The organism is Pseudomonas sp. B3(2017), from assembly GCF_002113595.1.
GTDB classification, from domain to species: Bacteria; Pseudomonadota; Gammaproteobacteria; order Pseudomonadales; family Pseudomonadaceae; genus Aquipseudomonas; species Aquipseudomonas ekonensis.
Map to the genome: position 1 here is coordinate 55,671 of NZ_NEIU01000014.1, position 55,141 is coordinate 110,811.

General features: G+C 65.1%; 61 protein-coding genes (2 of these 61 only partly in view). 18 read left to right on the plus strand and 43 right to left on the minus strand.

Annotated features, from left to right (window positions below; all coding sequences use genetic code 11):
• Positions 1-498 carry the end of a glycosyl hydrolase family 17 protein gene (locus tag CAG33_RS19840; RefSeq protein ID WP_085640241.1) on the plus strand. It extends 1,098 nt beyond the left edge of the window, so the window shows 498 of its 1,596 coding nt (coding positions 1,099-1,596); its start codon lies beyond the left edge, outside the window; its stop codon occupies positions 496-498.
• Between the two features lie 130 nt (positions 499-628).
• On the opposite strand, the gene CAG33_RS19845 is transcribed toward CAG33_RS19840, so the two are convergent.
• Complete coding sequence (locus tag CAG33_RS19845) at positions 629-997, minus strand: hypothetical protein (protein WP_085640244.1); 369 nt, start codon at positions 995-997, stop codon at positions 629-631.
• Between the two features lie 226 nt (positions 998-1,223).
• Between CAG33_RS19845 and CAG33_RS19850 the strand changes: the two genes are divergently transcribed.
• Positions 1,224-2,522 carry a serine/threonine protein kinase gene (locus CAG33_RS19850; protein WP_085577753.1) on the plus strand — a complete coding sequence of 433 codons (1,299 nt, stop codon included), beginning with the start codon at positions 1,224-1,226 and terminating at the stop codon, positions 2,520-2,522.
• The gene (locus tag CAG33_RS19855) at positions 2,515-3,303 is read left to right on the plus strand and encodes a VacJ family lipoprotein (protein ID WP_085577754.1); all 789 of its coding nucleotides are present in this window, start codon (positions 2,515-2,517) and stop codon (positions 3,301-3,303) included. The genes CAG33_RS19850 and CAG33_RS19855 overlap by 8 nt, the downstream gene beginning before the upstream one ends.
• Positions 3,304-3,470: 167 nt before the next feature.
• Here the strand turns inward: CAG33_RS19855 and CAG33_RS19860 are convergent, their stop codons facing one another.
• Positions 3,471-4,385, minus strand: a complete 915-nt coding sequence (locus tag CAG33_RS19860; protein WP_085640247.1) for a DUF808 domain-containing protein — start codon at positions 4,383-4,385, stop codon at positions 3,471-3,473.
• A gap of 133 nt (positions 4,386-4,518) precedes the next feature.
• On the opposite strand from CAG33_RS19860, the gene CAG33_RS19865 reads away from it, so the two are divergent.
• A complete protein-coding gene (locus CAG33_RS19865) occupies positions 4,519-5,124 on the plus strand; it encodes a TetR/AcrR family transcriptional regulator (RefSeq protein ID WP_085577756.1) in 606 nt (201 codons plus the stop codon).
• A 127-nt stretch (positions 5,125-5,251) separates the two neighbouring features.
• On the opposite strand, the gene CAG33_RS19870 is transcribed toward CAG33_RS19865, so the two are convergent.
• Both CAG33_RS19870 and CAG33_RS19875 read right to left on the minus strand, forming a co-directional pair.
• Positions 5,252-5,710, minus strand: a complete 459-nt coding sequence (locus CAG33_RS19870) for a transposase (RefSeq protein ID WP_085577757.1) — start codon at positions 5,708-5,710, stop codon at positions 5,252-5,254.
• A 209-nt stretch (positions 5,711-5,919) separates the two neighbouring features.
• Positions 5,920-6,360, minus strand: a complete 441-nt coding sequence (locus CAG33_RS19875; protein ID WP_085577758.1) for a heme-binding protein — start codon at positions 6,358-6,360, stop codon at positions 5,920-5,922.
• A gap of 268 nt (positions 6,361-6,628) precedes the next feature.
• On the opposite strand from CAG33_RS19875, the gene gcl reads away from it, so the two are divergent.
• The 8 genes from gcl (at position 6,629) to CAG33_RS19915 (ending at position 16,230) form a co-directional block, all read left to right on the plus strand.
• Complete coding sequence (gene gcl / locus CAG33_RS19880; RefSeq protein ID WP_085577759.1) at positions 6,629-8,404, plus strand: glyoxylate carboligase; 1,776 nt, start codon at positions 6,629-6,631, stop codon at positions 8,402-8,404.
• 138 nt (positions 8,405-8,542) lie between these two features.
• The gene (gene hyi / locus CAG33_RS19885) at positions 8,543-9,325 is read left to right on the plus strand and encodes a hydroxypyruvate isomerase (protein WP_085577760.1); all 783 of its coding nucleotides are present in this window, start codon (positions 8,543-8,545) and stop codon (positions 9,323-9,325) included.
• A gap of 168 nt (positions 9,326-9,493) precedes the next feature.
• On the plus strand, positions 9,494-10,387 hold the full coding sequence (locus CAG33_RS19890; RefSeq protein WP_085640250.1) for a 2-hydroxy-3-oxopropionate reductase: 894 nt from the start codon (positions 9,494-9,496) through the stop codon (positions 10,385-10,387).
• Between the two features lie 148 nt (positions 10,388-10,535).
• A complete protein-coding gene (locus CAG33_RS19895) occupies positions 10,536-11,816 on the plus strand; it encodes a glycerate kinase (protein WP_085577762.1) in 1,281 nt (426 codons plus the stop codon).
• A complete protein-coding gene (gene pyk / locus CAG33_RS19900; RefSeq protein ID WP_085577763.1) occupies positions 11,806-13,221 on the plus strand; it encodes a pyruvate kinase in 1,416 nt (471 codons plus the stop codon). The genes CAG33_RS19895 and pyk overlap by 11 nt, the downstream gene beginning before the upstream one ends.
• A 145-nt stretch (positions 13,222-13,366) precedes the next feature.
• Positions 13,367-14,281 (plus strand): urea transporter, encoded by a 915-nt coding sequence (locus CAG33_RS19905; RefSeq protein WP_085577764.1) that lies wholly within the window; start codon positions 13,367-13,369, stop codon positions 14,279-14,281.
• 21 nt (positions 14,282-14,302) lie between these two features.
• Positions 14,303-15,151 carry an ion transporter gene (locus CAG33_RS19910; RefSeq protein WP_085640254.1) on the plus strand — a complete coding sequence of 283 codons (849 nt, stop codon included), beginning with the start codon at positions 14,303-14,305 and terminating at the stop codon, positions 15,149-15,151.
• A gap of 80 nt (positions 15,152-15,231) precedes the next feature.
• Complete coding sequence (locus CAG33_RS19915) at positions 15,232-16,230, plus strand: sulfate ABC transporter substrate-binding protein (RefSeq protein WP_085577766.1); 999 nt, start codon at positions 15,232-15,234, stop codon at positions 16,228-16,230.
• 53 nt (positions 16,231-16,283) lie between these two features.
• Here the strand turns inward: CAG33_RS19915 and CAG33_RS19920 are convergent, their stop codons facing one another.
• Positions 16,284-16,904, minus strand: a complete 621-nt coding sequence (locus CAG33_RS19920; RefSeq protein ID WP_085577767.1) for a DUF5666 domain-containing protein — start codon at positions 16,902-16,904, stop codon at positions 16,284-16,286.
• Positions 16,905-17,145: 241 nt separating this feature from the next.
• Between CAG33_RS19920 and CAG33_RS19925 the strand changes: the two genes are divergently transcribed.
• On the plus strand, positions 17,146-18,333 hold the full coding sequence (locus tag CAG33_RS19925; RefSeq protein ID WP_085577768.1) for an MFS transporter: 1,188 nt from the start codon (positions 17,146-17,148) through the stop codon (positions 18,331-18,333).
• A gap of 120 nt (positions 18,334-18,453) precedes the next feature.
• On the opposite strand, the gene CAG33_RS19930 is transcribed toward CAG33_RS19925, so the two are convergent.
• The gene (locus CAG33_RS19930) at positions 18,454-18,858 is read right to left on the minus strand and encodes a type II toxin-antitoxin system HicB family antitoxin (RefSeq protein WP_085577769.1); all 405 of its coding nucleotides are present in this window, start codon (positions 18,856-18,858) and stop codon (positions 18,454-18,456) included.
• Positions 18,858-19,070: a type II toxin-antitoxin system HicA family toxin gene (locus CAG33_RS19935; protein ID WP_085577770.1), complete on the minus strand. Its 213-nt coding sequence runs from the start codon at positions 19,068-19,070 to the stop codon at positions 18,858-18,860. Before CAG33_RS19935 ends, CAG33_RS19930 begins: the two co-directional genes overlap by 1 nt.
• Before the next feature lie 175 nt (positions 19,071-19,245).
• On the opposite strand from CAG33_RS19935, the gene CAG33_RS19940 reads away from it, so the two are divergent.
• From CAG33_RS19940 to CAG33_RS19950, 3 genes are all read left to right on the plus strand, one after another.
• A complete protein-coding gene (locus CAG33_RS19940; protein WP_085640257.1) occupies positions 19,246-20,133 on the plus strand; it encodes a LysR family transcriptional regulator in 888 nt (295 codons plus the stop codon).
• Between the two features lie 84 nt (positions 20,134-20,217).
• Positions 20,218-20,685: a helix-turn-helix domain-containing protein gene (locus CAG33_RS19945; RefSeq protein WP_085631162.1), complete on the plus strand. Its 468-nt coding sequence runs from the start codon at positions 20,218-20,220 to the stop codon at positions 20,683-20,685.
• Positions 20,682-21,257 carry a PIN domain-containing protein gene (locus CAG33_RS19950; RefSeq protein WP_085640260.1) on the plus strand — a complete coding sequence of 192 codons (576 nt, stop codon included), beginning with the start codon at positions 20,682-20,684 and terminating at the stop codon, positions 21,255-21,257. Before CAG33_RS19945 ends, CAG33_RS19950 begins: the two co-directional genes overlap by 4 nt.
• Before the next feature lie 58 nt (positions 21,258-21,315).
• Here CAG33_RS19950 and CAG33_RS19955 read toward each other — a convergent pair whose 3' ends face one another.
• From CAG33_RS19955 to ccmA, 10 genes are all read right to left on the minus strand, one after another.
• Positions 21,316-21,720 carry a hypothetical protein gene (locus tag CAG33_RS19955; RefSeq protein ID WP_085631160.1) on the minus strand — a complete coding sequence of 135 codons (405 nt, stop codon included), beginning with the start codon at positions 21,718-21,720 and terminating at the stop codon, positions 21,316-21,318.
• 27 nt (positions 21,721-21,747) lie between these two features.
• Positions 21,748-22,950, minus strand: a complete 1,203-nt coding sequence (gene ccmI, locus CAG33_RS19960; protein WP_085640263.1) for a c-type cytochrome biogenesis protein CcmI — start codon at positions 22,948-22,950, stop codon at positions 21,748-21,750.
• Positions 22,947-23,417 (minus strand): cytochrome c-type biogenesis protein, encoded by a 471-nt coding sequence (locus tag CAG33_RS19965; RefSeq protein WP_085577776.1) that lies wholly within the window; start codon positions 23,415-23,417, stop codon positions 22,947-22,949. Before CAG33_RS19965 ends, ccmI begins: the two co-directional genes overlap by 4 nt.
• On the minus strand, positions 23,414-23,950 hold the full coding sequence (locus tag CAG33_RS19970; protein ID WP_085577777.1) for a DsbE family thiol:disulfide interchange protein: 537 nt from the start codon (positions 23,948-23,950) through the stop codon (positions 23,414-23,416). The genes CAG33_RS19965 and CAG33_RS19970 overlap by 4 nt, the downstream gene beginning before the upstream one ends.
• Positions 23,947-25,935 carry a heme lyase CcmF/NrfE family subunit gene (locus CAG33_RS19975; protein WP_085640266.1) on the minus strand — a complete coding sequence of 663 codons (1,989 nt, stop codon included), beginning with the start codon at positions 25,933-25,935 and terminating at the stop codon, positions 23,947-23,949. Before CAG33_RS19975 ends, CAG33_RS19970 begins: the two co-directional genes overlap by 4 nt.
• A 3-nt stretch (positions 25,936-25,938) precedes the next feature.
• Positions 25,939-26,394, minus strand: coding sequence for a cytochrome c maturation protein CcmE (gene ccmE, locus CAG33_RS19980; RefSeq protein WP_085577779.1), 456 nt, complete (start codon positions 26,392-26,394; stop codon positions 25,939-25,941).
• The gene (ccmD, locus tag CAG33_RS19985; protein ID WP_008055370.1) at positions 26,391-26,567 is read right to left on the minus strand and encodes a heme exporter protein CcmD; all 177 of its coding nucleotides are present in this window, start codon (positions 26,565-26,567) and stop codon (positions 26,391-26,393) included. Before ccmD ends, ccmE begins: the two co-directional genes overlap by 4 nt.
• A complete protein-coding gene (locus CAG33_RS19990; protein ID WP_085577780.1) occupies positions 26,564-27,319 on the minus strand; it encodes a heme ABC transporter permease in 756 nt (251 codons plus the stop codon). The genes ccmD and CAG33_RS19990 overlap by 4 nt, the downstream gene beginning before the upstream one ends.
• A gap of 76 nt (positions 27,320-27,395) precedes the next feature.
• Positions 27,396-28,064 carry a heme exporter protein CcmB gene (gene ccmB / locus CAG33_RS19995; protein ID WP_085577887.1) on the minus strand — a complete coding sequence of 223 codons (669 nt, stop codon included), beginning with the start codon at positions 28,062-28,064 and terminating at the stop codon, positions 27,396-27,398.
• Positions 28,061-28,696 (minus strand): cytochrome c biogenesis heme-transporting ATPase CcmA, encoded by a 636-nt coding sequence (gene ccmA, locus CAG33_RS20000; RefSeq protein ID WP_085640269.1) that lies wholly within the window; start codon positions 28,694-28,696, stop codon positions 28,061-28,063. Before ccmA ends, ccmB begins: the two co-directional genes overlap by 4 nt.
• A gap of 197 nt (positions 28,697-28,893) precedes the next feature.
• Here ccmA and CAG33_RS20005 point away from each other — a divergent pair, with 197 nt between their 5' ends.
• Positions 28,894-30,474, plus strand: coding sequence for a flagellar hook-length control protein FliK (locus CAG33_RS20005; RefSeq protein ID WP_085640272.1), 1,581 nt, complete (start codon positions 28,894-28,896; stop codon positions 30,472-30,474).
• On the plus strand, positions 30,471-30,800 hold the full coding sequence (locus tag CAG33_RS20010) for an EscU/YscU/HrcU family type III secretion system export apparatus switch protein (RefSeq protein ID WP_085577783.1): 330 nt from the start codon (positions 30,471-30,473) through the stop codon (positions 30,798-30,800). The genes CAG33_RS20005 and CAG33_RS20010 overlap by 4 nt, the downstream gene beginning before the upstream one ends.
• A gap of 94 nt (positions 30,801-30,894) precedes the next feature.
• Here the strand turns inward: CAG33_RS20010 and CAG33_RS20015 are convergent, their stop codons facing one another.
• The 26 genes from CAG33_RS20015 to CAG33_RS20140 form a co-directional block, all read right to left on the minus strand.
• Positions 30,895-31,287, minus strand: a complete 393-nt coding sequence (locus CAG33_RS20015; RefSeq protein ID WP_085577784.1) for a DUF2802 domain-containing protein — start codon at positions 31,285-31,287, stop codon at positions 30,895-30,897.
• The gene (locus tag CAG33_RS20020) at positions 31,288-31,773 is read right to left on the minus strand and encodes a chemotaxis protein CheW (RefSeq protein ID WP_085577785.1); all 486 of its coding nucleotides are present in this window, start codon (positions 31,771-31,773) and stop codon (positions 31,288-31,290) included.
• 88 nt (positions 31,774-31,861) lie between these two features.
• A complete protein-coding gene (locus tag CAG33_RS20025) occupies positions 31,862-32,824 on the minus strand; it encodes a CheW domain-containing protein (RefSeq protein WP_085577786.1) in 963 nt (320 codons plus the stop codon).
• A gap of 105 nt (positions 32,825-32,929) precedes the next feature.
• Positions 32,930-33,718 carry a ParA family protein gene (locus CAG33_RS20030; RefSeq protein WP_085577787.1) on the minus strand — a complete coding sequence of 263 codons (789 nt, stop codon included), beginning with the start codon at positions 33,716-33,718 and terminating at the stop codon, positions 32,930-32,932.
• A 43-nt stretch (positions 33,719-33,761) separates the two neighbouring features.
• Positions 33,762-34,652, minus strand: a complete 891-nt coding sequence (gene motD, locus CAG33_RS20035) for a flagellar motor protein MotD (protein WP_085577788.1) — start codon at positions 34,650-34,652, stop codon at positions 33,762-33,764.
• A gap of 15 nt (positions 34,653-34,667) precedes the next feature.
• A complete protein-coding gene (locus CAG33_RS20040) occupies positions 34,668-35,408 on the minus strand; it encodes a flagellar motor protein (RefSeq protein ID WP_085577789.1) in 741 nt (246 codons plus the stop codon).
• Positions 35,408-36,544 (minus strand): chemotaxis response regulator protein-glutamate methylesterase, encoded by a 1,137-nt coding sequence (locus CAG33_RS20045; RefSeq protein WP_085577790.1) that lies wholly within the window; start codon positions 36,542-36,544, stop codon positions 35,408-35,410. The genes CAG33_RS20040 and CAG33_RS20045 overlap by 1 nt, the downstream gene beginning before the upstream one ends.
• 49 nt (positions 36,545-36,593) lie before the next feature.
• On the minus strand, positions 36,594-38,876 hold the full coding sequence (locus CAG33_RS20050) for a chemotaxis protein CheA (RefSeq protein ID WP_085640275.1): 2,283 nt from the start codon (positions 38,874-38,876) through the stop codon (positions 36,594-36,596).
• Positions 38,877-38,912: 36 nt separating this feature from the next.
• The gene (locus CAG33_RS20055) at positions 38,913-39,701 is read right to left on the minus strand and encodes a protein phosphatase CheZ (protein WP_085577792.1); all 789 of its coding nucleotides are present in this window, start codon (positions 39,699-39,701) and stop codon (positions 38,913-38,915) included.
• An 18-nt stretch (positions 39,702-39,719) separates the two neighbouring features.
• Complete coding sequence (locus tag CAG33_RS20060) at positions 39,720-40,091, minus strand: chemotaxis response regulator CheY (protein WP_085577793.1); 372 nt, start codon at positions 40,089-40,091, stop codon at positions 39,720-39,722.
• 169 nt (positions 40,092-40,260) lie between these two features.
• Positions 40,261-41,001 carry an RNA polymerase sigma factor FliA gene (gene fliA, locus CAG33_RS20065; protein WP_085577794.1) on the minus strand — a complete coding sequence of 247 codons (741 nt, stop codon included), beginning with the start codon at positions 40,999-41,001 and terminating at the stop codon, positions 40,261-40,263.
• A complete protein-coding gene (gene fleN, locus CAG33_RS20070; protein WP_003222917.1) occupies positions 40,998-41,828 on the minus strand; it encodes a flagellar synthesis regulator FleN in 831 nt (276 codons plus the stop codon). The genes fliA and fleN overlap by 4 nt, the downstream gene beginning before the upstream one ends.
• 113 nt (positions 41,829-41,941) lie before the next feature.
• Positions 41,942-43,282: a flagellar biosynthesis protein FlhF gene (gene flhF / locus CAG33_RS20075; protein ID WP_085577795.1), complete on the minus strand. Its 1,341-nt coding sequence runs from the start codon at positions 43,280-43,282 to the stop codon at positions 41,942-41,944.
• An 11-nt stretch (positions 43,283-43,293) separates the two neighbouring features.
• Positions 43,294-45,423 (minus strand): flagellar biosynthesis protein FlhA, encoded by a 2,130-nt coding sequence (gene flhA, locus CAG33_RS20080; RefSeq protein WP_085640278.1) that lies wholly within the window; start codon positions 45,421-45,423, stop codon positions 43,294-43,296.
• A 281-nt stretch (positions 45,424-45,704) separates the two neighbouring features.
• Positions 45,705-46,844, minus strand: coding sequence for a flagellar biosynthesis protein FlhB (gene flhB, locus CAG33_RS20085; protein ID WP_085577797.1), 1,140 nt, complete (start codon positions 46,842-46,844; stop codon positions 45,705-45,707).
• 3 nt (positions 46,845-46,847) lie between these two features.
• Positions 46,848-47,633: a flagellar biosynthetic protein FliR gene (gene fliR / locus CAG33_RS20090; protein ID WP_085640281.1), complete on the minus strand. Its 786-nt coding sequence runs from the start codon at positions 47,631-47,633 to the stop codon at positions 46,848-46,850.
• 3 nt (positions 47,634-47,636) lie between these two features.
• Positions 47,637-47,906: a flagellar biosynthesis protein FliQ gene (gene fliQ / locus CAG33_RS20095; protein ID WP_085577799.1), complete on the minus strand. Its 270-nt coding sequence runs from the start codon at positions 47,904-47,906 to the stop codon at positions 47,637-47,639.
• A complete protein-coding gene (gene fliP / locus CAG33_RS20100; protein WP_085631148.1) occupies positions 47,903-48,661 on the minus strand; it encodes a flagellar type III secretion system pore protein FliP in 759 nt (252 codons plus the stop codon). Before fliP ends, fliQ begins: the two co-directional genes overlap by 4 nt.
• Positions 48,661-49,113, minus strand: coding sequence for a flagellar biosynthetic protein FliO (gene fliO / locus CAG33_RS20105; RefSeq protein ID WP_085577801.1), 453 nt, complete (start codon positions 49,111-49,113; stop codon positions 48,661-48,663). The genes fliP and fliO overlap by 1 nt, the downstream gene beginning before the upstream one ends.
• Positions 49,114-49,572, minus strand: a complete 459-nt coding sequence (gene fliN, locus CAG33_RS20110) for a flagellar motor switch protein FliN (RefSeq protein ID WP_085577802.1) — start codon at positions 49,570-49,572, stop codon at positions 49,114-49,116. It abuts the gene before it with no gap.
• A 58-nt stretch (positions 49,573-49,630) separates the two neighbouring features.
• On the minus strand, positions 49,631-50,599 hold the full coding sequence (fliM, locus tag CAG33_RS20115) for a flagellar motor switch protein FliM (RefSeq protein WP_085577803.1): 969 nt from the start codon (positions 50,597-50,599) through the stop codon (positions 49,631-49,633).
• A 9-nt stretch (positions 50,600-50,608) separates the two neighbouring features.
• Entirely contained in the window at positions 50,609-51,112 is a 504-nt protein-coding gene (gene fliL, locus CAG33_RS20120; protein ID WP_085577804.1) for a flagellar basal body-associated protein FliL, read from the minus strand.
• Between the two features lie 223 nt (positions 51,113-51,335).
• Complete coding sequence (locus CAG33_RS20125; protein WP_085640284.1) at positions 51,336-52,697, minus strand: flagellar hook-length control protein FliK; 1,362 nt, start codon at positions 52,695-52,697, stop codon at positions 51,336-51,338.
• A gap of 105 nt (positions 52,698-52,802) precedes the next feature.
• Positions 52,803-53,150, minus strand: a complete 348-nt coding sequence (locus CAG33_RS20130; RefSeq protein WP_085577806.1) for an Hpt domain-containing protein — start codon at positions 53,148-53,150, stop codon at positions 52,803-52,805.
• A 30-nt stretch (positions 53,151-53,180) separates the two neighbouring features.
• Positions 53,181-54,884, minus strand: a complete 1,704-nt coding sequence (locus tag CAG33_RS20135; RefSeq protein WP_085577807.1) for a fused response regulator/phosphatase — start codon at positions 54,882-54,884, stop codon at positions 53,181-53,183.
• 5 nt (positions 54,885-54,889) lie between these two features.
• A protein-coding gene (locus CAG33_RS20140) for an STAS domain-containing protein (protein WP_085577808.1) crosses the window boundary here: on the minus strand, positions 54,890-55,141 show its 3' portion. The gene runs 54 nt beyond the window's last position; only the last 252 of its 306 coding nucleotides appear in the window; its start codon lies off the right edge, out of view — the gene reads right to left on this strand; its stop codon occupies positions 54,890-54,892.

The window sequence follows — 55,141 nt, forward strand, 5'->3', positions numbered from 1 at the left end:
TTGCTGGGGGCGCTGGCGGCCTGCGCCATCGGCGCTTGGGGCGACCTGGCGCAGGTGACGGCACGGTTTGCCGGCGAATGGCTGTGGGCCGGCTTGCTGGCCGGGCTGAACCTGCTGGTCCTCGCCCACGCCGCGCTGAGCCTGAGCGCCCGTGATGGCTGGCGCGGGCGTTGGTTCGACGCATTGGAGCGCCGCGCCGGATGGCTGGTGGCGGCCGCCGGTTTCGCGGCGGCGGTGATGATGCTGGAGCTGGTGTTCGACCCGCGCTACCGCAGCTTCCCCAGCGCCGCGTTCGTGGTACCGGCGCTGGTGTACCTGTGCCGCCCGGTGCGTGTGCCGCGTCGCGAAACCGCCCTGCTCACCTTCATCGTCGGTGCCGGTATCGCGCCGCAGCTGTTCCATGAAGGGCTGCAGAACCAGCAGGCCTGGGGCTGGGCGCTGGTCAGCGGGTTGATGGTCGTTGCCTTGTGGCGGTGCCTGCGGGTTCGCCAGGGCTGAGCTTCGCCGCCTTCAACGACCTCATCGCGAGCAGGCTCGCTCCTACACTGGATCGAGATTCCCACGACAATCCTTGTGGGAGCCAGCCTGCTGGCGATGGCGCCAGCAGGGCGCCGCCTGGCCGGGCACGTCAGGCGCTGCGGGGCTCCCGGACCAGCCGCAGCCCGGCGATCACCACCGCGAACACCGCCAGCGTCGTGTTGTACAGCGCCAGCGCCGGCAGCCCGAACGCCAGCGCCAGCACCGCCAGCCACCACCCTGCCCGTCCCGGCAGGAGGAACCCGGCCACCGCCGTCGCGACAGCCGCCCAGCCCAGCGCCTTGAAGTGAATCAGCAGGCCCAGGTTCGAGCGCACCTGGCACTCCCAACGGCTCGCCTCATCGGCACAGATGCCGACCCACTGCCCGTCCTCCATGAAGCCGTAACGCGCGGCGTAACTGGCGGCGAACCACAACGGCAGCAGAACGAGCAGCGACAGCACCGGCAGGCGGCGGGACATGGAACACTCCAATCAACAAAAAACCGGCGGCCAGCTTAATCCGCCGGCCATCTTATGCAAGGACTAACAACACTTAACTGGCCTTCCCGTCCGCCCCGCGTGTATCGTCCGGCTACCATTACCCCGAATTCCGTCCGCTGGGTCGCGCAGCGTGGCACTTTGACGCAAATCCAGTGGTCATAGCCTGCGAACCTCTTTCGGCACCTTCCTTTTAAGGGATCCAGTCATGCTCCGTTCCTTGCGCTTCGCCGCCCTGTTAGGCGGCCTTATCCTGAGTGCGTCCGCGCCGGCGGCGGAAATCGACGCCGCCAGCTATGGCTACCCCTTGACCAACCCGTTCGAAGCGACCATCGCCACCACCCCGCCGGACCTGCGCCCGGACCTGCCGTCGGACGACGACATCCGCCAGTCCGACCGCAGCGTCACCCTGCGCCCCGAACGCGAATTCATCCTGCCGGACAACTTCTGGCCGGTGAAGAAACTCACCTACCGCATCGCCACCCAGGACAAGGCCGCCCCGCTGATCTTCCTGATCGCCGGCACCGGCGCGCGCTACGACAGCACCCTCAACGAGTACCTCAAGAAGCTCTACTACAAGGCCGGCTACCACGTGGTGCAGCTGTCGTCGCCGACCAGCTTCGACTTCATGAGCGCCGCCTCGCGCTTCGCCACGCCCGGCGTGACCAAGGAAGACGCCGAGGACATGTACCGGGTGATGCAGGCCGTGCGGGCGCAGAACCCGAAAGTGCCGGTCACCGACTACTTCCTGAGCGGCTACAGCCTCGGTGCGCTGGACGCGGCCTTCGTCGCCCACCTGGACGAGACCCGGCGCAGCTTCAATTTCAAGAAGGTCCTGCTGCTCAACCCGCCGGTCAACCTCTACACCTCGGTGACCAACCTCGACAAACTGGTGCAGACCGAGGTCAAGGGCATCAACAACAGCACCACCTTCTATGAGCTGGTGCTGGGCAAGCTGACCCGCTACTTCCAGCAGAAGGGCTACATCGACCTCAACGATGCCCTGCTCTACGACTTCCAGCAGTCCAAGCAGCACCTGAGCAACGAGCAGATGGCGATGCTGATCGGCACCTCGTTCCGCTTCTCGGCGGCGGACATCGCGTTCACCTCCGACCTGATCAACCGTCGCGGCCTGATCACCCCGCCGAAGTTCCCCATCACCGAGGGCACCAGCCTGACGCCGTTCCTCAAGCGTGCGCTGCAATGCGACTTCGACTGCTACATCACCGAACAGGTGATCCCGATGTGGCGCGCCCGCACCGACGGCGGCAGCGTGCTGCAGCTGATCGACCAGGTCAGCCTCTACGCGCTCAAGGACTACCTGCACGACAGCCCGAAAATCGCCGTGATGCACAACGCCGACGACGTGATCCTCGGCCCCGGCGACCTCGGGTTCCTGCGCAGGACCTTCGGCGACCGCCTGACCGTTTACCCGCTGGGCGGCCATTGCGGCAACCTTAACTACCGCGTCAACAGCGACGCCATGCTGGAGTTCTTCCGTGGCTAAATATCTTCTGCTGACCGCAGCGCTCCTCTGCGCAGGCATGGCCCAGGCCGACAACAGCAAGGCCAACGCACCGGTGGTGGTCGACAGCGACGGCTTCAAGGAGCCGCTGTCGAAACTCAAGTTCAACCCGGGCCTGGATCAGCGCGAGTTCGAGCGCTCGACGCTCAGCGCGCTGAACGTCTACGACCCGCTGGAGGAATGGAACCGCCGGGTCTACCACTTCAACTACCGTTTCGACCAATGGGTGTTCCTGCCGGTGGTCGACGGTTACCGCTACATCACGCCGGGTTTCGTGCGCACCGGCGTCAGCAACTTCTTCAACAACCTGGGCGATGTGCCGAACCTGATGAACAGCCTGCTGCAGTTCAAGGGCAAGCGCTCGATGGAGATCACCGCCCGCCTGCTGCTCAACACCACCATCGGCATCGCCGGCCTGTGGGATCCGGCCACCGCCATGGGCCTGCAGCGCCAGAGCGAAGACTTCGGCCAGACCCTGGGCTTCTACGGCGTACCGGGCGGCGCCTATTTCGTGCTGCCGATCCTCGGCCCGTCGAACCTGCGCGACACCGCCGGCCTGGCGGTGGACTTCAGCGCGGAGTCGGCGATCAACTTCCTCAACGTCTCCCAGGTCAGCGAAAACCACCCGGAAATCTGGGCGTTGCGCGCCGTCGACAAGCGCTACCAGACCCGCTTCCGCTACGGCCAGATGAACTCGCCGTTCGAGTACGAGAAGGTGCGCTACGTGTACACCGAATCGCGCAAGCTGCAGATCGCCGAGTAACCTCGGCGGCAACGAAAAAGGGCCATCCGACGCGCATCGGATGGCCCTTTTTCATGTCACTCAACCCTGTAGGAGCCAGCCTGCTGGCGATGAGGCCATGTCATTCACCCAGGCCCGGACTGACACACCGCCATCGCCGGCAGACCGGCCCCACAGAGGTCATGCGATCACCCTTTGATCGCCCGCCAGAGCTTGCCCACCACCGAAACCACCGCCAGCACCACCGCGCCCGCGACGATCCCCGCTGCGCCGTTCAACAGCAGCGGCACCGCGAACCCGGCGCCGCCAGCCGCCGCGCCCACGCTTTCGATCCAGTGATGCACCGCCGGCACGCCGTGGGTCAGGATGCCGCCGCCGACCAGGAACATCGCCGCCGTACCGACCACCGACAAGCCCTTCATCATGTACGGCGCCGCGCGCAGGATGCCGTTGCCGACGGTCTTGGCCATCTGCGCAGGCTTCTGGGTCAGCCACAGGCCCAGGTCGTCGAGCTTGACGATGCCGGCCACCAGGCCGTAAACGCCCACGGTCATGACCACGGCGATGCCCGACATCACGATCACCTGCTGGGTCAGCGAGGCGTCGGCGACGGTGCCGAGGGTGATGGCGATGATTTCCGCCGAAAGGATGAAGTCGGTGCGGATCGCGCCCTTGATCTTGTCCTTCTCGTAGGCCACCAGGTCAGTCGCTGGGTTGGCCACGGCCTCCGTCAACTGCGCGTGCCCGGCTTCGTCCTCGGCCTCGCTGTGCAGGAACTTGTGCGCCAGTTTCTCGAAACCCTCGAAACACAGGTACGCGCCGCCGACCATCAGCAGCGGCGTCACCAGCCACGGCACGAACGCACTGATCGCCAGGGCCGACGGCACCAGGATCAGCTTGTTGACGAACGACCCCTTGGCCACCGCCCACACCACGGGGATTTCCCGCTCGGCCCGCACGCCGGAGACTTGCTGGGCATTGAGAGCCAGATCATCGCCGAGCACCCCGGCGGTCTTCTTGGCGGCCATCTTGCTCATCAGCGCCACATCGTCCAGCACGGTGGCGATGTCATCGATGAGCACCAGCAGACTGCTTCCTGCCATGAATCATGTTTCCTTTTGTGAATAATGCTGCGCAGCATACGCGACCGCAGGCCACACGGGGCATTGTTGAGCGCCGCGCGAGGCCGGTGCTACCATGCGCAACCGCCAGAACAGGCAAGGAACCACCGGGTTTATGAGCACAATCCGCGAGCGCAACAAAGAACTGATCCTGCGTGCCGCCAGTGAGGAATTCGCCGACAAGGGCTTCGCGGCGACCAAAACCAGCGACATCGCCGCCAAGGCGGGACTGCCCAAGCCCAACGTCTACTACTACTTCAAGTCCAAGGAAAACCTCTACCGCGAGGTGCTCGAAAGCATCATCGTGCCGATCCTCCAGGCCTCGACCCCGTTCAACCCGGACGGCGTGCCCAGCGAAGTGCTCAGCGGCTACATCCGCTCCAAGATCCGCATCTCCCGCGACCTGCCCTTCGCCTCCAAGGTGTTCGCCAGCGAAATCATGCACGGCGCCCCACACCTGAGCGCCGACCTGGTCGAGCAGCTCAACGGCCAGGCCAAGCACAACATCGACTGCATCCAGACCTGGATCGACCGCGGCCAGATCGCCCCGGTCGACCCCAACCACCTGATGTTCAGCATCTGGGCCGCGACCCAGACCTACGCCGACTTCGACTGGCAGATCTCCGCCGTGACCGGCAAGGACAAGCTGGACGAAGCCGACTATGAAGCGGCGGCGCAGACGATCATCCGGCTGGTGCTCAAGGGGTGCGAGCCGGACTGACAGGTCGCGGCGACCGATTTGCTGGCAAGCCAGCTCCCACAGTTTTCTGTGTTGAACGCAAGGTTTGTGAACGACACAAAACCTGTGGGAGCTGGCTTGCCAGCGATAGAGGCAACCCGGTCTCAGCTCAAACCCAAACGGCATCCCACAGCGGATAGTCGCCAAGCTTCTCCACCAACCTTGCCCGCAATGGGTTGGCGACGACATACCGCGCCACCTTCACCAAATCTTCCTCCCGCCTCAGCGCCCGGTCGTGAAAGCCCTGCTGCCAAAGTGATCCGTTTCTACCGCTGGAAAGATTCACCTCCCGGGTTGCCAATGACTTGGTTTCCCGCATCAGCCTTCTGAGCGAACAGTTTTCCAGCGCCACCAGCCAATGAAAGTGATCTGGCATGACGACCCAAGCCAGAGAGCTCGCAATCCCGATCGTTTGTGCCCGGCGAAACTGCTGAACCACCAATCTGCCCAAGGCGAAATCGGCAAAAACCGGCTCGCGGTCAAGTGTGTTGGCGGTCAGCAGGTAGATGCGGTTGGGCTCGGCATAGCGGCCCGTTCGCAGACGATGTGAAGCTGGAAGATCCGGCAATCCGTTGCCCCTTTATGATGGCTTCCTCGGAAGGCTAGATCTTGGCGACCCGACTTGCAGGCCCGTCTTTTGTCTGGATGTGTCAGTCAGGCCGCCATCGCTGGCAAGCCAGCTCCCACAGTTTTCTGTGTTGGACGCAAGGTTTGTGAACGACACAAAACCTGTGGGAGTTGGCTTGCCGACGATGACTTTCGATCAGACGCCGCCGATCAAGCCACCACCCCCGCATCCGCCCGCAGGTCCAGCGCCTCGACCGCCTTGATCGCCACCTGCTCGTCCACATCCGACAGATCGCCGCTGATGCCGATCGCACCCAGCACGTTCCCCGCCTGATCGCGGATCAGCACGCCGCCCGGCGCGGGTACCACGCTGCCCTGGCCCATGCTGTTGAGCGCGGCGATGAACGCCGGGCGCTGCTGGGCGTCGAGCGCCAGCAGGCGCGACCCCTTGCCCAGGGCGATGGCGCCCCAGGCCTTGCCGATGGCGATGTCCGGGCGCAGCAGGCTTGCGCCGTCCTCACGCTGCAGGGTGACCAGATGGCCGCCGGCGTCGAGCACCGCGACCGTCAGCGGCGCGGCGGAGATCGCCCGCCCTGCGCCGATGGCTTCATTGACCAGGTTGACTGCGGTTTTCAAGGTTAAAGCGCTCATGGTGCCGTCCTCATTTTGTTATTGGGAAAGCCGTTGGGCTGCGCGCTTGTGCCGCAGTCCGATGCCACAAATAGAACACAATGAATAATTTATTTGTATACAATAATTCTCGAAAATCGCCACATGCGACGAAAAGCCACAGCAGAATCGGCTTCCGACGAATGAAACGGGTGCTTGAGAAAATGGATTGACCTGTATCGCTCGCCGTGAATACACTCTGCGCAAAGCCACTTGTATACAATTACAAAACGTAAAGAGGCACAAAACCATGAGCAAAATGAGAGCAATCGAAGCCGCCGTTCTGGTGATGCGCCGCGAAGGGGTCGATACCGCTTTTGGCATTCCGGGCGCGGCGATCAACCCGCTGTATTCCGCCCTGCAAAAAGTCGGCGGCATCGATCACGTCCTCGCCCGCCACGTCGAGGGCGCCTCGCACATGGCCGAGGGCTACACCCGCACCAAGGCCGGCAACATCGGCGTGTGCATCGGCACCTCCGGCCCCGCCGGCACCGACATGGTCACCGGCCTCTACAGCGCCTCCGCCGACTCGATCCCGATCCTCTGCATCACCGGGCAAGCGCCCCGCGCCCGCCTGCACAAGGAAGATTTCCAGGCCGTCGACATCACCAGCATCGTCAAGCCGGTGACCAAGTGGGCGACCACGGTCCTGGAGCCGGGCCAGGTGCCTTACGCGTTCCAGAAGGCCTTCTACGAAATGCGCTCCGGCCGTCCGGGCCCGGTGCTGATCGACCTGCCGTTCGACGTGCAGATGGCCGAAATCGAATTCGACATCGACGCCTACCAGCCGCTGCCGCTGCTCAAGCCGAGCGCCACCCGCGTGCAGGCCGAGAAGGCCCTGGCCCTGCTCGACCAGGCCGAGCGTCCGTTGCTGGTGGCCGGCGGCGGCATCATCAACGCCGACGCCAGCGAACTGCTGGTGGAATTCGCCGAGCTGACCGGCATTCCGGTGATCCCGACCCTGATGGGCTGGGGCACCATCCCGGACGACCACCCGCTGATGGTGGGCATGGTCGGCCTGCAGACCTCGCACCGCTACGGCAACGCCACGATGCTCAAGTCCGACGCCGTGCTGGGCATCGGCAACCGCTGGGCCAACCGCCACACCGGTTCGGTGGACGTCTACACCGAAGGCCGCAAGTTCATCCACGTCGACATCGAACCGACCCAGATCGGCCGCGTGTTCACCCCGGACCTGGGCATCGTCTCCGACGCCGCCAGCGCGCTGACCGTGTTCATCGAAGTCGCCCGCGAGTGGCAAGCCGCCGGCAAGCTGAAGAACCGCAGCGCCTGGCTGCAAGATTGCCAGCAGCGCAAGGCCAGCCTGCAGCGCAAGACCCACTTCGACAACGTGCCGGTCAAGCCGCAGCGCGTGTACGAAGAAATGAACCAGGTGTTCGGCAAGGACACCTGCTACGTCAGCACCATCGGCCTGTCGCAGATCGCCGGCGCGCAGTTCCTGCACGTCTACAAGCCGCGTCACTGGATCAACTGCGGCCAGGCCGGCCCGTTGGGCTGGACCATCCCGGCGGCGCTGGGCGTGGTGAAGGCCGATCCGAACCGCAAAGTCGTGGCCCTGTCGGGGGACTATGACTTCCAGTTCATGATCGAGGAGTTGGCGGTCGGCGCTCAGTTCAAACTGCCTTACATCCACGTCGTGGTGAACAACTCGTACCTGGGGCTGATCCGTCAGGCCCAGCGCGGGTTCGATATGGACTATTGCGTGCAGCTGTCCTTCGATAACCTGAACGCGCCGGAGCTCAACGGTTACGGCGTCGACCACGTCGCGGTCGCCGAAGGCCTCGGCTGCAAGGCCCTGCGCGTGTTCGAACCGGCCGGCATCGCCCCGGCCCTGCGCCAGGCCGAACAGTTGATCGAAGAGTTCAAGGTGCCGGTGATCGTCGAGATCATCCTGGAGCGTGTGACCAACATCTCCATGGGCACCGAGATCAACGCCGTCAACGAATTCGAAGACCTGGCGCTGGTCGGCAACGATGCACCGACGGCGATCTCGCTGCTCGATTAACGGCTGACCGCTTTCCCGGTAGGAGCGAGCCTGCTCGCGATGAGGCCGGCACATCCGACATGGATGTTGTCCGGGCCATCGCTGTCGCCAGCAGGCTGGCTCCCACAGGGGACCTGCACATACTTAAGGGAGACCACCATGCCGCGTTTCGCAGCCAACCTGTCCATGCTGTTCACCGAACAGGATTTCCTCGCCCGTTTCGACGCCGCCGCCAAGGCCGGCTTCAGCGGCGTCGAATACCTGTTCCCCTATGATTTCAGCTCGGCCGAGATCAAGGCCAAGCTCGACGCCAACGGTCTGACCCAAGTGCTGTTCAACCTGCCGGCCGGCGACTGGGCCAAGGGCGAGCGCGGCATCGCGTGCCTGCCGGACCGGGTCGAAGAGTTCCGCGCCGGGGTCGACCTGGCCATCGCCTACGCCCAGGTGCTGGGCAACACCCAGGTCAACTGCCTGGCCGGCATCCGCCCGCAGAGCGTGGACGACGCCACCGTGGAAAAGACCTTCGTCGCCAACCTCAAGTACGCGGCCGACAAGCTGCAGGCGGCGGGCATCAAGCTGGTGATGGAGGCGATCAACACCCGCGACATCCCCGGCTTCTACCTGAACAACACCGCGCAGGCCCTGTCGGTCCGCGAGCAGGTCGGCAGCGCGAACCTGTTCCTGCAGTACGACATCTACCACATGCAGATCATGGAAGGTGACCTGGCCCGCACCCTGCAATCGCACCTGGACGAGATCAACCATGTTCAGCTGGCGGACAACCCCGGCCGTCACGAGCCAGGCACCGGCGAGATCAACTACCGCTTCCTGTTCGAACACCTGGACCGCATCGGCTACCAGGGCTGGGTCGGTTGCGAGTACAAGCCGCTGACCACCACGGAAGCGGGCCTGGGCTGGCTCAAGACCCACAACGCTATTTGAGCGAACCCCACAAAACCCTGTGGGAGCGGGCTTGCCCGCGATGGCGGCAGCACACACGACAAACAGGTTGCCTGATCCACCGCCATCGCTGGCAAGCCAGCTCCCACACTGAATCGGCTGCGTCCCTAAGGCTGCCTTGCAGCATCAGAACAACAAGAGGATTTTCTCATGGCTAAAATCGGATTCATCGGCACCGGCATCATGGGCCACCCAATGGCGGCGAACCTGCAGAAAGCCGGTCACAGCCTGTTCCTGTCGGCGCACCACGACGCCGCCCCCGCCGACCTGGTGGCCGCCGGCGCCGTCGCCCTGGCCAACCCGAAGGAAGTGGCCCAGGAAGCCGAATTCATCATCGTCATGGTGCCGGACACCCCGCAGGTCGAAGACGTTCTCTTCCGCGCCGACGGCGTCGCGGCCGGCATCGGCAAAGGCAAGGTGGTCATCGACATGAGCTCGATCTCGCCGACCGCCACCAAGGCCTTCGCCGCCAAGGTCAACGAGAAAGGCGCGCAGTACCTCGACGCACCGGTGTCCGGCGGTGAGGTCGGCGCCAAGGCCGCGACCCTGAGCATCATGGTCGGCGGCGAGACCGATGCGTTCGAGCGCGCGCTGCCGCTGTTCCAGGCCATGGGCAAGAACATCACCTTGGTCGGCGGCAACGGCGACGGCCAGACCGCCAAGGTCGCCAACCAGATCATCGTGGCCCTGAACATCCAGGCCGTGGCCGAAGCCTTGCTGTTCGCCTCCAAGAACGGCGCCGACCCGGCCAAGGTGCGCGAAGCGCTGATGGGCGGCTTCGCCTCCTCCAAGATCCTCGAAGTCCACGGCGAGCGCATGATCAAGGGCACCTTCGACCCGGGCTTCCGCATCAGCCTGCACCAGAAGGACCTGAACCTGGCCCTGCAAGGCGCCAAGGAGCTGTCGATCAACCTGCCGAACACCGCCAACGCCCAGCAAGTGTTCAGCACCTGCGCGGCCATCGGCGGCAGCAACTGGGACCACTCGGCGCTGATCAAGGGTCTGGAACACATGGCCAACTTCTCGATCCGCGACAAGCAGTGATCCCTGCCTGAACCGGTGGGAGCCAGCCTGCTGACGATGGAGTCGGCGCGGTGTGTCTGACCGACCGCTGCGCCTGAATCGCCGGCAAGCCCGCTCCCACAGGGATGCGCGTCGCTCTGTCCAATAACAAGAATTCCGGGAGCCCGTCATGTCGGTCGATCCGCAACAACTGCTGCGCGAGCTGTTTGCCACAGCCATCGACGCGGCCCATCCGCAACACGTACTCGAAGCGCACCTGCCCGCCGACCGCACCGGCCGCGTGATCGTCATCGGCGCCGGCAAGGCTGCGGCCGCCATGGCCCAGGTGGTCGAGCGCTGCTGGCAGGGCGAGGTCTCGGGCCTGGTGGTGACCCGCTACGGCCACGGCGCCCCGTGCGAAAAAATCGAGGTGGTCGAAGCCGCGCACCCGGTGCCGGACGCCGCCGGCCTGGCCGTGGCCCAGCGCGTGCTGGCCCTGGTCAGCGACCTGACCGAAGCCGACCGGGTGATCTTCCTGCTGTCCGGCGGCGGCTCCGCGCTGCTCGCCCTGCCCGCCGAAGGCATTACCCTGGCCGACAAGCAGTCGATCAACAAGGCCTTGCTCAAGTCCGGCGCCACCATCGGCGAGATGAACTGCGTGCGCAAGCACCTCTCGGCGATCAAGGGCGGCCGCCTCGGCAAGGCTTGCTGGCCGGCCACCGTCTACACCTATGCGATTTCCGACGTGCCCGGCGACCTCGCCACCGTGATCGCCTCCGGCCCCACCGTGGCCGACCCGAGCACGTCCGCCGAAGCCCTGGCCATCCTCAAGCGCTACGGCATCGAAGTGCCGGCCTCGGTGCGCACCTGGCTGCAGAGCCCCGAGTCGGAAACGGTCAAACCCGGCGACCCGAGCCTGGCCCGCAGCCATTTCCGACTGATCGCCCGCCCGCAGCAGTCGCTGGAAGCGGCGGCGGTGAAATGCCGGCAGGCCGGCTTCAGCCCGCTGATCCTCGGCGACCTGGAAGGCGAATCCCGCGAGGTGGCGAAAGTCCACGCCGGCATCGCCCGCCAGATCATCCAGCACGGCCAGCCGCTGGCGGCGCCTTGCGTGATCCTCTCCGGCGGCGAGACCACCGTCACCGTGCGCGGCAACGGCCGCGGCGGGCGCAACGCCGAGTTCCTGCTGAGCCTGACCGACAGCCTCAAGGGCCAGCCCGGCGTCTACGCGCTGGCCGGCGACACCGACGGCATCGACGGTTCGGAAGACAACGCCGGCGCCCTCATGACCCCGGACAGCTACGCCCGCGCCGCGGCCCTGGGCCTGAGCGCCAGCGACGAGCTGGACGACAACAACGGCTACGGCTACTTCGAGGCGCTCGATGCGCTGATCGTCACCGAACCGACCCGCACCAACGTCAACGACTTCCGCGCCATCCTGATCCTCGAGAGCCCTAAACATGACGCCTGACAAAAAAGTCAAAATCCTCGCCACCCTGGGCCCTGCCGTCGACGGCATCGACGACATCCGCGAATTGGTGGAGGCCGGCGTCAACATCTTCCGCCTCAACTTCAGCCACGGCGACCACGCCGACCACGCCAAGCGCTACCAGTGGATCCGCGAGGTCGAGCGCCAGCTCAACTACCCGCTGGGCATCCTGATGGATCTGCAAGGCCCGAAGCTGCGGGTCGGCAAGTTCGCCGAGGGCAAGGTGCAGCTGCACCGCGGCCAGGCGTTCCGGTTGGACCTGGACGCCACCCCGGGCGACCAGCGCCGGGTCAACCTGCCCCATCCGGAGATCATCGCCGCGTTGGAAGCGGGCATGGATCTGCTGCTCGATGACGGCAAGCTGCGCCTGCGCGTGGTGACCAAGTACTCCGACGCCATCGACACCACCGTGCTCAACGGCGGCGAGCTGTCGGACCGCAAAGGGGTGAACGTGCCGCAGGCAGTGCTCGACCTCAGCCCGCTGACGGCCAAGGACCGCCGCGACCTGAGCTTCGGCCTGGAACTGGGCGTGGACTGGGTGGCGCTGTCGTTCGTGCAGCGCCCCGAAGACATCCGCGAAGCCCGGGCGCTGATCGGCGACAAGGCGTTCCTGATGGCGAAGATCGAAAAACCCTCGGCGGTGCAGCAACTGCGGGAAATCGCCGAGCTGAGCGACGCGATCATGGTGGCCCGCGGCGACCTGGGCGTGGAAGTGCCGGCCGAGAGCGTGCCGCAGATCCAGAAGAACATCATCGGCACCTGCCGCCAGCTCGGCAAACCGGTGGTGGTGGCCACGCAGATGCTCGAATCGATGCGTTTCTCGCCGGCGCCGACCCGCGCCGAAGTCACCGACGTGGCCAACGCCGTGGCCGAAGGCGCCGATGCGGTGATGCTGTCGGCGGAGACCGCCTCCGGCGAATACCCGCTCGAAGCCGTGCAGATGATGAGCAAGATCATCCGCCAGGTGGAGAACGGTCCGGACTACCAGACCCAGCTCGACGTCAGCCGGCCGAAGGCCGAGGCCACCGTGTCCGACGCGATCAGTTGCGCCATCCGCCGCATCAGCAACGTGCTGCCGGTGGCGGTGCTGGTCAACTACAGCGAATCCGGCGCTTCCAGCCTGCGTGCGGCACGGGAACGGCCGAAGGCGCCGATCCTCAACCTGACGCCGAACCTGCAGACCGCCCGGCGCCTGAGCGTCGCGTGGGGCATCCATTCGGTGGTCAACGACCGGCTGCGCCAGGTCGACGAGGTCTGCTCCACCGCCCTGGAGATCGCCCAGGCTCAAGGCATGGCCGAACGGGGCGATACGCTGCTGATCACCGCCGGTGTGCCGTTTGGCCAACCGGGATCGACTAACTCGTTGCGGATCGAGACGTTGATCTAGCGACTGCACCGGCCTCTTCGCGGGCAGGCCCGCTCCCACATCGGTTTTGTGTCGCCCACAGAACCGACAATGAACAGAGATTCAGTGTGGGAGCCAGCCTGCCGGCGACAAGGACGACCCGGTTTCACTGACTTTCAGAACTGCCATGCCTGCCAACCATTTCAACACCCACTGCCCCGACTGGGCCGAGGCCTTGCTCAACGGCTTCAGCCAGATCTTCCTCCAGCGCCATCCGCTCTGCGGGTTGCTGTGCCTCCTGGCGATCCTGCTGACCGCGCCGGTGCTGTTCGCCGGCGCCCTACTCGGCGCCGTCGCCGGCCTGCTCACCGCCCAGCGCCGCAACTACGCCAAGGCGGATCGCCAGGCCGGCCTGTTCAGCTACAACGGCGTGCTCATCGGCCTGCTGCTGAGCCTGTACTTTCCCTGGTCGCCGATGTTGCCGCCGCTGATCCTGGCGGCCGGCGGACTGAGCGCGATGATCACCCAGCAGTGGCTCAAGCGCGTGAGCCTCAAGCAATGCCTGCCCGCCTACACCGCACCGTTCGTGATGCTGGGCTGGATCGCCTTGACCTTCGCCGAACCTGCGACGCCTGCGCCCGCCCCCGAAACGAACGCCGTCAACCTGATCGGCGCGGCGCTCAACGGCTTCGGCCAGGTGATGTTCCTCGACCATCCGCTGGCCGGCGCCTTGATCGCCGCCGGCCTGTTGCTCGCCGACCGCCGTGCGTTCGGTTGGGCCCTGCTGGCGTCGGCCATCGGCCTGGGCGCCAGCCTGCTGCAGCACGACAGCCAGACCGCCCTGCTCGGCCTGGGCGGCTACAACGCCGTGCTGGCCGCCCTCGCCTTCAGCGCCCAGCGCCGGCAACCGTGGCTGCCGCTGGCGGGCATCGGCCTGGCCTTGCTGACGCCGCCGCTGTTCGGCGCGCTGGGGCTGGCGCCGCTCACGGCGCCGTTCATCCTCGCCTGCTGGCTGCTGCGCACCGGCACCCGCCTGACCGGTGCGACCGAAGCGAACGCCGCGCCTTGCGCTCACGGGGAGAATCAACCTAGGCTGCGCTGATCTTTTCCCCGAGCGCATTGAATGAACAGCAACGCCACGTGGCGCGACCGCCTCTACGTGATCATTTTCCAGACCGACACGGTGGCCGGCCGCCGTTTCGACAAGACCCTGCTCCTGATCATCCTCGCCAGCCTGGTGGTGGTGATCCTGGACAGCATCGACGACGTCCACCAGAACTACGCCAGCTTGCTTGCGTACATCGAGTGGGGCTTCACGGTCATCTTCCTGGGCGAGTACCTGCTGCGCCTGTACTGCTCGCCCAGGCCCTTGCGCTACGCCTTCAGCTTCTACGGGCTGGTGGACCTGCTGGCGATCGTGCCCGGCATCCTCGCGCTGTACTACGCCGATGCGCAGTACCTGCTGATCATCCGGGTGATCCGGATGCTGCGCATCTTCCGCGTGCTCAAGCTGGGCAACTACCTGAGTCAGGCGCATTACCTGCTCGACGCCCTGCGCGGCAGCAAGCAGAAGATTCTGGTGTTCCTGCTCACGGTCTGCACCCTGGTCACCGTGTTCGGCACCCTGATGTATGTGGTCGAAGGCCCCGAACGCGGCTTCACCAGCATCCCCAAAAGCATCTATTGGGCTATCGTGACCCTGACCACCGTGGGTTACGGCGACATCGTGCCCAAGACCCCGTTGGGCCAGGTGATCTCGTCGATGGTGATGATCACCGGTTACTCGATCATCGCCGTGCCCACCGGGATCTTCACGGCGGAACTGGCCACCGCCATGCGCGGCGGGCAAAAGCGTCACGCCTGCCCGGTCTGCGCCAAGGACAACCATGAACAGGAAGCGTCGTTCTGCTCCCGCTGCGGCAATGCGCTGTACAAAAAAAATGGAATAAGCAAAGAGCTTTTTAATCTTTAAGCGACTATGCGCAGGCCGCTATAGTCGCTGGCAAATGGCCCGCCCCCGGCCGGAACACACCCCAGAACAAGGAATGCGCAGTGAAAAAACTCTTTGGCGCCTCACTTCTCGCCGCCGCCCTCGCCTTCACTGGCGCCGCCCAGGCCGCACCGACCCTGCTGAACGTTTCCTACGACGTGATGCGCGATTTCTACAAGGACTACAACACCGCGTTCCAGAAGCACTGGCAGGCCGAGCACAACGAAAACATCACCGTGCAGATGTCGTTCGGCGGTTCGAGCAAACAGGCGCGCTCGGTCATCGACGGCCTGCCGGCCGACGTCATCACCATGAACATGGCCACCGACATCAACGCCCTGGCGGACAACGGCAAACTGGTGCCGAACGACTGGGTCGCGCGCCTGCCGAACAACAGCGCGCCGTTCACCTCCGCCACGGTGTTCATCGTGCGCAAGGGCAACCCGAAGGCCTTGAAAGACTGGCCGGACCTGCTCAAGGACGGCGTGCAGGTGATCGTGCCCAACCCGAAGACCTCGGGCAACGGTCGCTACACCTACCTCTCGGCCTGGGGTTATGTGCTCAAGAACGGCGGCGACGAGAACAAGGCCAAGGACTTCGTCGGCAAGCTGTTCAAGCAGGCCCCCGTGCTGGACACCGGCGGCCGCGCCGCCACCACCACGTTCATGACCAACCAGATCGGCGACGTGCTGGTGACCTTCGAGAACGAGGCGGAAATGATCGCCCGCGAGTTCGGCCGCGACCAGTTCGAGGTCATCTACCCGAGCGTCTCCGCCGAAGCCGAGCCGCCGGTGTCGGTGGTCGACAAGGTGGTCGAGAAGAAAGGCTCCCGCGCCGCCGCCGAGGCTTACCTCAAGTACCTGTGGTCGCCGGAAGGCCAAGAGATCGCCGCCGCCAACTACCTGCGTCCGCGTGATCCGGCGGTGCTGGCCAAGTACACCGACCGCTTCCCGAAAGTCGACTTCCTGTCGGTGGAGAAGACCTTCGGCGACTGGCGCACCGTGCAGAAAACCCACTTCAACGACGGCGGGATCTTCGATCAGATCTACACCAACAAATAAGCCCCCGACGGCAATGAAAAAGGCGACCAAACGGTCGCCTTTTTCATTGGAGATCACATCGGCGGGGTCACGCCGTCCTTGCCCGCCGAGATCGACTGCGCCGTCAGCGTGCCGTCGGCGCTCTGGGTCACGAAGGTGACGATCTTCACCCCGACCTTGAGCAGGCTGCGGTCGCCCGGCAGCAGGTTGACGATGGGCACGTCCTCCGGCACCAGGATCTTCTGCTGGCCGCCCTTGTAGTTGACGGTCAGCACCCGGCCGTTGCTCACCACCAGGTCGCCGACGCTGCCGTTGGTCATGCTGCTGCCCTTGGCCAGGTCGAACGGCCGGTGGCCGTCGCCGCTGCCGGCCAACTCCGGCGGAAACACATGCACCTCCAGCGCCTTGAGCGTGCCGTCTTCCTGGGGAATGGCCGCCGAGCCGATGTAGCTGCCGGGCTTGATGTCCTCGATGTTGGCCAGGGTCACGGCGCGGATCCGGGTGTCCTTGGTCAACTGGATCACCACGTTCTCGCCGCTGTTGACGTGCACCCTCAGCGTGTCGGGGCTGACGGCGGCGATCTCGCCGCGCACACCCATGCGCATGCCCGGCGCCTCGCCGGCCTGCGCGCCGCCGGCACCGAACAGGCCGATCAAGGCCAGGGCTGCGCCGCAGCGAATCCACTGTCGAAACATCGCGATCCTCCCTTCATGAACTCGAAAACCCACCGACAACATAAGCATGCTATCGAACAAGATGTAAGTGAATGTATCATCAGCCCTCAACGGTCGGACGCAAGGTTCGCCGATGGACGACATCCCCAGGGACGCCACCTATTCCGCAACGGAATAACTGATATCGATCCAGGCCCGCTACCGCCGGCCCGCCGCGTCCCTTAGCCTCACCGCATTCCCATTTGCCGGACCTGAGAACCCCATGACCGCCACAACTCACGCAATGACCCGAGGCATGGTGCTGCTGTTCGCTTTCTGCTGCGGCGCCATCGTTGCCAACATCTACTACGCCCAGCCGATCATCGGCCTGATCGCACCGGACATCGGCCTGACCGACACCCTGGCCAGCTTCATCGTCTCGCTGACCCAGATCGGTTACGCGCTGGGCCTGTTCTTCCTGGTGCCGCTGGGCGACCTGTTGGAGAACCGCCGCTTGATGATCGCCACCACCGTGGTGGCCATCGCCAGTCTGCTCGGCGCGGCGTTCACCGAGCAGCCCAACGTGTTTTTGCTGGTTTCGCTGCTGGTGGGCTTCAGCTCGGTGTCGGTGCAGATCCTCATCCCGCTGGCCGCGCACCTGACGCCGGAGGAATCCCGTGGCCGGGTCGTCGGCGGAATCATGGGCGGCCTGCTGCTGGGCATCCTGCTGGCGCGTCCCGTGTCGAGCGTGGTGGCCGACCACTTCGGCTGGCGCGCGATGTTCATGATCGCCGCGGCGCTGATGGCGGCGATCAGCGTCGTCCTCGCCCTCACCGTGCCCAAGCGCCAGCCGGATCACAGCGCCTCCTACGGCCAGTTGATCGGCTCGCTGTGGACGCTGCTGCGCCAGCAACCGGTGCTGCGCCAGCGTGCGTTCTACCAAGGCTGCATGTTCGCCGCCTTCAGCCTGTTCTGGACCGCCGTGCCGCTGGAGCTTGCGCGCAATCATGGCCTGTCCCAGAGCCAGATCGCGATCTTCGCCCTGGTCGGGGCCATCGGCGCCGTCGCCGCCCCCATCAGCGGCCGCCTGGCCGACGCCGGCCACACCCGCATCGCCTCGCTGCTGGCCATGCTGTTCGCCGCCTTGAGCTTCCTGCCGGCCTTCATCCACCCGGCCTACAGCGTGATCGGCCTGGCGGTCACCGGCGTGGTGCTCGACTTCTGCGTGCAGATGAACATGGTGCTCGGCCAGCGCGCGGTGTACACCCTGGACGCCAAAAGCCGCGGCCGCCTCAACGCGCTGTACATGACCAGCATCTTCATCGGCGGCGCCTTCGGCTCGTCGGTGGCCAGCACGGTGTACGAGCATGGCGGCTGGCTGTGGATCGTGATCGTGGGCAGCGCGTTTCCGCTGCTGGCGCTGGTGCGGTTCCTGAGTGTGGCGAAGAGGCCGGCGTTGGCGACGGCGTAAGCGCCAGGCGCTTCGCGAGGAAGCCGTATCGCGGCTCCCACCCAGAATTTGCGCAACGAACGAATCCTGGGCGAGAGCCAGCCTGCTGACGATGGCTAGAGTCAGGGCACAGCCGGGCAGTCAATAGCGAACCAGCTTCTCCATGGCCGCATCCGCCAGAAACGAAGAACGGCTCTTGATGTTGTGCTCGCGCACATACCGGTCGATTCGCTGGATCACATAACCGGGCAGCGTCACGTTGACCTTTTCGGTCTTGCCCATGTAAGGCGAAACATCCAGTTCCAGCATGCCCCAGCCCATTCCCGCGAACTCCGGGTTGCTGCGGTGGGCGGCCGCCGAGGTCGGCATGGGAACAGACTCTCCGCCCGTCGCCATTTCCTGCAGCATGAGATGCGCAACCTCAACAGCCGCCTTGTAGGCATCCTCGAACGTGTCCCCGGCCGTGACCGCACCCGGGATATCCGGGATCTGAATGCCGATGGCCGTGTTTTCGTCGCCCCATTCGATGCAGATCGGGTATTGCATTACGGATCTCCTGTTTGACCGGCTGACGGGTTCAACAGCCCCGCACGCCGCCTGATGCTCTTGACCGTCCCAAGCGGCAAATCCTTCTTCGGATGCGGGACGGGAATCGAGTACGGACTGTAGCGATGAGTAAAAATGTGATGACTGCCGGTGACACGATCCAGTACCCACCCTGCGTCCTCCAGCTCCTTGATCAATAGCCTGCTCTGCACCCACCGCCTCCTTGGCTCGGCCCATAAAAAATAACTCCAGAGTTATGTTTACTCAAGCACAGGATTGGCCGCCACGACGCTCGGTTGTTTTGCAACATGTGATCAAGCGGCCACGCCGGATTACACTCGGCACCTTCTGCCGACCTATCAATACCGATCCTGCAGGGAAAATCGGATGGACCGTCTCGCCGCCATGGAAACCTTCGTCTGCGTCGTGGAAACCGGCTCGTTTTCCGCGGCGGCCAGGCGCCTGGACATCGGCCAGCCCGCCGTGTCGAAAACCATCGCCCAGCTTGAGGCGCGGCTTGCCGTGCGCCTGCTGCTGCGCTCGACCCGGGGCCTGACGCCCACCGAGGCCGGATTGGCGTATTTCGAGCGGGCCAAGCGCACCCTGGAAGAGGCCGACGAAGCCGACAACGCCGCCCGGGGCAGCGCCAGCGGCCTGAGCGGCAACCTGCGGGTAAGCGCCGCCGTGACGTTCGGCCGGATGAACGTGGTGCCGCGCCTGGGGATGTTTCTCGACCAGCACCCGCAGTTGAGCGTCGACCTGATGCTGGACGACCGCAACATCAACCTCATGGAAGAAGGCATCGACGTCGCCCTGCGCATGGGCAACCTCGTCGACTCCGGCCTGACGGCACGCAGGATCGCCTCCTGCCGCCGGGTCGTGCTGGGAACCCCGACCTACTTTGCCCGACACGGCATCCCCACTTGCCCCGCCGATCTGTCGCAGCACCAGGCCACCGTGTACAACCGCAGCGGCGGCGCGACCTGGACGTTTTCAAAGGGCAGCGAAGAGCAGACCGCCACCCTGAGCGGACGCCTGCGGGTCAGCGCCGCCGAAGGCTTGCGCGCGGCCGTCCTCGCCGATCAGGGCTTGAGCGTCGCCTCCTGGTGGATGTTCGAGCCGGAACTGGCCAGCGGCGCGGTGGTGGAGGTCCTGCAGGACTGGACGCTGCCGCCCCAGGATCTCTGGGCGGTCTTCCCGACAGGCCGAATGGCCAGCGCCAAGGCGCGGGCATTCGTTGACCATGTGCAGAAAACGCTGACGACGGAGGGCTGAAACCTTCACGTTTCGTTTATTGCGATTTTCGATTAATTCGAATAACGTTCCGGCATCCATCTCCCAGAATGCTGGAACAGTACTATGTCCATGATCGTTCATCCCTCCATCAATCTCCCCGCCGAACGCGAAGTCCGGGCTGCCATGGAGGGCCAGCGTGCCCTGTCGGCTTACCTGGCCACCCGGCACGAAACCCAGCACATCCAGATCTTCGATGAGCGCAACGAAGCGCACCGGGTCGAACTGCCCACCTCGGCATTGCGCTTGCTGGCCGACATTCTCGCGGCACTGGCCGAAGGCAACGCCGTGAAGGTCGTGCCCGTGCACGCCGAACTGACCACGCAGGAAGCCGCCGATCTGCTCAACGTCTCACGCCCGCACCTCATAAAGCTGCTGGAAAGCGGTGAGTTGTCCTACCACAAAACCGGCAAGCACCGACGTGTGCGCTTTGCCGATCTGATGGACTATAAGGCCCGGCGCGAAACCGCCAGCGAGCAGGCAATGGCGCTTCTCGCGGAGCAGGCACAGGCGTTAAGGACAGGATACGAGTGAGGCACTCCTCTTTCACCGCTGTATACGATGCATGTGTTTTGTACCCGGCCCACTTGAGGGACTTCCTGATGTGGCTCGCCCTCTCCGGGCTTTTTCGGGCGAAATGGACCAAGGAGATTCACCGCGAATGGAAACGCAACCTGCTGAAGAACCGCACCGACCTGAGCATGGAACAACTGGATCGCACATCGGAACTGATGGATCGTGCGGTTCCCGATGCCTGTGTCGACGGCTACGAGGATCTCGTCACCGGACTGTCGCTGCCCGACCGGGATGACTGTCATGTGCTGGCGGCCGCCATACGCTGCGGCGCCGGCGTGATCGTGACGTTCAACCTCAAGGACTTTCCTGAAACGCACCTCGCCGGCTTCGGCATCGAGGCGCAACACCCGGATGAATTCGTCGAGAACCTGTTCCATCTGGATTCGTCAGCCGTCGTCAGAGCCGCCCAACGTCAGCGCCAGCAACTGAAGACACCGCCGATGGAGGTCGAACCGTTTCTGAGTCTGCTGCAACGGCAAGGCCCGGCCCGATCGGTAGGGGCACTCAACGGGTTTCGGGCGTTGCTCTGAAAGCGCGCGCACAACCGCCAGACAGCAAAACGGCGATCCAAGGATCGCCGTTTTTCGTTCATTGCCCGTACTGTTTGCCCAGCCCCGCCGGCACGCCGTGGATGTTGGTCTCTTCCCACGGGCCGTTGGGGCTGATCGAGCGGCTCCAGCCGTTGTTCCAGCGGTAGTAGGTACGCTGGCGGTAGAAGGTGTCGGGCTGGTCGTCGAGGACATACACGCCCAGCTTCTGATCCCAGTGGCTGTTGCCGCCCGGCGGCGGGGCGAAGCTGGCGGAGGTGCGCGGCACCGGTTTCGAAGGCTTCGCGGGAAGGCCCGGCTTGGCCGGTGTCGCCGGCGTCGACGGTTTCGAGCCCGGTTGCGACGGCGGGATCGGCGGCAGCCGGGTCGGTTCAGGTTGCTGCACCGCACAGGCGCTGAGCCCTATGGCCAACGTGATGATGGTGATTCGGGCGAGGGCGTTCATGGCGGTGCGTTCCTGAGGTTGTCCGGCCTATTTGTCCGGGCTGTCGATGGTCAGTGTCTGCGGCGCGGTGGTGCTGCTCGCCAATGGCTGGCTGCGGCCGACCCACTCTCCCGCCGTCGGTTGACCGGCACGGGAAACGCGCGCAACCAGTTGGACTTCAGGGAAGTTCGACAGTTTCAACTGCGGCATCATCGCGTCGGCATCGCCCAGCTCGACGGTCACCGGCAGGTCCGCGACGGTCAGGCGCTTGGCCGCCAACGGCGCCGGAGGGCCCGAAGTGGCGCGGGCGAAGATGAACACGCTGTCGCCCGGCTGCACCTTGCCCTTGAGCTCGCTGGCCAGGGCCACGCTGACCTTGAGCCGCGCAGCCGCCTTCGGCGCCGGTGCCTGGGCGACCTTGCCGCCGCTGGCCACCAGTTTCTCGGTGGCGCGGTCGATGCCGCCCTGCAGGGCTTCGCGGGACTTGTCTTGGGGCGGCAGTTGCGCCAGCAGACGGTTCCAGTAATCGATGGCTTCCTGGTAGCGCTCGCCTTCGAAGGCAGCGATGCCCAGCAGGCCGAGGCTGGTGACTTCCTTCGGATCGGCCTTCAGCGCCTCGTCGGTCAGGGCCTTGACCTTGTCCGACCATTTCTTGCCGTCGGCGAAATACTGCGCCTGGGCCCATTGGCCCAGTAGCTCCGGCTGACGCCCGGCCAGGTTGACGGTGCGCTCGAACATCTTCGCCGCGTCCGCCGGCCGGTCCTGGGCCATGTAGGTGCGGCCGAGGAAGTACAGGCCTTCGGCCGAGTCCGGTTGCGCCTCCACCGTGCGCTCAAGGCGCCGGGTCATCTCTTCCATCGACTGCGGCGCTTGGGCGAACTCCCGGGTCAGCTCGACCTTGTCGCTGGCGCCGAAATGCAGGTACAGCCCCAGGCCCAGCACCGGCACCAGTACGGCCGCCAGCAGCGGCAACGGCTTGCCCAGACGGGAAACCCGCGCCGGCGCCACGCCTTCGGTGTCGGCCAGCAGCTCACGGGCCGCCTCGGCGCGGCCGCTGTCCATCTGCGCGGCGTCGAGCACGCCTTCGGCCTGCTGCGCCTGCAGCTCGGCCACGCGTTCCTGGTACAGCGCGACGTTCAGGGCGGTGCGGTCTTCCTCGCGCTGGGCACGGCGGCCGCGCAGCACGGGAATCAGCAGAAAACTCAGGGCGACCAGAAGCAACAGCCCTGCGGCGAGCCAGAAATCAATCATTCTTGGTTTTTATCCAACAGTTGGTCGAGGCGCTGGCGCTCTTCGGCGGACAGCGAGGACGGCGTCTCGGCGCGTTGCCCGCGACGGCGGCGCACGATCACGGCGATCACCGCCAGGCCGCCGAGCAGCAGCCCGGCAGGGCCGAACCACAGCAACGCGGTCTTGGCGTTGAGCGCCGGCTTGTAGCGGACGAAATCACCGTAGCGGTCGACCATGAAGTCGATGATCTGCTGATTGTCCTTGCCCTCGCCGAGCATGCGGAAGATCTCCTTGCGCAGGTCGGCGGCGATCGGCGCGTTGGAGTCGGCGATGTCCTGGTTCTGGCACTTGGGGCAACGCAGTTCCTTGGTCAGTTCGCGAAAGCGCTCGCGATCCGCGTCCTTGGCGAACTGGTAGGTGTCGATGGCCGCATGGGCCACGCCGGCCAGGCTCAGGCCCAGGACAGCGGCGGCGATCCAGCGCTTCATGGCGTGGCCTCGTCGACCAGCGCCTGGTACTTGGCCGCCAGTTTTTCCCGCCAGACCTGCTCGTCGATCACCCCCACGAACTTGTCGCGGATGATGCCCTTGGCGTCGATGAAGAAGGTTTCGGGGGCGCCGTACACACCGAGGTTCAGGCCCAGGGAGCCTTCGTCGTCGCGGATGTCGAGGCGGTACGGATTGTGGAACTCGGCCAGCCATTTCAGGGCGTCGGCGTTGGTGTCCTTGTAGTTGATGCCGTAGATCACCACGCCGCGCTCAGCCAGTTTGTTCAGCACCGGGTGCTCGACCCGGCAGGAAATGCACCACGTGCCCCAGACGTTCACCAGGGCCGGCTTGCCGAGGATGTCGGCGCGGGTCAGGGTCTTGTCGCCCTGCACCGCCGGCAGGGAGAACTCCGGAAACGGCTTGCCGATCATCGCCGACGGCAGTTCCGCAGGATCCAGGTACAGGCCGCGGTAAAGGAAAACGGCCACCAGCAGGAACACCGCCAGGGGCACCAGCATCAACCAACGTCTCATGCAGCGGCTCCTTCCATGCCCAGCGCTTCACGCACCCGGCTTTTGACTTTGACCCGGTAGCGCCGGTCCAGCGCCGCGAGCACGCCGCCCAGACCGGTCAGCAACCCGCCGAACCAGATCCAGCGCACGAACGGCTTGACGTGCACCCGCACCGCCCAGGCGCCGTCGCCCAGCGGCTCGCCCAGGGCGACATAGAGGTCACGGGTGAAACCGGCGTCGATCCCCGCTTCGGTCATCATCGAACTCTGCACGGTGTACAGACGTTTCTCAGGATGCAGCACGCTGACTTCCTTGCCGTCGCGCAGGACGCGGACAGTACCCTTGTCGGACGTGAAGTTCGGCCCCTCGAAGTGCTTGGCGCCTTCGAAGACGAACCGGTAACCGGCCAGCTCCATCGACTCGCCCGGTTCCAGGCGCAGGTCGCGCTCGGCGCTGTTCTGGCTCGACAGCACCACGCCCAGGGCGCAGACGGCGATGCCCACGTGCGCCAGGTGCATGCCCCAATAGCTGCGGGTCAGGCTCGGCAAGCCCTTGATCAGGCCCTTGTGGCGGGTCTTGTCGACAATGTCGCGCACGCTGGCCAGCAACACCCAGGCGGCCAGCAGGAACGTGGCCAGCACCGCCCAATTGAAATCGCCGTAGGCCACGCCGGCCACCACCGCCAGGCCGACGCTGCCCAGCAGCACCGGGGCCAGCATGCCCGCCAGCCATTTCACCGGCGTGTCCTTCCAGCGCACGATCACCCCGACCGCCATCACCACCATCAGCAACGCCATCAGCGGGATGAACAGCGCGTTGAAGTACGGCGGCCCGACCGACAGCTTGGCGCCGCTCAACGCATCGAGCACCAACGGATACAGGGTGCCGAGCAGAATCATCGAGGCCGCCACGACCAGGATCAGGTTGTTGCCCAGCAGCAGGGTTTCGCGCGACCACAGGTTGAAGCCGACCTGGCTCTTGACCACTGGCGCGCGCAGCGCGAACAGCGTCAGCGAGCCGCCGACCACGAACAGCAGGAACATCAGGATGAACACGCCGCGCTCCGGATCCGAAGCGAACGCGTGCACCGAGGTCAGCACGCCGGAACGCACGAGGAAGGTGCCGAGCAGGCTCAAGGAGAATGCGGCGATGGCCAGCAGCACCGTCCAGCTCTTGAACACGCCGCGCTTTTCGGTGACGGCCAGCGAGTGGATCAGGGCCGTGCCCACCAGCCACGGCATGAACGAGGCGTTTTCCACCGGATCCCAGAACCACCAGCCGCCCCAGCCGAGCTCGTAGTAGGCCCACCACGAGCCGAGGGTGATGCCGATGCCCAGGAACGCCCAGGCGACGATGGTCCACGGCCGCGACCAGCGCGCCCACGCCGCATCGAGCCGGCCGCCGAGCAGCGCGGCGATGGCGAAGGCGAAGGCCACCGAGAAGCCGACATAGCCCATGTAGAGCATCGGCGGGTGAACGATCAGGCCGATGTCCTGCAGCAGCGGGTTGAGGTCGCGGCCGTCGGCCGGCACCTGCGGCAGGATCCGCGAGAACGGGTTGGAGGTGATGATCAGGAACAGCAGGAAGCCTGTGCTGATCATGCCCATCACCGCCAGCACGCGGGCCAGCATGACCTGCGGCAACTGCCGGGAGAACACCGACACCGCGAAGGTCCAGCCGCCGAGGATCAGCGCCCACAACAGCAGCGAGCCCTCGTGGGCGCCCCACACGGCGCTGAACTTGTAGTACCACGGCAAGGCGCTGTTGGAGTTCATCGCGACGTAGGCCACGGAGAAGTCGTCGGTCATGAACGCGTAGGTCAGGCAGCCGAAGGCGAACACCAGGAAGGCGAACTGCCCCCACGCCGCCGGCTGGGCCAGGCCCATCCACAGGCGGTCGCCGCGCCAGGCGCCGAGCAGCGGCACCACCGCCTGCACCAGCGCCAGGCACAGCGCGAGGATCATGGCCAGGTGGCCGAGTTCGGGTATGAAGATCGCGGACGTCATGGTTCAGCCCTCCTTCGCCGGTGCCGGCACCGACTGGCCGCTGTCTTTCAGGGCCTTGGTCACTTCCGGCGGCATGTACTTCTCGTCGTGCTTGGCCAGCACCTCATCGGCCACCACCACGCCGTCGGCGTTGAGCTTGCCGAGGGCGACGATGCCCTGCCCTTCGCGGAACAGATCCGGCAGGATGCCGCGGTAGGTGATGGTCACGGACTTGTTGAAGTCGGTGACGACGAAGCGGACGTCCAGGGAATCCGGGGAACGTTGCAGCGAGCCCTGCTCGACCATGCCGCCGGCGCGGATGCGCGTGTCGTGCGGCGCTTCGCCGTTGGCGATCTGGGTCGGGGTGTAGAACAGGTTGATGTTCTGCTGCAGGGCGCTCAGGGCCAGGCCGACGGCGGCGCCGACCCCGACCAGGATCGCCAGGATGATGATCAGACGTTTCTTGCGCAGCGGATTCACTTGCCGTTCTCCCGGCGCAGACGACGCGCCTCCTGTTGCAGATACCGCTTGCGGGCCAGGATCGGCGCCGCGACGTTGAGGGCCAGCACCGCCAGGCAGATGCCGTAGGCCGACCAGACATACAGGCCGTGATGGCCCATGGCGAGGAAATCGCCGAATGACGCGAAACTCATCGGGCGGCCTCCAGGCTGTGCTGCACTTCTTCTTTGACCCAACTGGCGCGGGCCTCGCGCTTGAGCACCTCAAGGCGCATGCGCATGAGCAGCACCGCGCCGAAGAAGCAATAGAAGCCCAGTGCCGTCAGCAGCAGCGGCAGCCACATCTCGACCGGCATCGCCGGCTTTTCGGTGAGGGTGAAGGTCGCGCCCTGGTGCAGGGTGTTCCACCACTCCACCGAGTACTTGATGATCGGGATGTTGATCACGCCGACGATGGCCAGCACCGCGCAGGCCTTGGCGGCGCTGTCGCGGTTGCTGATGGCGTTGCCCAGGGCGATGACGCCGAAATAGAGGAACAACAGGATCAGCATGGAGGTCAGGCGCGCGTCCCAGACCCACCACGAACCCCAGGTCGGCTTGCCCCAGATCGCTCCGGTGACCAGCGCCACGGCGGTCATCCAGGCGCCGACGGGCGCGGCGCATTGCAGCGCGACATCGGCCAGCTTCATCTTCCAGACCAGCCCCACCACCCCGCACACCGCCAGCATCACGTAGATCGACTGAGCGAGCATCGCGGTGGGCACGTGGATGTAGATGATGCGAAAGCTGTTGCCTTGCTGATAGTCCGGCGGCGCGAAGGCCAGCCCCCAGACGACGCCGACGGCGATCAGCAGCACCGCCGAAATGCCGAGCCACGGCAGCATTCTGCTGCTGATGCCGTAAAACCACTTGGGCGAGCCGAGCTTGTGAAACCAGGTCCAGTTCATACTGTTTCCATCACGGGTGCCCTTCGCTGTGAAGGGCCTGGGTCTTTGCTGATCAAATATTGATCAGACCTCATCATTATTCGCCGACGCTGATCTTCAGGCCAGCCGCTATTGCAAAGGGTGTCAGGGTGATCGCCAGGGCGGCCAGGCTGCCGAGCCACAGGAGATAACCGGTCGCCGGCATGCCCTGCAGCGCCGCCTGCAAGGCGCCGCTGCCCAGGATCAGCACCGGGATGTACAACGGCAGGATCAGCAGCGCCAGCAGCAGCCCGCCCCGCTTCAACCCCACCGTCAGCGCCGCGCCCACCGCACCGAGCAGGCTCAGCACCGGCGTTCCCAGCAGCAGCGAAAACAGCAGCACCGGCAGACAGGCGGTCGGCAGGCCGAGCATCAATGCCAGCAAGGGAGAGAGCAAAACCAGTGCCAGCCCCGAGAACAGCCAGTGTGCCAGCACCTTGGCCAGTACCAGAAGAGGCAGGGGGTGCGGCGAAAGGACCCACTGTTCCAGGGAGCCGTCCTCGAAATCGCTGCGGAAAAGCCCGTCCAGCGAGAGCAGAACCGACAACAGCGCCGCCACCCAGACTAACCCCGGGGACAGGTTTTGCAACACTTGTGTTTCCGGGCCGACGGCCAGCGGGAACAGCGCGATGACGATGGCGAAGAAAATCAGCGGATTGGCCAGCTCCGCCGGGCGGCGGAACAGCAGGCGGGATTCGCGGGCGACCAGCAGTCCGAACACACTCATGCCGCCCAATTCCCCAGATCGATGTCGCGGTAGCCGGCCGGCGTCCGGCCCAGCGTGTGGTGGGTGGTCAGCACCACCAGGCCGCCGCGCCCGCAGTGCGCGGCCAGGTGCGCTTCGAGCTGCGCCACGCCCGACTTGTCGAGGGCGGTGAAGGGTTCGTCGAGGATCCACAGCGGCGGGCTGTCCAGGTACAGGCGCGCCAGCGCCACGCGACGCTGCTGGCCGGCGGACAGGTTATGGCAGGGAACGTCTTCGAAACCGCGCAATCCGACCGCCGCCAGGGCCTGCCAGATCGCCTCCTTGGGGGCGGGCCGATGCAGGGCGCAGAGCCAGGCCAGGTTCTCTTCCGGCGTGAGCAGATCCTTGATGCCGGCGGCATGGCCGATCCACAGCAGGTTGCGCGCCAGTTCGCTGCGTTGCTCGGCCAGCGGACGGCCATTGAGCAGCACCTGACCGCCGGTCGGCTGCATCAGGCCGGCGAGCAGGCGCAACAGGCTGGTCTTGCCGCTGCCGTTGGGACCGCTGATCTGCACCATATCGCCACTGGCCAGTCTCAAATCGAGATTTTCGAACAGAAGCCGCAGGTCTCGCTCGCACGCGAGGGCAACGGTTTGCAGGACAGGACTGGTCAAGGGTTCACGGGCCTTATACGGTTCAAGTCGGCTCTGGCGCGGCCGTTAAAGAGTTGCAGCATAGATGCAATGACGGCCTGATCTAGAGAGCTGCGTCAAACAATTGCAATGTTTTTTGAACGAAGCGAAAGACGGGCGGCATTATACATGCCATGCCTTACTCCAAAGAGCGCATTTTCCTCAGGTTGTGTCCGCGTATGACAGGCGAAATGAACATTCTCCCGATGCCGCAAACGCCTCCGGCGACGGCCCGGCCCCCGGTGATCAGCGGCGAGCTGCTCAAGCTGCTGACGCCGGTGGACGGGCTGATCGCCGCCGGGCAGAGCGCCCGGGCCGAGGTGCTGTCGCTCAAGCAGGCGGACCAGACCTTTGAGCTGCTGCTCAAGGTGACGCTCGACAGCGGCCGCCAGACCACGGTACAGGCCACCAGCGCCCAGCCGTTTCCCCAAGGCACCAGCCTGGCGGTCATGCAGCCCTCGGCGGGCAACCTGGCCATCACGGTGCAGCAGGCCATCGCCAGCAGCGTCGCCGCCCTCACCCGCATCGACACCGCGCAACTGCCGGTCGGCACACTGCTGCAAGGCAAGGTGCTGACTGCCCAGGCCCTGCCGCAGGCGCCGGGGCAACCGACGGTGTACCGCTCGCTGGTGACGCTGCTGAACACCGCGCTGCGCGGCAGCACCCTGACCCTCGACAGCCCCCAGCCGTTGCGCATCGGCACGCTGCTGTCGGCGCTGGTGCAAGACACGCAAACCCTTAAGTTCCTGCCCCTGAGCAGCCGCCAGGAACAACTGGCGGTGAGCCAACAGCTGGCCAGCCAGCAAAGCCGCCAAGGCTCCCTCGACGGACTGCTCAAGCTGCTGCAGAACCTGCCGCCGGCCACGGACCAGACCTCGGCCGACCTGCGGGCCGCCGTCGGCAAACTGCTCGCCGGCCTGCCCGACGCCCAGCAACTGAGCACCCCTAGGGGCCTGGCCCAGGCATTGGCCAACAGCGGCGCATTCCTTGAAGCCAAATTGCTCACCGGGCAGAACCCGACGCTGGCGCCGGACCTCAAGGGCGATCTGCTCAAGTTGATCGCACAGCTCACGCCGGGCCTGCCGAGCAGCACCAGCTTCAACGCGATCATCGCCGCCAACACCCTGGCGCAGGCGTTGCCGAGCTTCGTGCGCAACGCGCTGGGCACCCTCGGCCAGGTCAGCGCCAAACCCGTGTCGGGCGGCTTCCCGCTGCCCGAACGGTTGCTGCAAAGCCTGGAGGGCGAAGGCGATCTGGAGCAGCTGTTGCGCTTGGCGGCGGCCGCCGTCTCCCGCCTGCAGAGCCATCAGCTGTCGAGCCTGGAACAGACCGGCCTCACCGACGATGGCCGGCTGCTGAGCACCTGGCAACTGGAGATCCCGATGCGCAACCTGCAGGACATCGTGCCGCTGCAGGTCAAGTTCCAGCGCGAAGAAGCGCCCGAGAAGGAACAACCGGAGGAACGCCGGGAGAACGACCGCGAACGCAAGCAACCGCTGTGGCGCGTCGACCTGGCCTTCGACCTGGAACCGCTGGGCCCGCTGCAGGTCCAGGCGCAACTGACCGGCGGCAGCCTGTCGAGCCAACTGTGGGCCGAACAGCCCTACACCGCCGAACTGATCGAAAGCCAACTGCACGCGCTGCGTCAGCGTCTGCTGGATGCCGGGCTCAACGTCGGCGACCTCGACTGCCACCTCGGCACGCCGCCGCAAGGCAGCCAAACCCGCCTCGAACACCGCTGGGTCGACGAAACCGCATGAACGATTCCACCGCTCCACGCCAGGCCATCGCCCTCCAGTACGACGGCAGCCACGCCCCCACCCTCACCGCCAAGGGCGATGACGAACTGGCCGAAGAAATCCTGCGCATCGCCCGCGACTATGAGGTGCCGATCTACGAGAACCCGGAGCTGGTGCGCCTGTTGGCGCGGCTGGAGCTGGGCGACAGCATTCCCCAGGAGCTGTACCTGACGATCGCGGAGATCATTGCGTTTGCCTGGAACCTGAAGGGCAAGTTCCCGCAGGGGTTCGACCCGCAGGCGCCGAGGGTCGAGAAGGACGTCACCGAGCGCGGCGACGATTACTGAGTTTTCAAGGGTGCCTTCACGAACAAGCCCGCTCCTGCGTTGATCGCGGGAGCGGGCTTGTTCGTGAATGACGATGCCTGCCCGAGTGCAGGCATCAGCTTCTGTGCAGCTTGCTCATCAGCTCCGCCTCGGCCTGGGTCAGGCCGCAGGACTGGGTGAGTTCATCGACGCTGGCACCCATGCCGACCAGTTTCGCCGCCTGGGCGAACGACAGGCTGGACGGGTCGCGCTGCTCCAGCTGAGAGATCTTGTCCGGCAAGGGACTGACCACCGCGCGCAGCTCGTGCAGGTCTTCGCCCATGCGCACGTTGCCGTTCTGGTAGTCGTCGACACGCTTGGCCAGCTCCTTGATGCGCTGGTCACGCAGCGCATCGCCCTGGGCCTGCTGCGCAGCGATCAGCCGCTGCGCCTTGATGTACGCCAGAAACATCGCCAGCGTGCCCGCCCAGAACAGGAACAGGACAATGACCGCCACCTCGAGAATCAATCAGATGTTCTCCAGTTCCGACCATTCTTCTTCGGTCATCATCTTGTCCAGCTCGACCAGGATGAGCAACTCGTTGTTCTTGTTGCACACGCCCTGGATGAACTTGGCCGACTCTTCGTTGCCGACGTTCGGCGCGGTCTCGATCTCCGACTGGCGCAGGTAAACCACTTCAGCCACGCTGTCGACCAGGATGCCGACGACTTGCTTGTCGGCTTCGATGATGACGATACGAGTGTTGTCGCTGACTTCGCCGCTCATCAGGCCGAAGCGCTGACGGGTGTCGATCACGGTCACCACGTTGCCGCGCAGGTTGATGATGCCCAGCACGTAGCTCGGCGCGCCCGGCACCGGAGCGATTTCGGTGTAGCGCAGGACTTCCTGGACGCGCATCACGTTGATGCCGTAGGTCTCGTTGTCGAGCTTGAAGGTCACCCATTGCAGGATCGGATCTTCGGAACCCTTTGCATTCGTCGCCTGATTACTCATACCTGACCCCTCAAATTACCGCCTCTGGCGGTGTGTGTTCGGTTGGCGGCATTTCAATAACGCCGTCGCATGCTTGTTATGTCGGCAGCTACGCCGGTTTGTGTAGTGGCTTGCTGCCGCTCATGTGTTTCGCCCCGCCACTGGCGATCAACTCAGCCAGCGCGGAAACGTCCAGCAGTGCACACATGTGCTCAATCACCGTGCCGGCGAGCCATGGCCGCTGACCTCGATGACTTCTCCATTTGATTTCATTCGGGTCCAGACGCAGCGAACGGCTGACCTGATGCACCGCCAGGCCCCATTCGTAGCCCTGAACCGAAATCACGTATTGCAGCCCCTGGCGGAAATCGTCGCGGTAGCGGTCAGGCATGACCCAGCGCGCGGTGTCCAGCACCTTCAGGTTCCCGGACTGGCTCGGCAGGATGCCGAGGAACCATTCCGGCTGACCGAACAGCGGCGTCAGGTCGTGGCCGGCCAGCGAATAGATCGAGCCCAGGCATACCAGCGGCACCGCCAGGGTCAGGCCCGCGACGTCGAACAACAGGCACTCGAAGGCTTCGGACGCCCAGGCCGGACGGCCGTCGGTGTCGGTCGGCGGCGGTGTGTTGCTCGGCGGCAGATGCACTTCGACCAATGGCGCGACAAGCGTCGGCTCGGCAGGCGTCGCCACCGCTGCCGGCGCAGGTGCCGGCTCGGGCTCGGGCTCTGCGGGCAGGGTCGCCGGCTGCAAGAGGCGTGTCTGCAACAGCGGCGCGAGGGTCGAGAGCGGCGCGCGCGGCTGCGGCTCCTCCAGCAGCGCGACCGGCGGCTTGCTCACCGCGGCGGCTTTCGGGGCGGCCGCGGGCGCCGAAACGCTGGCGGCCTTCTCGGCGTCACGCGCCTGCTCTTCGAGCACGGCGGCCTGGAACTCATCGAGGGCGGCGTTTTCCGGCGCCGGCGGCACCGCTTCGGCCGGCGCCTCAAGCGCCTCGGGAACGTCCTGCAGCAGGCCGTCCAGATAGGACTGCAGCGCCTGCTGCGGGCGTGTGGTGAGCTTGATCGGGCGGTTCATCGACGGACATCGCCCGACTGGAGCACCGCGTCGCCTGCTGTGCGGGCGAGCCCGGCTCCACAGGTGAGGTGCGAATCGAAAAGAGACGGACGGGTCAGGGTCATGTCACGCCACCTGCGCAACGGACTGCTGCGCCAGCAAGTGCTTGAGCAGCGCGCGGTAGGCCAGCACGCCGCGGCTCTTGCCGTCGAACTGCGAAGGCGTGACGCCGGCGCGGCTGGCGTCGCGCAGGCGGGTGTCGACCGGGATGTAGCCCTGCCAGATCTCTTCGGGGAATTTGTCGCGCAGGATGCGCAAGGTGCCCATCGACGCCTGGGTGCGGCGGTCGAACAGGGTCGGCACGATGCTGAACGGCAGCGCCTGCTTGCGCGAGCGGTTGACCATCGCCAGGGTATTGACCATGCGCTCCAGGCCCTTGACCGCCAGGTGTTCGGTCTGCACCGGGATCACCAGTTGCTGACTGGCGGCCAGGGCGTTGACCATCAGCACGCCGAGCAGCGGCGGGCTGTCGATGATGGCGTAGTCGAAGTCCTGCCACAGCTGCGCCAGACTCTTGGCGATCACCAGGCCCAGGCCGCTCTGCCCCGGCGACTGGCGCTCCAGGGTGGCCAGCGCGGTGCTGGACGGCAATAGGGAAATGCGCTCGTCGCTGGTGGACAGCAGCAGTTGGCCCGGCAGGCCTTCCGGCACGCCGCCCTTGTGCAGGAACAGGTCGTAGTTGCTGTGCTCCAGGCTGTCGGGATCGTAACCGAAATAGCTGGTCATCGAGCCGTGGGGGTCGAGATCGACCACGACCACGCGCTTGCCCGCCTCGGCCAGCAACCCGGCTAAAGCGATGGAGGAAGTGGTTTTACCGACACCACCCTTTTGATTGGCGACTGCCCAGACTCTCATTCGGATCGTTCCACCCGGCCGGGATGCCCGGCCGAGACATAGCTCAGCGTATTAATGCGGGTGACGGAGAATTGACGGCACTCTCGCGTCCCGACGTCTTGGCCGGGTTCGGTGCAGTTTGTGTGCCAGCCCGCTTCAGTGCCGCGTCCGGCGTCGCATGGGCGGTGCCGGTGCCGGTCAGGCTGCGGCGCACATCCAGGTTGCGCGACACCACCAGCACCACGCGGCGGTTCTTCGCCCGGCCTTCGGCGGTGGCGTTGTTGGCCACCGGCTGGAATTCGCCGTAGCCCACCGACGCCATCCGGCCGGGGTTCACGCCCTGCATCGCGAGCATGCGCACGATGCTGGCCGAACGCGCCGAGGACAGCTCCCAGTTGGTCGGGTACTGGGCGGTGCGGATCGGCTGGTCGTCGGTGAAGCCTTCGACGTGGATCGGGTTGTCGAACGGTTTGAGGATCGCCGCGACCTTGTCGATGATGTTGAACGCCACATCGCTCGGCATCGCGTCGCCGCTGCCGAACAGCAGGCTGGAGTTGAGCTCGATCTCGACCCACAGCTCGTTGCCGCGCACGGTCATCTGGTTGGAGGCGATCAGGTCGCCGAACGCGGCGCTGATGTCATCGGCGATGCTTTTCAGAGGGTCGCTGGCACCGGCGATGCCGGCGTCGACCTGCTCCGAATCCTTGACCAGCGGCTTGGCCGGGGTCACGGTCTTGGGGCGTTCCTCACCGATGGGGATGGGCTTGAGCGCGCGGTCGGCGTCGGTGAAGACCCCGATCAGCGCCTCGGAAATGATCTTGTACTTGCCTTCGTTGATCGAAGAGATCGAGTACATGACCACGAAGAACGCGAACAGCAAGGTGATGAAGTCCGCGTAGGACACCAGCCAGCGTTCGTGGTTGACGTGTTCTTCATGCTGCCGGCGACGAGCCATAGTCCATTACCCCCATCAATCCATGAAGCCCTGAAGCTTCAGCTCGATAGAGCGAGGGTTTTCACCTTCGGCGATCGACAGGATCCCTTCCAACAACATTTCGCGATAACGCGACTGCCGCAACGCGATTGACTTCAGCTTGGCGGCGATCGGCAGCAGCACCAGGTTGGCGCTCGCCACACCATAGATGGTGGCGACGAACGCCACGGCGATGCCGTTGCCCAGCTGCGACGGATCGGCCAGGTTGCCCATCACGTGGATCAGGCCCATCACCGCACCGATGATGCCGATGGTCGGCGCGTAGCCGCCCATGCTTTCGAACACCTTGGCCGCCTCGACGTCGCGGGCTTCCTGGGTGAAGAAGTCCACCTCCAGGATGCTGCGGATCGCTTCCGGCTCGGCGCCGTCGACCAGCAGTTGCAGGCCCTTGCGCGAATAGGCGTCGGGTTCGGCGTCGGCCACGCCTTCCAGCCCCAGCAGGCCTTCCTTGCGTGCGGTGAGGCTCCAGTTGACGACGCGGTCGATGCCGCCGGCCAGGTCGACCCGCGGCGGGAAGAAGATCCACGCCAGGATCTGCATGGCGCGCTTGAAGGCGCTCATCGGCGACTGCAGCAGCGCGGCGCCGATGGTGCCGCCCAGCACGATCAGCGCCGCCGGCCCGTTGGCCAGCGCGCCGAGGTGGCCGCCCTCAAGGAAGTTGCCGCCGATGATGGCGACAAACGCCATGATGATCCCGATAAGGCTTAGAACATCCATCAGATACACGCCTCGACGATGTGCTTGCCGATGTCGTCCAGACCGTACACCGCGTCGGCCAGGTCAGCCTTGACGATGGCCATCGGCATGCCGTAGATCACGCAGCTGGCTTCGTCCTGGGCCCAGACGGTGCTGCCGCCCTGCTTGAGCAGGCGCGCACCTTCACGGCCGTCGGCGCCCATGCCGGTCAGCACGACCGCCAGAACTTTGTCGCTGTAGGACTTGGCGGCGGAACCGAACGTGATGTCCACGCACGGCTTGTAGTTCAGGCGCTCGTCGCCCGGCAGGATCTTCACCGCGCCGCGGCCGTCGATCATCATCTGCTTGCCGCCCGGGGCCAGCAGCGCCAGGCCGGGACGCAGGATGTCGCCGTCCTCGGCTTCCTTGACGCTGATGCGGCACAGTTTGTCCAGACGCTCGGCGAAGGCCTTGGTGAACGCCGCCGGCATGTGCTGGATCAGCACGATCGGTGCCGGGAAGTTGGCCGGCAGCTGGGTGAGCACCCGCTGCAGGGCCACCGGTCCGCCGGTGGAGGTGCCGATGGCGACCAGTTTGTAGGCCTTGCGTTTCGGTGCCGGCGACGAAGCGCTGGCCGCCGGTGCGCGTGCAGGCGCAGGAGCAGGCGCCGGACGGGCCGGTGCGCTGGTGCTGTGGCCGCTGAAGCTTGACGCCGCCGGAGCAGGCGCAGGCGTCGGCGCTGCGGCCGGCGCCGGCGCGCTGTAGGCGCTGAAACGACGGTTGCTGCGCGAGATGCTGTGCACCTTCTCGCACAGCAGTTGCTTGACCTTCTCCGGGTTGCGGGAGATGTCTTCGAAATTCTTCGGCAGGAAATCCACCGCGCCGGCATCCAGCGCGTCCAGGGTCACCCGGGCGCCTTCATGGGTCAGCGAGGAGAACATCAGCACCGGGGTCGGGCAGCGCTGCATGATGTGCCGCACGGCCGTGATGCCGTCCATCATCGGCATCTCGTAGTCCATGGTGATCACATCGGGCTTGAGGGCCTGAGCTTGCTCGATCGCCTCTTTACCGTTGGTCGCCGTACCGACGACCTGGATGGTCGGATCCGCCGAAAGAATTTCCGAGACGCGGCGGCGGAAAAAACCCGAATCGTCCACCACCAGGACTTTGACTGCCATAAACACTCCATTAGGTGCAGCGAGGCGCTGGCGCCCCGCTGCCCCGGATTCAAATACGCCGTGCGGCGTAACGCTTGAGCATGCTCGGAACATCGAGAATCAGCGCGATGCGGCCGTCACCGGTGATGGTGGCGCCGGACATGCCCGGAGTCCCTTGAAGCATCTTGCCCAACGGCTTGATGACCACTTCTTCCTGGCCGACCAGTTGATCGACGACGAAGCCGATCCGCTGGGTGCCCACCGAAAGGATCACCACATGGCCTTCGCGCGGCTCTTCGTGAGCCGCGGAGCTGACCAGCCAGCGCTTGAGGTAGAACAGCGGCAGCGCCTTGTCCCGCACGATCACCACTTCCTGGCCGTCCACCACGTTGGTGGTCGAGAGGTCGAGGTGGAAGATTTCGTTGACGTTCACCAGCGGGAACGCGAACGCCTGGTTGCCGAGCATCACCATCAGGGTCGGCATGATCGCCAGGGTCAGCGGCACCTTGATGACGATCTTCGAGCCCTGGCCCTTGGTCGAGTAGATGTTGATCGAACCGTTGAGCTGGGAAATCTTGGTCTTCACCACGTCCATGCCCACGCCGCGGCCGGACACGTCGGAGATCTCGGTCTTGGTCGAGAAGCCCGGGGCGAAGATCAGGTTGTAGCACTCGGTGTCGCTCAGGCGGTCCGCCGCATCCTTGTCCATCACGCCGCGTTTCACGGCAATGGAACGCAGGACGTTCGGGTCCATGCCCTTACCGTCGTCGGAGATCGACAGCAGGATGTGGTCGCCTTCCTGCTCGGCCGCCAGGATCACCTTGCCGCCGCGGGGCTTGCCCGACTCTTCGCGCTCTTCCGGCGACTCGATGCCGTGGTCGACTGCGTTGCGCACCAAGTGCACCAACGGGTCGGCCAACGCCTCGACGAGGTTCTTGTCCAGGTCGGTCTCTTCGCCGACCAGCTCCAGGTTGATCTCTTTCTTGAGCTGGCGCGCCAGGTCGCGGACCAGGCGCGGGAAGCGGCCGAACACTTTCTTGATCGGCTGCATCCGGGTCTTCATCACGGCGGTCTGCAGATCCGCGGTGACCACGTCGAGGTTCGACACGGCCTTGGACATGGCTTCGTCGCCGCTGTTGAGGCCCAGGCGCACCAGACGGTTACGCACCAGCACCAGCTCGCCGACCATGTTCATGATCTCGTCGAGGCGCGCGGTGTCGACCCGCACGGTGGTCTCGGCTTCGCTCGTCGGTTTTTCCGGCGGCGGAGCGGCCGGGGCACGGGCCGGCGCAGGCGCGGCGGCAGCAGCCGGCTTCGGCGTTTCGGCCTTGGCCTCAGGCGCCTTGGCGGCCGGCTTCGGCGCCGCAGCCGGGGCCTTGGCAGCCGGCGCGGCAACCGCAGCCGCGCTGCCCGCCGTCACCGGCGCACCGGTGTTGACGTCGGTGAACTTGCCTTTGCCGTGCAGCTCGTCGAGCAGCGACTCGAACTCGTGGTCGCTGATCAGGTCGCTGCCGGCGGCAGCGGCGGCCGGGGCCGCAGCAGCCGGGGCCGGAGCCGACGCGATCGCCGATTCCAGCGCTTCGACGGCGAAGTTGCCCTTGCCGTGCAACTGGTCGAGCAAGGCTTCGAATTCGTCGTCGGTGATGTCCGAGCTGTCGCCCGCCGCCGGGGCCGCCGCAGCGGGGGCCGCCGGGGTGACCGCGTCCGGCGCGAATTGGCCTTTGCCGTGCAACTGGTCGAGCAGCGACTCGAACTCGGCGTCGGTGATTTCGTCGCTGGCCGCCTCGTCGCCCGCAGGCGCAGGCGCAACGGCAGCCGCCGGGGCCTCGGCTTCGGCCTTGACGGCGCTCAGCGAGTCCAGCAGTTGTTCGAATTCGTTGTCGGTGATGTCGCCCGAACTGTCTTCGACGACCAGTTCTTCGATCATCTCGGCCACCGGCGATGCCGGCGCCTCATCGGCCGACTGCGGCTCGGCCAGGCGGGCCAGGGCCGCCAGCAGTTCCGGGGTGGCGGCGGTGATCGGGCTGCGGTCGCGGACTTCGCCGAACATGCTGTTCACCGAATCCAGCGCCTCAAGCACCACGTCCATCAGTTCCGCATCAACGCGACGCTCACCCTTGCGCAGGATGTCGAACACGTTTTCGGCGATGTGGCAGCACTCCACCAGCTCGTTGAGCTGAAGGAAGCCGGCGCCCCCTTTTACAGTGTGGAAACCGCGAAAAATTGCGTTGAGCAGATCTGCGTCGTCCGGCCGGCTTTCCAGCTCGACCAGTTGTTCGGACAGTTGCTCAAGAATCTCGCCGGCCTCAACCAGGAAATCCTGAAGGATCTCTTCATCGGCGCCGAAGCTCATTAAGGGGTGCTCCTAGGTCTAAAAACCCAAAAAAACTCAAAATCCAAGGCTGGATAACAAATCGTCCACATCGTCCTGACCGGACACAACGTCTTCTCGTTTATCGGCATGAATCTGCGGACCTTCACCCTGCGAGAGATGTTTTTGTGGATCTTTTTCGGCAAGCATCGCCGCACGGTCATGTTCGATGCCCGCAAAGCGGTCCACCTGACTGGCCATGAGCACGAGCTTGAGCAGATTGCTTTCGACTTCGGTGACCAGTTGGGTCACGCGCTTGATCACCTGACCGGTCAGATCCTGGTAGTCCTGGGCCAGCAGGATGTCGTTCAGGTTGCCCGACACCGCCCGGCTGTCCGCGCTGCTGCGCGCCAGAAAACCGTCGACCCGGCGGGCCAGTTCGCGGAACTCTTCGGCCCCGACCTCGCGACGCATGAACCGGCCCCAGTCGGCGCTCAGCGCCTGGGCTTCGTCGGCCAACGCGTTGACCACCGGCGTTGCGCTCTCCACCAGATCCATGGTGCGGTTGGCGGCGCTCTCGGTCAGCTTGACCACATAACCGAGACGCTCGGTCGCATCGGTGATCTGCGACACCTCTTCGGCCTGGGGCATGTGCGGATCGATATGGAAATTGACGATCGCACTGTGCAGCTCGCGTGTGAGCTTGCCCACTTCCTGGTACAGGCCGCGGTCACGGGTCTGATTGAGCTCATGGATCAGTTGCACGGCCTCGCCGAACTTGCCCTTTTCAAGGCTGTCGACCAACTCGACCGCGTGTTTTTTCAGCGTCGACTCGAAGTCGCCCTGTGAAGACTCTTTATGCTCCATAGCTCCCCCGCGCGTTCATCAGCCGATGCGTTCGAAAATCTTCTCGATCTTTTCTTTCAGCGCCTGGGCCGTGAATGGTTTGACCACGTAGCCGTTGACGCCGGCCTGGGCCGCTTCGATGATCTGCTCACGCTTGGCTTCCGCCGTCACCATCAGGACCGGCAGGTGCTTGAGGCGCTCGTCGGCGCGCACCTTGCGCAGCAAGTCGATGCCGGTCATGCCGGGCATGTTCCAGTCGGTGACCAGAAAATCGAAGTGCCCGCTTTCCAGCATCGGCAACGCGGTGTTGCCGTCGTCGGCCTCGGCGGTGTTGGTGAACCCCAGGTCACGCAGCAGGTTCTTGATGATCCGCCGCATCGTTGAGAAATCGTCAACGATGAGGATTTTCATGTCTTTGTTCAATTCGACCTCCAAGCAGTCTTAAACGCGCCCGGCAACGGGACGCGCCATTTCATTCAATCCGGCAAGGCACTCTCGATGACTGTCTGGAGCACAACGGATCGAGACCGGTGCCGCTCACCACCGCACCAGCCTCGTTCGCAGTGTCCCCACACTGCCTTCAGCGCGCTCGCCACTCCCCCAAACGCCCCCGCAAACGGGCCGCGCACTGGCTGTGCAACTGGCTGACCCGCGATTCGCTGACGCCAAGGACCTCACCGATTTCCTTGAGGTTCAGTTCCTCGTCGTAGTACAGCGCCAACACCAGTCGCTCGCGCTCCGGCAAATTGGCAATCGCGTCCGCCAGCGCTGCCTGGAAGCGTTCGTCTTCCAGATCGCGCGACGGCTCAAGATGAGCACTGGCGCCATCCTCATGCAGCCCTTCGTGTTCGCCGTCCTGCAGCAGGTCGTCGAAACTGAACAGCCGGCTGCCCAGGGTGTCGTTCAAAATCCCGTAGTAATCGTCGAGACTCAATTGGAGTTCGGCCGCAACCTCGTGATCTTTAGCGTCACGGCCGGTTTTAGCTTCAATCGCGCGAATCGCGTCGCTGACCATGCGGGTATTGCGGTGAACCGAGCGCGGTGCCCAGTCCCCTTTGCGCACTTCATCAAGCATCGCGCCGCGGATCCGGATGCCCGCGTAGGTCTCGAAACTGGCGCCCTTGCTGGCGTCGTATTTGTTCGAGACTTCGAGCAGGCCGATCATCCCGGCCTGGATCAGGTCTTCGACCTGCACGCTGGCCGGCAGCCGCGCCAGCAAGTGGTAGGCGATGCGCTTGACCAGCGGCGCATAACGCTCGATCAGTTCGTACTGCGCATCACGCGCCGACTTCTTGTACAGGTTCATACCGCTGGCGGTCATAGCACAGGCCCTGCCGTTTGCTGCACGAGGCGCTCGACGAAAAACTCGAGGTGACCGCGCGGGTTGGCGGGCAGCGGCCAGGTGTCGACCTTTTGAGCGATCGCCTTGAAGGCCAGGGCGCACTTGGAACGCGGAAAGGCTTCATAGACCGCACGCTGCTTCTGCACCGCCTTGCGCACGCTTTCGTCGTAAGGCACCGCGCCGACGTATTGTAGGGCGACGTCCAGGAAGCGATCCGTGACCTTGGTCAACTTGGCGAACAGGTTGCGCCCTTCCTGCGGGCTCTGGGCCATGTTCGCCAGCACGCGGAAGCGGTTCATGCCGTAATCGCGGTTGAGCAGCTTGATCAGCGCGTAGGCGTCGGTGATGGAGGTCGGCTCGTCGCAGACCACCAGCAGCACTTCCTGGGCGGCGCGCACGAAACTGACCACCGAGTCACCGATACCCGCAGCGGTGTCGATCACCAGCACATCGAGATTGTCGCCGATGTCGCTGAACGCCTGGATCAGGCCGGCATGCTGGGCCGGGCTCAGGTGCACCATGCTCTGGGTGCCCGAGGCGGCCGGCACGATGCGGATCCCGCCCGGGCCCTGCAGCAGCACGTCGCGCAGCTCGCAGCGGCCTTCGATCACGTCGGCCAGGGTGCGTTTGGGTGTGAGGCCCAGCAGAACGTCGACGTTCGCCAGACCCAGGTCGGCGTCCAGCAGCATGACCCGACGGCCAAGCTCTGCCAGCGCCAGGGACAAGTTCACTGACACGTTAGTCTTGCCGACGCCACCTTTGCCGCCGGTCACCGCGATCACCTGTACGGGATGCATGCTGCCCATGTTATTTCTTTACCTTGTCTTGCATAGACGGAGGCCACATTACTGGCTGCGCGTTCACAACCGGAACAATGCGTGGCAGGCCATCGATGTAGGTACAAAAACTGTTCATTACCTCAGCCGACCTGCTTGGTCGGGCTGTGGTAGATATCAGCGAACATGTCAGCCATGGCTTCTTCGCTGGGTTCTTCCTGCATTTGCACGCTGACGGCGCGGCTGACCAGTTGGTGACGGCGCGGCAGATGCAGGTCATCCGGGATCCGTGGGCCGTCGGTCAGGTAGGCGACCGGCAGTTCGTGGCTGATCGCCAGGCTCAGCACTTCGCCAAGACTGGCCGTCTCATCCAGTTTAGTCAGGATGCAACCGGCGAGCCCGCAACGCTTGTAACTGTGATAAGCGGCGGTCAGCACCTGTTTCTGGCTGGTGGTGGCCAGAACCAGATAGTTCTTGGAGCGGATGCCGCGGCCGGCCAGGCTTTCCAGCTGCATGCGCAGCGCCGGATCGCTGGCCTGAAGGCCGGCGGTGTCGATCAGCACCACGCGCTTGCGCAGCAGCGGATCCAGCGCCTGCACCAGGGACTGGCCCGGATCGACGTGGGTCACCGACACATTGAGGATCCGGCCCAGGGTCTTGAGCTGTTCCTGGGCGCCGATGCGGAAACTGTCCATGCTCACCAGCGCGATGTTCTGCGCGCCGTACTTGAGCACGTAACGCGCCGCGAGCTTGGCCAGGGTGGTGGTCTTGCCCATGCCGGCCGGGCCGACCATGGCGATCACCCCGCCCTCTTCCAGCGGCTCGACCTCCGGCACGCCGATCATCCGGGCCAGGTGCGCCAGCAGCATGCGCCATGCCTGACGCGGCTCCTCGACGTCGCTGATCATCGCCAGCAGGTCGCGCGACAGCGGGCCCGACAGGCCGATGCGCTGCAGTCGGCGGTACAGGTTGGCCTGGGCTGGACGGTTGCCCTGCAACTGGTTCCACGCCAGGGTGCCGAGCTGGACTTCCATCAGCTCGCGCAGGCTGTTGAGCTCCGAACGCATCGAGTCGAGGGCGCGCGGATCGACACCGGCCGGGGCCGGCGCAGGCGCCGGTGCGGGACGGGCCGGCGCGGCGTAGGTCGGTTCCGACAGCGGTTCGGCGGCGGTCAGCGGCAGGCCCGCGGTCAACGGCAGCCCGGCGAACAGCTGACGGTTGGTGTTGCCGTCGGCTTCGCCGCGCAGGCTCAGCTCGGCCTGGGCGGTGACGATGCGCGACTGGGTCTTGCGCAGCTCGTCTTCGAGCTCCATGTTCGGCACGCGCGGGGCCAGCGCCGACAGTTTGTAATCCAGCGCCGCAGTCAGCTCGACACCGCCGGCGATGCGGCGGTTGCCAATGATGGCGGCATCAGCGCCCAGCTCATCACGAACCAGCTTCATGGCCTGACGCATATCGGCGGCGAAAAAACGCTTAACTTGCATAAACCACTACCTCAGCCGTTGGGCCCTACTGTCGCAACGATGGTCACTTGCTTGTTGTCCGGAATTTCCTGGTAGGCCAGCACATGCAGTCCGGGAACTGCCAGGCGACCGAAGCGCGAGAGCATCGCGCGAACCGGGCCTGCCACCAGCAGGATCACCGGTTGGCCTTGCATTTCCTGACGCTGGGCCGCTTCGATCAGCGAGCGCTGCAGCTTCTCGGCCATGCTCGGCTCCAGCAGAACGCCCTCTTCCGAGCCTTGTCCTGCCTTTTGCAGACTATTGAGCAAAATTTGTTCCAACCTTGGTTCCAAGGTGATCACAGGCAGCTCGGACTCAGTGCCTACAATGCTTTGGACGATGGCGCGGGATACGCCGACCCGCACGGCCGCCACCAGCGCGGCGGTATCTTGACTCTTGGCGGCGTTGTTGGCGATCGCTTCGGCGATGCTGCGGATGTCGCGCACCGGCACGTGTTCGGCCAGCAGCGCCTGCAGCACCTTGAGCAGCTGCGACAGGGTGACGACCCCCGGCACCAGCTCTTCGGCCAGTTTCGGCGAGCTCTTGGCCAGCAGGGTCATCAGTTGCTGCACTTCCTCGTGGCCGATCAGCTCGCTGGAGTGCTTGTACAGAATCTGGTTCAGGTGGGTCGCCACCACGGTGCTGGCGTCGACCACGGTGTAGCCGAGCGATTGCGCCTGGGCGCGCTGGCTGACTTCGATCCACACCGCCTCAAGGCCGAAAGCCGGATCTTTGGCGGTGATGCCGTTGAGCGAGCCGTAGACCTGGCCCGGGTTGATCGCCAGTTCGCGCTCCGGGTAGATCTCCGCCTCGGCGAGGATCACGCCCATCAGGGTCAGGCGGTAGGCGCTCGGCGCCAGGTCGAGGTTGTCGCGGATGTGCACGGTGGGCATCAGGAAGCCCAGGTCCTGGGAAAGCTTCTTGCGCACGCCCTTGATCCGCGCCAGCAGTTGCCCGCCCTGGTTGCGGTCCACCAGCGGGATCAGGCGGTAGCCGACTTCCAGGCCGATCATGTCGATCGGCGTCACGTCGTCCCAGCCCAGTTCCTTGGTCTCCATGGCGCGGGCCGGCGACGGCAGCAGCTCCTGCTGACGCTTGACCTCTTCCAGCGCCTGCACCTTGGCCACGTTCTGCTTCTTCCAGAACAGGTAGGCGCCGCCGGCCGCCAGGGCCGCCATGGTCAGGAAGGAGAAGTGCGGCATGCCCGGCACCAGGCCCATGATGGCCATCAGGCCGGCCGCGACGGCCAGCGCCTTGGGCGAGGCGAACATCTGGCGGTTGATCTGCTTGCCCATGTCTTCGGAGCCCGAGGCACGGGTCACCATGATCGCAGCGGCGGTGGACAGCAGCAGTGATGGCAATTGCGCCACCAAACCGTCACCGATGGTCAGCAAGGCGTACACCTTGCCGGCGTCGGCGAAGGTCATGTTGTGCTGGAAGATGCCGACGGCCATGCCGCCGATCAGGTTGATGAACAGGATCAGCAGGCCGGCGATGGCGTCGCCGCGCACGAACTTGCTGGCACCGTCCATCGAACCGTAGAACTCCGCCTCCTGGGCCACTTCCGCCCGGCGGGCCTTGGCCTGGGCCTGGTCGATCAGGCCGGCGTTGAGGTCGGCGTCGATCGCCATCTGCTTGCCGGGCATCGCATCGAGGGTGAAACGCGCGCTCACCTCGGAGATCCGCCCGGCACCCTTGGTCACCACGACGAAGTTGATGATCATCAAGATGGCGAACACCACGATGCCGACCACGTAGTTGCCGCCGATCACCACCTCGCCGAAGGCCTGGATCACCTTGCCGGCGGCGGCATGGCCGTCCTGGCCGTGGAGCATCACCACCCGAGTCGACGCCACGTTCAGCGCCAGGCGCAGCAGCGTCGCCACCAGCAGGATCGTCGGGAACACGGCGAAATCCAGCGGCCGCAAGGCGTACACGCACACCAGCAGCACGACGATGGACAGGGCGATGTTGAAGGTGAAGAACACGTCCAGCAGGAACGGCGGCACCGGCAACATCATCATCGCCAACATGACCAGCAGCAACAGCGGCACACCCAGATTGCCCCGGCTGAGCTCCGACAGGTTGCTGCGGGCACTGTTGATTAACTGAGAGCGATCCACCGGTTTTCCCCGTTCCTTTCAAGCAAACTTTTGACGCCCGAAGCGGGCGCACGGCGGCTACTGCAAGAAGCCTTCCAACTTTTGCACGGGACTGAAACAGAAGGGTTTATCAGGTGATTTTCCGCATGCCCCGCGGCCTATGGCGATCCGCCTGACACCCGGAGGCCGAACACGCCACCGCCATCGCGAGCAGGCTCGCTCCCACAAGGTCCTGCGGGGAACACCCATCGCGGGCGCCAGCCCGCTGGCGATGGCGCCCGTCAAGGCGCCGCAGAGCCGGCTCAGGAATCGCGCCGCAGGTCCGGCGGAATCGGCAGGTCGTCCTTGAGCGGCTCCGGCGGCTTGCCCTTGCCGGCGCGGTACTGGCGAATCTGGTAGACGTAGGCCAGCACCTGGGCGACCGCCAGGTACAACCCACCCGGGATTTCTTCTTCCAGTTCGGTGGAGTGGTAGATCGAACGCGCCAGGGCCGGCGATTCGAGCAGCATGATCTCGTTGGCCGTGGCGATCTCGCGGATCTTCAACGCCAGGAAGTCAGTCCCCTTGGCCAGCAGCACCGGCGCGCCGCCCTTGTCGGCGTCGTACTTGAGCGCCACGGCGTAGTGGGTCGGGTTGGTGATGACCACGTCGGCCTGGGGAATGGCCGCCATCATCCGCCGCTGGGACATCTCGCGCTGCACCTGGCGGATGCGCTGCTTGACCTCCGGCCGACCCTCCTGGTCCTTGTGCTCGTCGCGCACTTCCTGCTTGGTCATCTTGAGCTTCTTGATGCTCTCCCAGATCTGCACCGGCACGTCGACCGCCGCAATGACGATCAGCCCGCAGGCCATCCACAAGGTGCTCCAGCCCACCAGCAGCACGCTATGGATGATCGCCTTCTCGAGCGGCTCGTGAGCGATGCGCAACAGGTCGTCGACATCGCCGGACAGCACCACCAACGCCACCGCCAGGGTGATCAGGAACTTGGCCAGCGCCTTGAGCAGCTCGACCACCGACTTGGCCGAGAACATGCGCTTGATCCCGGACAGCGGATTCATCCGGCTGAACTTGGGCGCCATGGAGCCGGCGGCGAACAGCCAGCCGCCGAGCGCGATCGGCCCCAGCAGCGCGGCGAGCAGCAAGGTGATCATGATCGGCTGGATCGCCAGCAGGGCCATCAGCCCCGAACTCATCAGGAACCGACCCATGGAACCCTGATCCATGATCACTTCCCGCGAGAGCGTGAAGTTCACCCGCATCAGTTCCATCAAGTCCTCGGCCAACATGCCGCCGAAGATCAGCAGCGCGGCGGAGCCGGCGAGCATGATCGCCAGGGTGTTGAGCTCCTTGGAGCGCGCGATCTCACCCTTCTCACGGGAATCCTTCTTGCGTTTCTCCGTGGGGTCTTCTGTCTTGTCCTGACCGCTCTCGCTCTCAGCCATGGCTCAGCGTGCCCGTGCCAGTTCGCGCAGCAACTGCAAGGACTCGACGGCCAGCGGTTGATACTGATTGAGAATGTCCGCAAGGCCCACCCAGACGATGAACAGGCCGAGCACCAGGATCAGCGGAAAGCCGATGGAGAAGATGTTCAGCTGCGGCGCCGCCCGGGTCATGATGCCGAACGCGATGTTGACCACCAACAGCGCCGTGACCGCCGGCAGCACCAGCAGCAGCGCCGCCCCGAGCACCCAGCCGAGCTTGCCGGCCAGCTCCCAGTAGTGGGCGGTCATCAGGCCGCCGCCGACCGGCAGCGTGGTGAAACTTTCCGTCAGGACCTCGAACACCACCAGGTGGCCGTTCATCGCCAGGAACAGCAATGTCACCAGCATGGTGAAGAACTGCCCGATCACCGCCACCGACACGCCGTTGGTGGGATCGATCATCGAGGCGAAGCCCATGCCCATCTGAATGGCGACGATCTGCCCCGCCACCACGAACGCCTGAAAGAACAATTGCAGGGAGAAGCCCAGCACCGCACCGACCAGGATCTGCTCGGCGATCATCAGCAGACCGCCAAGGTCCAGCGGGCTGACCGCCGGCATCGGCGGCAGGTTCGGCGAGATCACCACGGTGATCGCCAACGCCAGGTAGAGACGGATGCGCCTGGGCACGAGGGTGGTGCCGAACACCGGCATCACCATCAGCATCGAACCGATGCGAAACAGCGGCAGCATGAACGTCGCCACCCAGGTGCTGATCTGGGTGTCCGTCAACTGAAGCAGCGACGACATGGCTCAGCCGATGACCAGCGGAATGTTTTTGTACAGCTGAGTGATGTATTCCATGAACGTCTGCACCAGCCAAGGCCCGGCGACGATCAGGGTGACCAACATCACCAGCAGGCGCGGCAGGAAGCTGAGCGTCTGTTCGTTGATCTGCGTCGCCGCCTGGAACATCGACACCAGAAGCCCCACCAGCAGGCTCGGCACCACCAGGATCGCGACCATCATGGTGGTCAGCCACAGGGCCTCGCGAAAGATGTCGACCGCAACTTCAGGCGTCATGGCGATACACCTCCGAAACTGCTGGCCAGGGTGCCGATGATCAGCGCCCAGCCATCGACCAGCACGAACAGCATGATTTTGAACGGCAGGGAAATGATCAGCGGCGACAGCATCATCATGCCCATCGCCATCAGCACGCTCGCGACCACCAGGTCGATGATCAGGAACGGGATGAAGATCATGAAGCCGATCTGGAACGCGGTCTTGAGCTCGGACGTCACGAAGGCCGGCACCAGGATCGTCAGCGGCGCCTGCTCCGGCGTCGCGATGTCGGTGCGCTTGGACAGGCGCATGAACAGCTCAAGGTCCGTGGAGCGGGTCTGGGCCAGCATGAAGTCCTTGATCGGCACCTGGGCCTTTTCCACCGCCTGCTGGGCGGTCAACTTCTCCGCCAGGTAAGGCTGCAGCGCGTCGTTGTTCACCCGGTCGAACACCGGCGCCATGATGAACAGGGTCAGGAACAGCGCCATGCCGGTGAGGATCTGGTTCGACGGCGTCTGCTGCAGGCCCAGGGCCTGACGCAGGATCGAGAAGACGATGATGATCCGGGTGAAGCTGGTCATCAGGATGACGAACGCCGGAATGAAGCTCAGCGCCGTCATGATCAGCAGGATCTGCAGGCTGACCGAATACTCCTGCGCGCCCTCGGCGTTGGTGCCCAGCGTGATCGCCGGGATCGACAGCGGATCGGCGGCGAACGCCAGCGGCGCGGCCAGCATCAGGGCCAGGGTCAAGACGATGCGCAACGCACCCATTACTTCTTATCCTTCTGATCCTTGCCGAGCACCTTCAACAGATGCTGGGCAAACTCCGGAGTGGCCTTTTCGGCGGCGGCCGGCACGTCGACCGGCTCCTTGAGCACATGCAGCGCGGTGATGGTGCCGGGGCTCAGGCCAAGCAGGATCTGCTCGTTGCCGACCTGCACCAGCACCAGACGGTCGCGGGGGCCGAGCGCGCGGGAGCCGATCAGCTCGATCACCTGACCCTTGCCGGCGGGACCGGCCTGCTGCACCCGGCGCAGCAGCCAGGCGAGAAAGAAGATCAGGCCGAGCACCAGCAGCAGGCCGAGCACCAGTTGCGTCAGCTGGCCGGCGACGCCGCCGCTGACCGCAGGCGCGGCCGCCGTGGCGGCAGTCGCCGCCGGCTCGACCGCCAGCGCCGCGACCGGCAACGCCATTGCCAACAAGAAACCGAGCGCCTTGTTCACTCAGCGCAGCTTCTTGATGCGTTCGCTTGGGCTGATCACGTCGGTCAGGCGGATGCCGAACTTTTCGTTGACCACCACCACCTCGCCGTGGGCGATCAGGGTGCCGTTGACCAGCACGTCCAGCGGCTCGCCGGCCAGACGGTCCAGTTCGATCACCGAGCCTTGGTTGAGCTGCAGCAGGTTGCGGATGTTGATGTCGGTGCTGCCCACTTCCATCGAGATCGACACCGGGATGTCGAGGATCACGTCCAGGTTGGGGCCGTCCAGCGACACCGGCTCATTGTTCTTCGGGTGGCTGCCGAACTCTTCCATCGGCACACGGTTGGAGCTGGACACACCGGCGTCGGCCGCCAGCAGCGCGTCGATGTCGGCCTGGCCGCCCTCGCCGGTCTCTTCCAGGGCCGCAGCCCACTCGTCGGCCAGCGCCTGGTCGTCCTGGGTGTTCATATCGTCGTTCATCATTTGTCCTCGGCGGGCAAAAAAACCGGTAAAAACCAAAAGGGAGTGGAGGCGCGGCTCAACGCCGCTCGATCGGCTCGATCACTTGCAACGCGAGGTTGCCCTTGTGCGAGCCCATCTTGACCTTGAAGGCCGGCACGCCGTTGGCGCGCATGATCATGTCTTCCGGCATCTCGACCGGAATCACGTCGCCCGGCTGCATGTGCAGGATGTCGCGCAGCTTCAGCTGGCGGCGGGCGACGGTGGCGCCGATCGGCACCGCCACGTCGAGCACGTCCTGACGCAGGGCGTTGACCCAGCGCTCGTCCTGGTCGTCCAGGTCCGACTGGAAGCCGGCGTCGAGCATCTCGCGCACCGGTTCGATCATCGAGTACGGCATGGTCACGTGCAGGTCGCCGCCGCCGCCGTCCAGCTCGATGTGGAACGTGGACACCACGATGGCTTCGCTGGGACCTACGATGTTGGCCATGGCCGGGTTCACTTCCGAGTTGATGTACTCGAAGTTGACTTCCATGATCGCCTGCCAGGCCTCCTTCAGGTCGACGAAGGCCTGCTCCAGCACCATGCGCACCACGCGCAACTCGGTGGGGGTGAACTCACGCCCCTCGATCTTGGCGTGACGGCCGTCGCCGCCGAAGAAGTTGTCCACCAGCTTGAACACCAGCTTGGCATCCAAGATGAACAGCGCGGTGCCGCGCAACGGTTTGATCTTGACCAGATTGAGGCTGGTCGGCACGTACAGCGAGTGTACGTACTCGCCGAACTTCATCACCTGCACGCCGCCCACGGCAACGTCCGCCGAACGGCGCAGCATGTTGAACATGCTGATGCGGGTGTAGCGGGCAAAACGCTCGTTGATCATCTCCAGGGTCGGCATGCGTCCGCGGACGATGCGATCCTGGCTGGTCAGGTCGTAGCTTTTGACGCTGCCAGGCTCGGCGGCGTTATCGGTCTGTACCAGACCGTCGTCGACGCCATGCAACAGCGCGTCGATCTCATCCTGGGACAGCAGATCCTGCACGGCCATGTCGTGTTCCTACTGCAATACGAAATTAGTGAAAAGCAACTGTTCGATCACCACTTTGCCCAGTTCCTTCTGCGCCACTTCCTGCACGCTGGCGGTGGCCTTCTGACGCAGCATTTCCTGACCGACCGGCGTCGCCAGGGTGGCGAAGTCCTGACCGGAGAAGAGCATCACCAGGTTGTTGCGGATCACCGGCATGTGCACCTTGAGCGCGTCCAGGTCCGCCTGGTTGCGCGCCAGCATGGTGATGCTCACCTGCATGTAGCGCTGACGGCCGTTCTGGTTGTAGTTGGCCACGAAGGCCGGCGCCATCGGCTCGAAGATCGCCGGCTGCTTGCCCGCCGGAGCCGCTTCGGCCGCCGGGGCAGGCTTGCTCTGCGCGCTGTGCATGAAGTACCAGGTCGCGCCCACGGAGGCACCGATCGCCAGCAGCAGCGCCACCACGATCAGGATGATCAGCTTGAGTTTGCCTTTGGTTGCGGGGTCTTTTACAGCTGCTGCTTCGCTCTTCGCCATGCCAATAATCCGTCATTAATCGGGTTTTCACAGTCGCACGGCAAGGCAAGAGCAAGTGTTATGCCAGAAGTGTCGGAAGGGAGAACGAGAGGGAATCGCGAGCCGATGCAAAACCCTGTGGGAGCTGGCTTGCCAGCGATGGCGATTTATCTGACACATTGGTTTTGAATGTGCCGCCGCTATCCGCTGGCAAGCCAGCTCCCACAGGTCTCAGGGTGTTGCGTCAGGCGTAGTAGTCGACGGCGCTGGAGCCGATCACGTGAGTGGCCGTGGCCGCCGCTTCAGCGACGGTCGTCGGCGTCAACTCTTCTTCGGCCGAATCCAGACGCCCGCCGGCGGCGTTGGTGCGACCGCCCTGCCCCTGCTGCGCCTGTTCCTGACCCTGCCAGCCACGGTTCTGGTCGGACACATTGACGTCGACCTGGCCCATCCCCTGCTGGGTGAACATCTCGCGCAGGCGGTGCATCTGACCGTCCAGCGCTTCGCGCACGCTCGGGTGAGCGCTCATGAACGTCACCTGGGTCTGCTGGTCCGGCACCATGTTCACCCGGATGTCGAGGCGGCCGAGCTCGGCCGGCTGCAGCTGGATGTCGGCCGCCTTGAGGTTGGCGCTCGACAGGTACATGACGCGGTTCACCACTTCCTCGGTCCAGCCGCTCTGGTGCATGGCGATCGGCTGGTTCACCGGCAAGGCGTTGGCGGTCTTCGGCGTGGCGGCCTGCGTCAGCGCCGCCAGACGGTTGGCGAAATCATCGACGCGGGTGTCGCTGCTGGCGGATTTCAGATCCTTGAGACCCTCGTCGAGCAGGCCGCTGAAGGCCTTCTCGCCGCCCTGGCTGGTGCTGTCCTTGTCCGCCTGCACATCGAGCATGTTGGCCATGCCGGCGGCGAAGTTCTGCGCGGCAGTCAATTCGCCGTCGGCCTGAGCCTGTGCCGGGGTCGGCGCAGCCTTGGGCTGGCTGGACGCGGAAATGTGGCCGCTCTGCTCCATCGCCAGGCGCACGGCCGGCAGGTTGTCGAGCGGATCGGCTTCCGGGTCGAAACCGCTGTCGGCGATCGGCGCCGGGGCCGGCGTCGGCAGCGCTGCCACCGCCGGGGTTTCGGCCTTGGCGGGTGCGGGCGTCTCCACTACGGGCGCAGGCTCGACCGGTACGGTCACGGGCGGCTGCACCGCCTCGACCAGGGCCGGATCCAGCGTCGGATCCACCGGCGGCGCATCCGCCACAGGCGTTTGAGGGGTTTGCGTCGAATCGTCGTCGCTGGCGCTGCGCTCGTCCGTCGCGCCGGAAGCCGGCTTGTCGGCGGGCAAGGGTTTGCCGCTATCGGCAACCGCAGGTTCGGGAGCGGCAGACTGATCCTTGCCGACGTCCTTTTTGCCGCCGCTGTCCGCGCCGCTGTCGCGCGCAGGTTTCACCGGCGCGGCGCTGGCGGCCGAAGCCTTTGCCGGCCCCTGGTCGGCAAACACCTGGGCGAAGCTGGAGGCCTTGTCCCCGGGCTCTGCGGCCAGGGCCGGCGCTTTGGCGGAGGCGGCTTGCGCCTTGGCCTGGGCGGCAGCCTGAAGAAGGATGTTGGGGGTTGCAGGCATGGTACGGTCTCCGCTGCACTGGGATCGTAGGTACAGTTGAGCGAGATGACTGCAAGTGCCGGGCCAGCTTTAGCCGCAGGGGCGAAAAAGCGCCGGACGGCAGGCTCAATGGGTCAGGGAACGCTGTCGTTCGGCTTCGTAGACGGGGCGCACATCGGCGAACTCGCTGTTGATGTCCGCCACCAGCTTGCTGATTTCGGCAGGGCTCTTGTTCTTGGCCTGCTGTTCGAGCTCACTGCAGAGCTCGGCGAGGCGGGTCGCGCCCATGTTGCTGCTGCTGCCCTTGAAGCTGTGGGCCACAACCGACAGCACTTCGGCGTCGACGGTCTTTTGCAGCTCCCGCAGCCGGTTCTCGGAATCCGCCAGGAAGATGTCCAGCAATTCCGGATAGCTGGCCTCCATGACTTCGGCCATCGAGTTCAGTACGTCGCGATCTACATGTTTGTCAGCCACTTGTTCACTCCTTGATCAAGAATGCGCGGATTATGCCAGAGCCTCCCAGGAAAACTCCACGCGGACACTGCGGCCGTCGTCCGACCAATGGGCGCTGCGCGTCAGCTGACGGACCAGGCTGACCCCACGCCCGGACAGGCGGATCCCGTCCGGGGGCCGGTCCATCACCCGCGCCACGTCGAACCCGTTGCCGCTGTCCTCGACCCGGATCACCAGGGTTCCGCCCGAGCCCTGCGGCACCACGTCGAAATGCACCCGCACATGGCCGTCCCGCAGGGCGTCGAGCCGGGCGTTGCGCAGCTCATAGTAACGCGCAAACCCGCTGGCATCGCGCTTGAGGCTGGAGTCGAGCCCCAGGACGCCGTGCTCCAGGGCATTGGAGTACAGCTCGGCCAGCACACTGTACAGCGCCCCGCTCTGCGCCCGCAGCCCGTGCACCTCCAGCAGCAGTTGCAGCAGGTACGGCAACGGGTTGAAGCGTTTGAGCGTCGCGCCCCGGAACTCGAAGCTCGCCGACCAGTCGAGCGGACAGGACTGGCCGCTGTCGGAGTACACCGGCACCGGCGCATGCACCTGCGCCGCCTCCAGCAGGCTGATCTCGACCATGCTGACATCGTCCCGGGCCTCGCCACGGAATGCCTGGAGCGCTTGCTCGATGTCCTCGAAGAGCCGGTCCGGCTCACGGTTGGCCGCAAACACCTGCCGCAGCCGCTCGACGCCGAACAACTGGTCGTTGGCGTCGCAGGTGTCGATCACCCCGTCGGAGAGCAGGAACACCCGGTCCCCCACCGCCATCGGCAGCACCTCGGTGCAGTCGTCGAACGCTTGCGGGCTGAGCACGCCCAACGGCAGATGCCGTGCCGCCAGCGGCGTACGCTCCCCCGTGGCGATGCGGTGCAGGTAGCCGTCGGGCAGGCCGCCGTTCCAGTACTCCACCGAACGGCGCTGTGCGCTCAGGCACAGCAGGGTCGCGCAGCAGAACATGTCCACCGGCAGGATGCGCTTGAGCTTGGCGTTCATTTCCCGCAGGGTCTCGGCCAGCCCGTAGCCCTTGGCGGTCATACCGTAGAACACCTCAGCCAGCGGCATGGCGCCGACCGCCGCCGGCAAGCCGTGACCGGTGAAATCCCCGAGCAGCACATGCATGTCGCCGGCCGGCGTGTACGCCGCCAGCAGCAAGTCGCCGTTGAACAGGGCGTAGGGAGATTGCAGGTAGCGGATGTTCGGCGCATTCAGGCAGCCGGAATGGGCGACCTTGTCGAACACCGCCTTGGCGACCCGTTGCTCGTTGATCAGGTAATCGTGATGCCGGGCGATCAGGTCGCGCTGCTCCAGCACCGTGGCCTGCAGCCGTCGCAGGCGATCCATCGCCTTGATTTTGGCGGAGAGGATCACCGGGTTGTAGGGTTTCGCCAGAAAATCGTCGCCACCGGCATCCAGACAGCGTGCCAGCGCCTCGCTTTCGGTGAGCGACGTGAGGAAGATGATCGGCACCAGGGTTTCCCCCGCCAGCGCCTTGATCCGGCGCGCCGCCTCGAAGCCGTCCATCACCGGCATCATCGCGTCCATCAGCACCAGTTGCGGATGATCGCGGCGGAACACCTCCAGCGCTTCCTCGCCGTTGCCGGCGGTCAGCACCTCATGCCCCTGGCGGCGGACGATGGTCGAGAGCAGCAGGCGGTCGGCGGCGCTGTCCTCGGCGATCAGGATGGTCAACGGCTCCTGCGGCTGCATGGCCGTCAAGCGATGTCGAACAACTTGTCGAAATTGGAAATGGCGAGGATCTTGCGCACGTCCGAATTGCTGTTGATCACCCGCACGTCGGAATGATCGCCGCCGGCGTGGTCGCGCAGCAACAGCAGCATGCCCAGGGCCGAGCTGTCGAGGTACGTGGCTTCTTTGAGATCCACCACAATGGAATCGGGTTTCTTATCGAGTCGCTCATAGGACTCGCGAAACTCCTGATGGCGACCGAAATCGAACCGACCCTT

Bases quoted from the DNA above. Each gene is read 5' to 3' on its own strand.
- CAG33_RS19895 (WP_085577762.1), top strand. From the start codon at position 10,536: ATGTCGGTCGATCCGCAACAACTGCTGCGCGAGCTGTTTGCCACAGCC.
- CAG33_RS19925 (WP_085577768.1), top strand. From the start codon at position 17,146: ATGACCGCCACAACTCACGCAATGACCCGAGGCATGGTGCTGCTGTTC.
- CAG33_RS20010 (WP_085577783.1), top strand. From the start codon at position 30,471: ATGAACGATTCCACCGCTCCACGCCAGGCCATCGCCCTCCAGTACGAC.
- fleN (WP_003222917.1), bottom strand. From the start codon at position 41,828: ATGGGCAGCATGCATCCCGTACAGGTGATCGCGGTGACCGGCGGCAAA.
- CAG33_RS19930 (WP_085577769.1), bottom strand. From the start codon at position 18,858: ATGCAATACCCGATCTGCATCGAATGGGGCGACGAAAACACGGCCATC.
- CAG33_RS20030 (WP_085577787.1), bottom strand. From the start codon at position 33,718: ATGAGAGTCTGGGCAGTCGCCAATCAAAAGGGTGGTGTCGGTAAAACC.
- fliA (WP_085577794.1), bottom strand. From the start codon at position 41,001: ATGACCGCCAGCGGTATGAACCTGTACAAGAAGTCGGCGCGTGATGCG.
- CAG33_RS20125 (WP_085640284.1), bottom strand. From the start codon at position 52,697: ATGCCTGCAACCCCCAACATCCTTCTTCAGGCTGCCGCCCAGGCCAAG.
- CAG33_RS20025 (WP_085577786.1), bottom strand. From the start codon at position 32,824: ATGAACCGCCCGATCAAGCTCACCACACGCCCGCAGCAGGCGCTGCAG.
- CAG33_RS19920 (WP_085577767.1), bottom strand. From the start codon at position 16,904: ATGTTTCGACAGTGGATTCGCTGCGGCGCAGCCCTGGCCTTGATCGGC.
- fliN (WP_085577802.1), bottom strand. From the start codon at position 49,572: ATGAACGACGATATGAACACCCAGGACGACCAGGCGCTGGCCGACGAG.
- CAG33_RS20050 (WP_085640275.1), bottom strand. From the start codon at position 38,876: ATGAGCTTCGGCGCCGATGAAGAGATCCTTCAGGATTTCCTGGTTGAG.
- motD (WP_085577788.1), bottom strand. From the start codon at position 34,652: ATGGCTCGTCGCCGGCAGCATGAAGAACACGTCAACCACGAACGCTGG.
- CAG33_RS19875 (WP_085577758.1), bottom strand. From the start codon at position 6,360: ATGAGCGCTTTAACCTTGAAAACCGCAGTCAACCTGGTCAATGAAGCC.
- fliM (WP_085577803.1), bottom strand. From the start codon at position 50,599: ATGGCCGTGCAGGATCTGCTGTCCCAGGATGAGATCGACGCGCTGTTG.
- hyi (WP_085577760.1), top strand. From the start codon at position 8,543: ATGCCGCGTTTCGCAGCCAACCTGTCCATGCTGTTCACCGAACAGGAT.
- CAG33_RS19845 (WP_085640244.1), bottom strand. From the start codon at position 997: ATGTCCCGCCGCCTGCCGGTGCTGTCGCTGCTCGTTCTGCTGCCGTTG.
- CAG33_RS20005 (WP_085640272.1), top strand. From the start codon at position 28,894: ATGACAGGCGAAATGAACATTCTCCCGATGCCGCAAACGCCTCCGGCG.
- CAG33_RS19860 (WP_085640247.1), bottom strand. From the start codon at position 4,385: ATGGCAGGAAGCAGTCTGCTGGTGCTCATCGATGACATCGCCACCGTG.
- CAG33_RS19910 (WP_085640254.1), top strand. From the start codon at position 14,303: ATGAACAGCAACGCCACGTGGCGCGACCGCCTCTACGTGATCATTTTC.
- CAG33_RS20040 (WP_085577789.1), bottom strand. From the start codon at position 35,408: ATGGATGTTCTAAGCCTTATCGGGATCATCATGGCGTTTGTCGCCATC.
- CAG33_RS19990 (WP_085577780.1), bottom strand. From the start codon at position 27,319: ATGAACTGGACCTGGTTTCACAAGCTCGGCTCGCCCAAGTGGTTTTAC.
- fliP (WP_085631148.1), bottom strand. From the start codon at position 48,661: ATGGGTGCGTTGCGCATCGTCTTGACCCTGGCCCTGATGCTGGCCGCG.
- ccmI (WP_085640263.1), bottom strand. From the start codon at position 22,950: ATGATTGATTTCTGGCTCGCCGCAGGGCTGTTGCTTCTGGTCGCCCTG.
- CAG33_RS19965 (WP_085577776.1), bottom strand. From the start codon at position 23,417: ATGAAGCGCTGGATCGCCGCCGCTGTCCTGGGCCTGAGCCTGGCCGGC.
- CAG33_RS19850 (WP_085577753.1), top strand. From the start codon at position 1,224: ATGCTCCGTTCCTTGCGCTTCGCCGCCCTGTTAGGCGGCCTTATCCTG.
- CAG33_RS19890 (WP_085640250.1), top strand. From the start codon at position 9,494: ATGGCTAAAATCGGATTCATCGGCACCGGCATCATGGGCCACCCAATG.
- CAG33_RS20060 (WP_085577793.1), bottom strand. From the start codon at position 40,091: ATGAAAATCCTCATCGTTGACGATTTCTCAACGATGCGGCGGATCATC.
- fliR (WP_085640281.1), bottom strand. From the start codon at position 47,633: ATGTCGTCGCTGCTTCAGTTGACGGACACCCAGATCAGCACCTGGGTG.
- CAG33_RS19975 (WP_085640266.1), bottom strand. From the start codon at position 25,935: ATGACGTCCGCGATCTTCATACCCGAACTCGGCCACCTGGCCATGATC.
- fliL (WP_085577804.1), bottom strand. From the start codon at position 51,112: ATGGCGAAGAGCGAAGCAGCAGCTGTAAAAGACCCCGCAACCAAAGGC.
- CAG33_RS20135 (WP_085577807.1), bottom strand. From the start codon at position 54,884: ATGCAGCCGCAGGAGCCGTTGACCATCCTGATCGCCGAGGACAGCGCC.
- CAG33_RS20045 (WP_085577790.1), bottom strand. From the start codon at position 36,544: ATGGCAGTCAAAGTCCTGGTGGTGGACGATTCGGGTTTTTTCCGCCGC.
- CAG33_RS20020 (WP_085577785.1), bottom strand. From the start codon at position 31,773: ATGAGTAATCAGGCGACGAATGCAAAGGGTTCCGAAGATCCGATCCTG.
- CAG33_RS19905 (WP_085577764.1), top strand. From the start codon at position 13,367: ATGCCTGCCAACCATTTCAACACCCACTGCCCCGACTGGGCCGAGGCC.
- CAG33_RS19945 (WP_085631162.1), top strand. From the start codon at position 20,218: ATGTCCATGATCGTTCATCCCTCCATCAATCTCCCCGCCGAACGCGAA.
- flhB (WP_085577797.1), bottom strand. From the start codon at position 46,844: ATGGCTGAGAGCGAGAGCGGTCAGGACAAGACAGAAGACCCCACGGAG.
- fliQ (WP_085577799.1), bottom strand. From the start codon at position 47,906: ATGACGCCTGAAGTTGCGGTCGACATCTTTCGCGAGGCCCTGTGGCTG.
- gcl (WP_085577759.1), top strand. From the start codon at position 6,629: ATGAGCAAAATGAGAGCAATCGAAGCCGCCGTTCTGGTGATGCGCCGC.
- CAG33_RS19865 (WP_085577756.1), top strand. From the start codon at position 4,519: ATGAGCACAATCCGCGAGCGCAACAAAGAACTGATCCTGCGTGCCGCC.
- ccmD (WP_008055370.1), bottom strand. From the start codon at position 26,567: ATGAGTTTCGCGTCATTCGGCGATTTCCTCGCCATGGGCCATCACGGC.
- CAG33_RS19940 (WP_085640257.1), top strand. From the start codon at position 19,246: ATGGACCGTCTCGCCGCCATGGAAACCTTCGTCTGCGTCGTGGAAACC.
- ccmB (WP_085577887.1), bottom strand. From the start codon at position 28,064: ATGAGTGTGTTCGGACTGCTGGTCGCCCGCGAATCCCGCCTGCTGTTC.
- CAG33_RS19955 (WP_085631160.1), bottom strand. From the start codon at position 21,720: ATGAACGCCCTCGCCCGAATCACCATCATCACGTTGGCCATAGGGCTC.
- pyk (WP_085577763.1), top strand. From the start codon at position 11,806: ATGACGCCTGACAAAAAAGTCAAAATCCTCGCCACCCTGGGCCCTGCC.
- CAG33_RS20055 (WP_085577792.1), bottom strand. From the start codon at position 39,701: ATGGAGCATAAAGAGTCTTCACAGGGCGACTTCGAGTCGACGCTGAAA.
- flhF (WP_085577795.1), bottom strand. From the start codon at position 43,282: ATGCAAGTTAAGCGTTTTTTCGCCGCCGATATGCGTCAGGCCATGAAG.
- CAG33_RS19970 (WP_085577777.1), bottom strand. From the start codon at position 23,950: ATGAGACGTTGGTTGATGCTGGTGCCCCTGGCGGTGTTCCTGCTGGTG.